At 64.8% G+C, this 57,671-nt stretch carries 48 protein-coding genes and 2 pseudogenes (1 of these 50 running past the window's edge); 26 read left to right on the top strand and 24 right to left on the bottom strand.

All coding sequences use genetic code 11. From position 1 onward, the window contains the following. The 4 genes in view from hmgA to AC0L21_RS23655 are tightly spaced (at most 27 nt apart) and all read right to left on the bottom strand, a layout consistent with a single transcriptional unit that may run on beyond the window. On the bottom strand, positions 1 to 779 hold the 5' portion of the coding sequence (gene hmgA / locus AC0L21_RS23670; RefSeq protein WP_473264186.1) for a homogentisate 1,2-dioxygenase. The gene continues 568 nt to the left of window position 1, outside the view; the window shows 779 of its 1,347 coding nt (coding positions 1–779); it begins with the start codon at positions 777 to 779; its stop codon lies off the left edge, out of view. Further along, a complete protein-coding gene (locus AC0L21_RS23665) occupies positions 776 to 1,738 on the bottom strand; it encodes an MBL fold metallo-hydrolase (protein ID WP_473264185.1) in 963 nt (320 codons plus the stop codon). The genes hmgA and AC0L21_RS23665 overlap by 4 nt, the downstream gene beginning before the upstream one ends. Before the next feature lie 27 nt (positions 1,739 to 1,765). Continuing rightward, entirely contained in the window at positions 1,766 to 1,993 is a 228-nt protein-coding gene (locus AC0L21_RS23660; protein WP_247396352.1) for a DUF2783 domain-containing protein, read from the bottom strand. Between the two features lie 13 nt (positions 1,994 to 2,006). Then, positions 2,007 to 3,635, bottom strand: coding sequence for an FAD-dependent oxidoreductase (locus AC0L21_RS23655; RefSeq protein ID WP_473264184.1), 1,629 nt, complete (start codon positions 3,633 to 3,635; stop codon positions 2,007 to 2,009). A gap of 109 nt (positions 3,636 to 3,744) precedes the next feature. On the opposite strand from AC0L21_RS23655, the gene AC0L21_RS23650 reads away from it, so the two are divergent. Next, complete coding sequence (locus AC0L21_RS23650) at positions 3,745 to 4,287, top strand: MarR family winged helix-turn-helix transcriptional regulator (RefSeq protein ID WP_473264183.1); 543 nt, start codon at positions 3,745 to 3,747, stop codon at positions 4,285 to 4,287. On the opposite strand, the gene AC0L21_RS23645 is transcribed toward AC0L21_RS23650, so the two are convergent. Further along, on the bottom strand, positions 4,288 to 5,094 hold the full coding sequence (locus AC0L21_RS23645) for an N-acyl homoserine lactonase family protein (RefSeq protein ID WP_473264182.1): 807 nt from the start codon (positions 5,092 to 5,094) through the stop codon (positions 4,288 to 4,290). A gap of 374 nt (positions 5,095 to 5,468) precedes the next feature. Between AC0L21_RS23645 and AC0L21_RS23640 the strand changes: the two genes are divergently transcribed. The 5 genes from AC0L21_RS23640 to AC0L21_RS23620 all read left to right on the top strand — a co-directional run bounded on the left by AC0L21_RS23640 (position 5,469) and on the right by AC0L21_RS23620 (position 12,660). Continuing rightward, a complete protein-coding gene (locus AC0L21_RS23640; protein WP_473264181.1) occupies positions 5,469 to 6,980 on the top strand; it encodes a caspase family protein in 1,512 nt (503 codons plus the stop codon). A 146-nt stretch (positions 6,981 to 7,126) separates the two neighbouring features. Beyond that, complete coding sequence (locus AC0L21_RS23635) at positions 7,127 to 7,798, top strand: OmpA family protein (RefSeq protein WP_473264180.1); 672 nt, start codon at positions 7,127 to 7,129, stop codon at positions 7,796 to 7,798. A gap of 158 nt (positions 7,799 to 7,956) precedes the next feature. After that, a complete protein-coding gene (locus tag AC0L21_RS23630) occupies positions 7,957 to 8,886 on the top strand; it encodes an RND family efflux transporter (RefSeq protein ID WP_027515083.1) in 930 nt (309 codons plus the stop codon). Continuing rightward, on the top strand, positions 8,886 to 12,035 hold the full coding sequence (locus tag AC0L21_RS23625; RefSeq protein ID WP_473264179.1) for an efflux RND transporter permease subunit: 3,150 nt from the start codon (positions 8,886 to 8,888) through the stop codon (positions 12,033 to 12,035). Before AC0L21_RS23630 ends, AC0L21_RS23625 begins: the two co-directional genes overlap by 1 nt. 280 nt (positions 12,036 to 12,315) lie before the next feature. Next, entirely contained in the window at positions 12,316 to 12,660 is a 345-nt protein-coding gene (locus tag AC0L21_RS23620; RefSeq protein ID WP_473264178.1) for a type II toxin-antitoxin system RelE/ParE family toxin, read from the top strand. Between the two features lie 5 nt (positions 12,661 to 12,665). Here AC0L21_RS23620 and AC0L21_RS23615 read toward each other — a convergent pair whose 3' ends face one another. Further along, positions 12,666 to 13,340 (bottom strand): Crp/Fnr family transcriptional regulator, encoded by a 675-nt coding sequence (locus AC0L21_RS23615; RefSeq protein WP_007599026.1) that lies wholly within the window; start codon positions 13,338 to 13,340, stop codon positions 12,666 to 12,668. A gap of 235 nt (positions 13,341 to 13,575) precedes the next feature. On the opposite strand from AC0L21_RS23615, the gene AC0L21_RS23610 reads away from it, so the two are divergent. The 3 genes from AC0L21_RS23610 to AC0L21_RS23600 all read left to right on the top strand — a co-directional run bounded on the left by AC0L21_RS23610 (position 13,576) and on the right by AC0L21_RS23600 (position 19,451). After that, positions 13,576 to 15,654 carry an AsmA family protein gene (locus AC0L21_RS23610; protein ID WP_473264177.1) on the top strand — a complete coding sequence of 693 codons (2,079 nt, stop codon included), beginning with the start codon at positions 13,576 to 13,578 and terminating at the stop codon, positions 15,652 to 15,654. A 276-nt stretch (positions 15,655 to 15,930) separates the two neighbouring features. Continuing rightward, entirely contained in the window at positions 15,931 to 18,378 is a 2,448-nt protein-coding gene (locus tag AC0L21_RS23605; protein ID WP_473264176.1) for an adenylate/guanylate cyclase domain-containing protein, read from the top strand. A gap of 245 nt (positions 18,379 to 18,623) precedes the next feature. Next, a complete protein-coding gene (locus AC0L21_RS23600) occupies positions 18,624 to 19,451 on the top strand; it encodes a hypothetical protein (protein ID WP_473264175.1) in 828 nt (275 codons plus the stop codon). Here the strand turns inward: AC0L21_RS23600 and AC0L21_RS23595 are convergent, their stop codons facing one another. Continuing rightward, positions 19,452 to 20,741: a Spy/CpxP family protein refolding chaperone gene (locus AC0L21_RS23595; protein ID WP_473264174.1), complete on the bottom strand. Its 1,290-nt coding sequence runs from the start codon at positions 20,739 to 20,741 to the stop codon at positions 19,452 to 19,454. It lies immediately after the preceding gene. Positions 20,742 to 20,883: 142 nt separating this feature from the next. Beyond that, complete coding sequence (locus AC0L21_RS23590; protein WP_473264173.1) at positions 20,884 to 21,891, bottom strand: LysM peptidoglycan-binding domain-containing protein; 1,008 nt, start codon at positions 21,889 to 21,891, stop codon at positions 20,884 to 20,886. A 200-nt stretch (positions 21,892 to 22,091) separates the two neighbouring features. Here AC0L21_RS23590 and AC0L21_RS23585 point away from each other — a divergent pair, with 200 nt between their 5' ends. The 6 genes from AC0L21_RS23585 to AC0L21_RS23560 all read left to right on the top strand — a co-directional run bounded on the left by AC0L21_RS23585 (position 22,092) and on the right by AC0L21_RS23560 (position 30,163). Then, complete coding sequence (locus AC0L21_RS23585) at positions 22,092 to 22,802, top strand: TolB-like translocation protein (RefSeq protein WP_473264172.1); 711 nt, start codon at positions 22,092 to 22,094, stop codon at positions 22,800 to 22,802. Between the two features lie 120 nt (positions 22,803 to 22,922). Next, positions 22,923 to 25,586 carry a bifunctional diguanylate cyclase/phosphodiesterase gene (locus AC0L21_RS23580; protein ID WP_473264171.1) on the top strand — a complete coding sequence of 888 codons (2,664 nt, stop codon included), beginning with the start codon at positions 22,923 to 22,925 and terminating at the stop codon, positions 25,584 to 25,586. Between the two features lie 345 nt (positions 25,587 to 25,931). Next, positions 25,932 to 26,891, top strand: coding sequence for a helix-turn-helix domain-containing protein (locus tag AC0L21_RS23575; RefSeq protein WP_473264170.1), 960 nt, complete (start codon positions 25,932 to 25,934; stop codon positions 26,889 to 26,891). A gap of 493 nt (positions 26,892 to 27,384) precedes the next feature. After that, complete coding sequence (locus AC0L21_RS23570; RefSeq protein WP_473264169.1) at positions 27,385 to 28,590, top strand: NAD(P)/FAD-dependent oxidoreductase; 1,206 nt, start codon at positions 27,385 to 27,387, stop codon at positions 28,588 to 28,590. Positions 28,591 to 28,684: 94 nt separating this feature from the next. Continuing rightward, entirely contained in the window at positions 28,685 to 29,602 is a 918-nt protein-coding gene (locus AC0L21_RS23565; protein WP_473264168.1) for an MBL fold metallo-hydrolase, read from the top strand. A gap of 201 nt (positions 29,603 to 29,803) precedes the next feature. Then, entirely contained in the window at positions 29,804 to 30,163 is a 360-nt protein-coding gene (locus AC0L21_RS23560; protein WP_473264167.1) for a hypothetical protein, read from the top strand. Positions 30,164 to 30,234: 71 nt separating this feature from the next. On the opposite strand, the gene AC0L21_RS23555 is transcribed toward AC0L21_RS23560, so the two are convergent. Both AC0L21_RS23555 and AC0L21_RS23550 read right to left on the bottom strand, forming a co-directional pair. Beyond that, positions 30,235 to 30,357: a hypothetical protein gene (locus AC0L21_RS23555; RefSeq protein WP_018456612.1), complete on the bottom strand. Its 123-nt coding sequence runs from the start codon at positions 30,355 to 30,357 to the stop codon at positions 30,235 to 30,237. A gap of 96 nt (positions 30,358 to 30,453) precedes the next feature. Next, positions 30,454 to 30,630 (bottom strand): hypothetical protein, encoded by a 177-nt coding sequence (locus tag AC0L21_RS23550; protein WP_157642977.1) that lies wholly within the window; start codon positions 30,628 to 30,630, stop codon positions 30,454 to 30,456. Positions 30,631 to 30,769: 139 nt separating this feature from the next. Here AC0L21_RS23550 and AC0L21_RS23545 point away from each other — a divergent pair, with 139 nt between their 5' ends. The 3 genes from AC0L21_RS23545 to AC0L21_RS23535 all read left to right on the top strand — a co-directional run bounded on the left by AC0L21_RS23545 (position 30,770) and on the right by AC0L21_RS23535 (position 33,304). Continuing rightward, on the top strand, positions 30,770 to 30,901 hold the full coding sequence (locus AC0L21_RS23545) for a hypothetical protein (RefSeq protein WP_473264166.1): 132 nt from the start codon (positions 30,770 to 30,772) through the stop codon (positions 30,899 to 30,901). 122 nt (positions 30,902 to 31,023) lie between these two features. Then, positions 31,024 to 32,148: a lactonase family protein gene (locus AC0L21_RS23540; protein WP_473264165.1), complete on the top strand. Its 1,125-nt coding sequence runs from the start codon at positions 31,024 to 31,026 to the stop codon at positions 32,146 to 32,148. A gap of 268 nt (positions 32,149 to 32,416) precedes the next feature. After that, on the top strand, positions 32,417 to 33,304 hold the full coding sequence (locus tag AC0L21_RS23535; RefSeq protein WP_473264164.1) for an efflux RND transporter periplasmic adaptor subunit: 888 nt from the start codon (positions 32,417 to 32,419) through the stop codon (positions 33,302 to 33,304). 167 nt (positions 33,305 to 33,471) lie between these two features. On the opposite strand, the gene AC0L21_RS23530 is transcribed toward AC0L21_RS23535, so the two are convergent. After that, on the bottom strand, positions 33,472 to 34,320 hold the full coding sequence (locus AC0L21_RS23530) for a caspase family protein (RefSeq protein WP_473264163.1): 849 nt from the start codon (positions 34,318 to 34,320) through the stop codon (positions 33,472 to 33,474). Positions 34,321 to 34,745: 425 nt separating this feature from the next. On the opposite strand from AC0L21_RS23530, the gene AC0L21_RS23525 reads away from it, so the two are divergent. From AC0L21_RS23525 to AC0L21_RS23515, 3 genes are all read left to right on the top strand, one after another. After that, entirely contained in the window at positions 34,746 to 36,473 is a 1,728-nt protein-coding gene (locus AC0L21_RS23525) for a hypothetical protein (protein WP_473264162.1), read from the top strand. A 166-nt stretch (positions 36,474 to 36,639) separates the two neighbouring features. Beyond that, positions 36,640 to 37,380 (top strand): thermonuclease family protein, encoded by a 741-nt coding sequence (locus AC0L21_RS23520; protein WP_473264161.1) that lies wholly within the window; start codon positions 36,640 to 36,642, stop codon positions 37,378 to 37,380. A gap of 107 nt (positions 37,381 to 37,487) precedes the next feature. Then, positions 37,488 to 38,675: a pyridoxal-phosphate-dependent aminotransferase family protein gene (locus tag AC0L21_RS23515; protein WP_473264160.1), complete on the top strand. Its 1,188-nt coding sequence runs from the start codon at positions 37,488 to 37,490 to the stop codon at positions 38,673 to 38,675. A 109-nt stretch (positions 38,676 to 38,784) separates the two neighbouring features. Here AC0L21_RS23515 and AC0L21_RS23510 read toward each other — a convergent pair whose 3' ends face one another. Both AC0L21_RS23510 and AC0L21_RS23505 read right to left on the bottom strand, forming a co-directional pair. Next, entirely contained in the window at positions 38,785 to 39,891 is a 1,107-nt protein-coding gene (locus tag AC0L21_RS23510; RefSeq protein ID WP_473264159.1) for a hypothetical protein, read from the bottom strand. Then, positions 39,891 to 41,327, bottom strand: coding sequence for an MBOAT family O-acyltransferase (locus AC0L21_RS23505; protein WP_473264158.1), 1,437 nt, complete (start codon positions 41,325 to 41,327; stop codon positions 39,891 to 39,893). Before AC0L21_RS23505 ends, AC0L21_RS23510 begins: the two co-directional genes overlap by 1 nt. Before the next feature lie 147 nt (positions 41,328 to 41,474). On the opposite strand from AC0L21_RS23505, the gene AC0L21_RS23500 reads away from it, so the two are divergent. Then, positions 41,475 to 43,580 carry a S9 family peptidase gene (locus tag AC0L21_RS23500; protein ID WP_473264157.1) on the top strand — a complete coding sequence of 702 codons (2,106 nt, stop codon included), beginning with the start codon at positions 41,475 to 41,477 and terminating at the stop codon, positions 43,578 to 43,580. A 166-nt stretch (positions 43,581 to 43,746) separates the two neighbouring features. Here the strand turns inward: AC0L21_RS23500 and AC0L21_RS23495 are convergent, their stop codons facing one another. The 5 genes from AC0L21_RS23495 to AC0L21_RS23475 form a co-directional block, all read right to left on the bottom strand. Further along, positions 43,747 to 44,466 carry a ribonuclease activity regulator RraA gene (locus AC0L21_RS23495; RefSeq protein WP_473264156.1) on the bottom strand — a complete coding sequence of 240 codons (720 nt, stop codon included), beginning with the start codon at positions 44,464 to 44,466 and terminating at the stop codon, positions 43,747 to 43,749. Between the two features lie 129 nt (positions 44,467 to 44,595). Further along, positions 44,596 to 46,335: an L-arabinonate dehydratase gene (araD, locus tag AC0L21_RS23490; protein ID WP_473264155.1), complete on the bottom strand. Its 1,740-nt coding sequence runs from the start codon at positions 46,333 to 46,335 to the stop codon at positions 44,596 to 44,598. Further along, positions 46,332 to 47,189, bottom strand: a complete 858-nt coding sequence (locus AC0L21_RS23485) for an ABC transporter permease (RefSeq protein ID WP_473264154.1) — start codon at positions 47,187 to 47,189, stop codon at positions 46,332 to 46,334. The genes araD and AC0L21_RS23485 overlap by 4 nt, the downstream gene beginning before the upstream one ends. 11 nt (positions 47,190 to 47,200) lie before the next feature. Then, positions 47,201 to 47,962 carry an ABC transporter ATP-binding protein gene (locus AC0L21_RS23480; RefSeq protein ID WP_473264153.1) on the bottom strand — a complete coding sequence of 254 codons (762 nt, stop codon included), beginning with the start codon at positions 47,960 to 47,962 and terminating at the stop codon, positions 47,201 to 47,203. Further along, complete coding sequence (locus AC0L21_RS23475; RefSeq protein WP_473264152.1) at positions 47,962 to 48,981, bottom strand: ABC transporter substrate-binding protein; 1,020 nt, start codon at positions 48,979 to 48,981, stop codon at positions 47,962 to 47,964. Before AC0L21_RS23475 ends, AC0L21_RS23480 begins: the two co-directional genes overlap by 1 nt. Before the next feature lie 94 nt (positions 48,982 to 49,075). Between AC0L21_RS23475 and AC0L21_RS23470 the strand changes: the two genes are divergently transcribed. The 3 genes from AC0L21_RS23470 (at position 49,076) to AC0L21_RS23460 (ending at position 53,991) form a co-directional block, all read left to right on the top strand. Beyond that, positions 49,076 to 49,792, top strand: coding sequence for a GntR family transcriptional regulator (locus tag AC0L21_RS23470; RefSeq protein ID WP_473264151.1), 717 nt, complete (start codon positions 49,076 to 49,078; stop codon positions 49,790 to 49,792). A gap of 196 nt (positions 49,793 to 49,988) precedes the next feature. Beyond that, positions 49,989 to 50,417: a response regulator gene (locus AC0L21_RS23465; protein ID WP_473264150.1), complete on the top strand. Its 429-nt coding sequence runs from the start codon at positions 49,989 to 49,991 to the stop codon at positions 50,415 to 50,417. Next, positions 50,395 to 53,991, top strand: a complete 3,597-nt coding sequence (locus AC0L21_RS23460) for a PAS domain S-box protein (RefSeq protein WP_473264149.1) — start codon at positions 50,395 to 50,397, stop codon at positions 53,989 to 53,991. Before AC0L21_RS23465 ends, AC0L21_RS23460 begins: the two co-directional genes overlap by 23 nt. A gap of 122 nt (positions 53,992 to 54,113) precedes the next feature. Here AC0L21_RS23460 and AC0L21_RS23455 read toward each other — a convergent pair whose 3' ends face one another. Next, complete coding sequence (locus tag AC0L21_RS23455) at positions 54,114 to 54,749, bottom strand: response regulator transcription factor (RefSeq protein ID WP_007604420.1); 636 nt, start codon at positions 54,747 to 54,749, stop codon at positions 54,114 to 54,116. Between the two features lie 150 nt (positions 54,750 to 54,899). Between AC0L21_RS23455 and AC0L21_RS23450 the strand changes: the two are divergent. Then, a pseudogene (locus AC0L21_RS23450) lies at positions 54,900 to 55,181 on the top strand (hypothetical protein); the annotation flags it as partial. A gap of 62 nt (positions 55,182 to 55,243) precedes the next feature. Here the strand turns inward: AC0L21_RS23450 and AC0L21_RS23445 are convergent. The 5 genes and pseudogenes from AC0L21_RS23445 to AC0L21_RS23425 all read right to left on the bottom strand — a co-directional run. Next, complete coding sequence (locus AC0L21_RS23445; RefSeq protein ID WP_473264148.1) at positions 55,244 to 55,747, bottom strand: response regulator; 504 nt, start codon at positions 55,745 to 55,747, stop codon at positions 55,244 to 55,246. Positions 55,748 to 55,888: 141 nt separating this feature from the next. Next, a complete protein-coding gene (locus AC0L21_RS23440) occupies positions 55,889 to 56,206 on the bottom strand; it encodes a hypothetical protein (protein WP_007598957.1) in 318 nt (105 codons plus the stop codon). A gap of 2 nt (positions 56,207 to 56,208) precedes the next feature. Then, on the bottom strand, positions 56,209 to 57,090 hold the full coding sequence (locus AC0L21_RS23435; RefSeq protein WP_275174421.1) for a CheR family methyltransferase: 882 nt from the start codon (positions 57,088 to 57,090) through the stop codon (positions 56,209 to 56,211). 60 nt (positions 57,091 to 57,150) lie between these two features. Beyond that, positions 57,151 to 57,537, bottom strand: coding sequence for a response regulator (locus tag AC0L21_RS23430; RefSeq protein ID WP_007598955.1), 387 nt, complete (start codon positions 57,535 to 57,537; stop codon positions 57,151 to 57,153). Between the two features lie 30 nt (positions 57,538 to 57,567). Further along, positions 57,568 to 57,671, bottom strand: a pseudogene (locus AC0L21_RS23425) (chemotaxis protein CheW); the annotation flags it as partial.

The following is a 57,671-nucleotide window of genomic DNA, read 5'->3' as shown; positions in this document are numbered from 1 at the left end:
CATTTCACGAACAGCTCTGTCGGCGTGTCCTTGTCCTCGTAGTGCGCGAGCGGTGTCAGGAAGTCGCGGGCATTGGCGAGGCAGTTGGCGCCGATCGGCCCGCGCTCCGGCAGGGTAAAGGCGCCGCCGTAGTTTTCGCAGAGATAGCCGCGCGCAGGTCCGTTCGGAATCTCCACCCGGAACTTGACGCCGCGGGGGATCACCACGATCTCGCCGGGCTCGGCATCGATCCGGCCGAACTCGGTGACGATGCGAAGATTGCCCTGCTGCAGCACGAACATCAGCTCGCCGTCGGCATTGTAGAAGTGCTGGTCCACCATCGACTTGGTGATGAGATAGACATGGGCGGCCATGCCGGCCTGGGTGTTGACGTCACCGGCGGTGGTCATGGTCTGCACGCCCTGAAGGAAAGTCATGTCCTCCTTTGGGATCGGCGCCGGATCCCAGCGCAATTGCGCGATCGGCAGATCGTTTTCATGGCACGGTGCCGAACGCCACAGGCCGCCGTCGGCCTTCTCGAACCGGCCCGAATGTTTCACCGACGGGCGAATGCGATAGAGCCAGGAGCGCTCATTGCTGCCGCGCGGCGCGGTGAAGGGCGAGCCGGAGAGCTGCTCGGCATAGAGGCCGTAGGCACAGCGCTGCGGCGAGTTGCGTCCGATCGGCAGCGCGCCCGGCAGGGCTTCGGTCTCGAAGCTGTTGCCGAACCCGGACATGTAGCCCGGTGTGACCTGGGCCGTGCTGCGAATGATCTGATCGGGCGAGGTATTGATGTTCATGATGATCCTCCTCCTTGCAGGGCCGCCCACATCTCCTGGTCGCGCTTGTCGGTCCAGATCACGGGGTCGTCGATCCCCGACGCCTCGTCATAGGCGCGCGACACGTTGAACGGCAGACAGTGCTCGTAGATGGCGAAGCTCGAAAATTTCGGATCCATGACCTCGCGCGTCGCCGCCATCGATTCCTTCAGCGTACAGCCCTTGGCCACCGAGATTTCGGCGGCACCGTAGAGCGAGGTGACGAAGTCGCGCGTCATCGCGATGGCTTCGCGCACTGTGGCGACACCCTTGAGCGCATCGCCGCGGCCCGGGGCGATCGCCTTCGGATTGAAGTTGCGGATTTCGTTCAGCGTCAGCGGCCATTCGCGCAAATGCGCGTCGCCGCAATAGCAGGCCGAGTGGTATTCGATCAGGTCACCGGAGAACATCACCTCGGCATCGGGCACCCAGGCGACGATGTCGCCGGAGGTATGGCCGGCGCCAAGCTGCATCAGGCGCACCTCGCGCTTGCCGAGATAGATCGACATCTCGCCTTCAAAGGTCAGCGTCGGCCAGGTCAGGCCGGGAATGCTCGATGCGTCCTGAAACAGGCGCGGGAAGCGGCCATATTCGGAATCCCAATCCTGCTGACCACGCTCCTCGATCAGGCGATAGGTCTCCTGCGAAGCAACGATGCCCTGCGCCTTGTAGGCGGATGCGCCGAGCACGCGCACGGCGTGATAATGCGACAGCACGACATATTTGATCGGCTTGTCGGTGACGGCACGGACGCGCTCAATCACCTTGTTGGCCATCGCCGGCGTCGACTGCGCGTCGAACACCATGCAGCCGTCGTCGCCGACGATGATTGCGGTGTTCGGATCGCCCTCCGCGGTAAAGGCGTAGAGATCGGTGCCGATCTCGGAGAAGGTGATCTTCTTCTCGGAGAGGTCGCCGGTGGATGCGAAGTTCTTCGCCATCAGTTCATCCTTCAAGTCACTGGGTTATTATTGTTGTTGCTGTTGCTGTTGCTGCTGGCCATCGATCATGCGCCGCTTGGCGAGCAGGATCGCCTCCCGCAGCACGTCGATATCGCCGATATGGTTGGCAAGGATCAGCACCAGCGCCGCGTCGAAATCGGCGCTTTGCTCGTCGGTGAAGCCACGATGCGCCTCCACGATGGCGCGAAAGGCGTCGTCGGGCCGCGCGAAATTGGAACTGGTCGAGAGCGGCATGCGAATCCTCAATTCAATTCAAGCCTTGGGCGCGTGACAGCGCTGCCGCGACGCCAGCGCGCGTGGGGTGACGGAAACGCGCCGCAACGTAGCCGTCCGGCCTGAGTAGGTAGGCTGAGCCTGGCTCCGCATCATAGCGCTTTGCGGTGAGCCCCGCCGGATCTGCGAGCCCGTCCTTGCCGCCGATGCAGATGTCCTTCACACCAACGGGCGCCTCAATCGCCGTGCCATTGCTGAACGACAACAACGTGAACTCCGTTCCGCCCTGCCGGAATGCATCCGTCAAATAGGCTTGCTCGCCCGCGCGTGTCGCAACGGGAGCATCGAGCATCGAACAACCCGGGAGCGGTCCACCGCGCCAGGCGTCCGCATCCGGCGATGACAGTGGCGAGTCATAGCTGCACGGGACCGAGAGCCGCCCGCCATTGACCATGCGCTTGCCGAATTCCGTTTCCTTGGCCAGCGACAGCACCGCCTTGCGCAGTCGCGCCTCCTGATGCGAGTTCGGCGCCATGAAATCGGTCGAGCGGGTGGACTCGCGGATGTTCTCGTCGGCCGCCAGACTGCGCTCGACATGATAGCTCTCGAGCAGGCTCGCGGGTGAGGCGCCGCGCAGCACGCGGTCGAGCTTCCACGAGAGATTCTCGGCGTCCTCGAGTCCCGAATTGGCGCCGCGCGCGCCGAACGGCGAGACTTGGTGTGCGGAATCGCCTGCAAAAATCACGCGGCCGTGGACGAAGCGGTCCATCCGCCGACACTGGAATTTGTAGAGCGAGATCCACTCGAACTCGAACTTGTCGTGGCCGAGCATGCGCGCAATCCGCGGCCGCACGTTCTCCGGCTTCTTCTCGACGATGGGGTCGGCATAGCGATTGAGCTGGAGGTCGATGCGCCAGACATCATCGGGCTGTCGGTGCAACAACGCCGAACGCCCCGCATGAAACGGCGGATCGAACCAGAACCAGCGCTCGGTTGGGAATTCCGCGGTCATCTTGACGTCGGCGATCAGGAACTGGTCCTCGAACACCTGTCCCGCAAAGTCGGCGCCCACCATCTGCCGCAGCGACGAGCGCGCGCCGTCGCAGGCGACGACATATTGCGCGCGCAGGCGATAGGCGCCCTCCGGCGTCTCGATCGTCAGCGCGACGGAATCGTTGCGGCTCTCCAGCGCCGTCACCTTGTTGCGCCAGCGCAGGTTGATCTCGGGCAGCTCGCTGATGCGGTCGACCAGATAGGCTTCGGCGTAATATTGCTGGAGATTGATGAAGGCCGGCCGCTTGTGACCGTCGTCCGGCAGCAGATTGAACTGGTAGAGCTGCTGCTCGCCGTGGAAGATGCGGCCGACGCTCCAGACCACGCCCTTCTCGACCATGCGGTCGCCGACGCCGAGCCGGTCCCAATATTCCAGCGAACGTTTCGAGAAGCAGATCGCGCGCGAGCCCTCTCCGATGCGGTCGGCATCATCCAGAAGGACGATGCGCTGGCCGCGCTGGGCAAGGTCAATCGCCAGCGACAGCCCGACCGGGCCCGCACCGACGATCACCACGGGATGCTCGGCCGCGCTCTGGCCGGGACGATCCTGATCGGGGTGGCGGCGATAGCCGAACTGGGTTTTGGCCTGATGCGTATTGGCCTTCGCCATGCGCTAACCTCGGCTCTGGTCAGGAGAGGCCTGATCTGCTAATAGTCTCACATGCAACTATTTTGGACCGGAGCCGGCCGGCCGTCAACTGGAATTCGGAGCGCTCTCCTTGGCGAGGACATCCAGCGACATCGCGCTGAAGACACGCGAGGCCGATGAGGCCTCAGCGCGGCCAAAAACGCGGCTGGACCTGTTCAGGTTCGTGCCGTTCCGCCTCAACCGGCTCGCGGCGGAGGTCAGCGCCGCGCTTTCGGTCGAATATCAGGAACGTCACGGCCTCGACATCCCGGCCTGGCGTGTGATCGCGACGCTCGGCTTCCGCAACGATGCCTGCAGCGCGCAGTACGTCGCGCAATGCACCCGCACGCACAAATCCACCATCAGCCGCGCGGTGACCATGTTGCTGCAACAGGCCTTGATCGAGCGCGTCGAGAACGAAGCCGACCGTCGCGAATTCCGCCTGCGACTGACGAGGAAAGGCCGCACGCTCTACGAGGAGCTGTTTCCGCAATTGCTGCGGCGGGAAGAAGAGATCCTCGCCTGCCTCTCCGCGCAGGAGCGCAAACAGCTATCGACACTGCTCGGCAAGATCGAACAGAGCCTCGACCTGATCCAGACCAGTGAAGAGGCCGACGCCAAGCAGGCGTATTGATCACTTCACAAACGATCGCGATGGCGGCAAATGCAGCGCCCAGACGTCGCCCTGGTCGCTGGCGCGCGGATAGATCTCCGTCACGATCGGATCGTGGCCGGGAATGAACCGGTCCGGATGGCCAGCGAGACGCTCGATCGTCTCCCAGCCAACCGCCATGTCGCCGACATTGTAGACGATCGGGAACGGGCTGCGGCGCTGGAGATTGGCGTAATAATGCGCGGCGTCGGACGCAAGCACGACGGGCCCGCGTGCAGTCTCGACCTTGACCACCTGCAGGCCGTCCGAATGGCCGCCGACGCGGTGCACGGTGACGCCGGGCGCGACCTCGCCGTCGCCGGAATAGAAATTGACGCGCTCGCCATAGACATGGCGGACCATCTGGGTGACGTGCTCGACCGAGAACGGATGTCGCAGCAGTCCGTTGCACATGCAGCGCCCCGTCGCGTAGGCCATCTCGCGCTCCTGGAGATGGAAGCGCGCGTTCGGGAAGCGGTCGAGATTGCCGGCGTGGTCGTAATGCAGATGCGTCACGATGATGTCGCGAATGCTCGCTGCCGCGACACCAAAGCGCTCCAGCGCATCGACCGGGTTGAGTGTCAGCTTGCGGGCCCGCGTCGACGCTTCCTCGGCATTGAAGCCGGTATCGACCAGGATGTCGCGGCCGTTGCCGCGGATCAGCCAGACGAAATAGTCGAGATCCTGCGCCGCGCTGTCATGCGGGTCGGGCGCGAGGAAGTTCATGTGGGGCGTGCGCGGCGACATCGTCGCATAGCGCAGGGCGTAGATTTCGTAGGCGTTTCCCATGGTTTTGATCTTGCTCTTTTTGTGGACGCACCTTCAGGGGCGATCGACCGCAACAAGCCATCGTCCACCGCAAAGGTCAAACACCTGAGGTTGCGAAGGAGGCCCGTCCGCAATGTGAGACCAATCACATTGTTGTCGCCACGGCTGCCCTAGCGTGCAGCCGCAATGACAACCAGAATGCATCGCGTGCAATCGTGACCGCCCGTTTATTCCCCCCGCAACAAGCCCATGCGTCGCGGTCAATTGTCGCGATAGCGCCGAATCCGCAAGCGGTTGACGCCCCCCTCCCCCGGTTTGATAATGCACATTGCGTAAGTTAAGGTCGCCGCGGCGCAAGCTGGAAACGGCGCCTTTTTGGCTGGATCGCGCTAATTATGAAAATTCGCCTGCTTTTCGTTCTGTCCTTGCTCGTGTCGCTCATCCCGACCGCTCCGTCACTTGCGGCCGGCGATCGCTTTGCGCTGGTCATCGGCAATGCCAAATATCCGGACGCCGACGCTCCCCTGAAGGAACCGCTCAACGACGCGCGCGATGTCGCCGACGAGCTCAAGCGCGACGGCTTTTCCGTCGAGACCGGTGAGAACCTGACCGGCGACGGCATGCGCCGTGCCTTCGACAAGCTGTACGGCAAGATCAAGCCGGGCTCGGTGGCACTGGTGTTCTTCAGCGGCTTCGGCATCCAGTCGGCGCGGCAGAGCTATTTGCTGCCGATCGATGCGCAGATCTGGACCGAATCCGACGTGCGGCGCGACGGCATCAGCCTCGAAACCGTGCTCGGCGAGCTCAACACCCGCGGCGCCGGCGTCAAGATCGCGCTGGTCGATGCCTCCAGGCGCAACCCCTTCGAGCGCCGGTTCCGCAGCTTCTCGGCTGGCCTCACCCCCGTCATCGCGCCGAACGGCACCCTGGTGATGTATTCGGCGGCGCTGGCCTCGGTGGTCTCGGACGCCGGCGGCGAGCACAGCCTGTTCGTCCAGGAACTCCTCAAGGAAATCCGCGTCCCCGACCTGATGGCCGAGGAGACGCTGAACCGCACCAAGATGGGCGTCACCCGTGCCTCCAGGGGCGAGCAGGTGCCGTGGATCTCGTCGTCACTGGCCGAGGATTTCTCGTTCATTCCGGGGGCCGGCGGCTCGCGCCCGACAACGACGCCACCACCTGCGCCTCCCGCGCCGCCGCCGGTCGTCGCCAACAACCCGCCGCCGGCTCCGCCCGCGCCACCACCTGTGCCGCCGAAACCGGCCGACACAGTGGCAGCACCGGCTCCGTCACCGAAGCCGCAGGTCGAGGCTGCCTTGCCGCCGGCACCGCCGCCGCCACCGCCTGTCATTCCGGCCGATCCCGTCACCGCTCCGAGCATGGAGAGCGGGCCGAGTGCGGCCGTGCTGGCCGAGGACCCCACGATCAAGGGGCTGACCGCCAAGATCGCGGCCAATCCGGACGACGTGAACGCGCTTTACCGGCGCGGCCAGGTCTATGCCAGCAAGGGCGCCTACAGCCTGGCCATCAAGGATTTTGACGAGACGCTCCGGATCAACCCGAAGGACGTCGAGGCCCTGAACAATCGCTGCTGGACCCGCACCGTGGTCGGCGACCTCCAGGGCGCGCTGAAGGATTGCAACGAGGCCCTGCGGCTGCGACCGAACTTCGTCGACGCGCTGGACAGCCGGGGGCTCGTCAATCTGAAATCGGGGGCGGTGAAGAACGCCATCGCCGATTTCGAGGCTGCCCTGAGGATCAATCCGCGCCTGACCTCCTCGCTGTTCGGACGCGGGATCGCCAAGCAGCGCAACGGCTCGGCCCAGGAAGGTGCACTCGACATCGCCAATGCCAAGGCAATGGACCCGAACATTGTTCAGGAATTCGCAAGCTACGGAGTGCGTTGATATTTTTTTGAACCGGGGCCGATGTGCCTCGAACCCGCGACGGCCCGGCGAAGACTAATTGAACGGATGTCACCGCCCGCCTTTACGGGGCGGCTTACTGCAGGATTTTCGAACCGCGCCAGCTGGCTGCGCAGGAGGGACTGGCTATGAGATTGGCTGCAAAGGGACTTACCGCAATCCTGTCCATCATCACCGTTGGCGCCGCGCTGTCGCTGACGATCCCGCTGGCATTCGCGGGCGACGACGGCAACAGCAAGAACGTCACCGAGGACGAGATCGTCCGCGCGCTGGCGCCGCCGTCGAAGAAGCCGCTGACCCGCGGCCTCTCGATCGCTCCGCAGGCCGATCCCGCACCAAGTGCGACGGAGACCAAGCTGATCCAGTCCGTGCGCGGCCGCTCGACACGGTCGCTGTCATCGACCGAGCGCGAAGAAATCGCGTCGGCGGCCAAGGACAAGCCGAACATCGATCTGGAAATCACGTTCGACTACAACTCGGCCAATATCAGCGCCAAATCACTTGCCTCGGTCCAGGCGCTCGGCCGCGCGCTGACCAGCCCCGACCTGAAAGGCTCGACCTTCGTGGTCGCCGGGCATACTGACGCCGCCGGCGGCGAGAGCTATAATCAGGATCTGTCGGAGCGCCGCGCGGATTCGATCAAGCGCTATTTGGTCGACAAATACAGCATCTCCGCGACCGACCTCGTCACCGTCGGCTACGGCAAGAGCAAGCTGAAGGACCCGGCCCAGCCGATGGCGGAGGTCAATCGTCGCGTGCAGGTCGTCAACATGGAAAACAAGACCACCGCATCGAAGTGAGCACGACGTAATCCTTTGAAGTGACAAGTCGTGATGTGGTGTAAAGTCTCGCTTCCAGCGCGCGTCCCGCAGGCTTGCGGGACGCTGCTTTATTTCAGGGAAACGCTCTTCATGGGCCGCGCGCGGATGGCCGTGAGCCAGGCCAGGACGATCCGGCAATGAACCTCTCCCAATATCTCAAGCCGGCCGGAACGGTGGTCTTCGTCGTCGCGCTCGGCGTCGGCTATTATCTGTTCGAGCACCGGCACCGGGCCGAGCCCAAGGAAACCCCGAGCGAGGCGCTGGTCATCGTGACCAAGTCGACCAATGCCTGCTTCTCGGACCTGGTCCGGGTGACCGGCTTCTTCGTGCCGCGCCGCGAAGCCGTGGTCGTCGCCGACCAGGAGGGATCCAGGGTCACCGACCTCTTCGTCACCGAGGGCACCCTCGTCACCGACAATCAGGAGCTGGCGCGCCTGACCGCACCGCCCCAGATCCCGGGCCAGCCGCAGCGGCCCGGCCCGCAAGGACCGGTCTCGCTGAAAGCCTCTGCGCCGGGGCTCGTCACCGAGGTCCGCACCATCGTCGGCGCGCCGGCCTCGCCGCAGGCCGGCCCGATGTTCCGTATCGCCGTCAACAACGAGATCGAGCTGGACGCGCAGGTCCCGGCGGTGCACATGGCCAAGCTCAGCTCCGGCGCGACCGTTCGCATCAGCCGCGACGACGCGCCCGATCTGATCGGCCGGGTCAGGCTGGTCGCGCCCGAAATCGATCGCGCCACCCAGCTCGGCCGCGTGCGCATCAGCGTCACCAACAATCCCTCGCTGAAAGTCGGCGTGTTCGCTCGCGCCTCGATCGACGCGAAGCGAAGCTGCGGCGTCGCGGTTCCCAAGACCGCGATCGACCATCTCACCGTGCAGGTCGTCAAAGGCAACATTGTCGAGACGCGCAAGGTACGGGTCGGGCTGTCGTCGGACAGCGCGACGGAAATTCTGGAAGGCCTCAACGTCGGCGAAATCGTCGTCGCCGACGCCGGCTCTTCGCTGCATGACGGCGACCAGATCAAGACCATGTTCGCCGATGAACTCGATCGCACGCGGGTACGCTGATGGCTCTCAATATCTCGGCATGGTCGATCCGCAATCCGCTGCCGTCGGTGGTTTTTTCCATCATCCTCCTGATCCTCGGCTGGGTGTCCTTCACCAAGCTCGCGGTGACGCGGCTACCCTCGGCCGACATTCCCGTGATCTCGGTCGCGGTATCGCAGTTCGGCGCGGCACCCGCCGAGCTCGAATCCCAGGTCACCAAGACGGTTGAAGACGCCGTCTCCGGCGTCGAAGGCGTCAGGCACATCACCTCGCAGATCACCGACGGCCTGTCGGTGACGACGATCCAGTTCGCTCTGGAAACCAACACCGACCGCGCGCTCAACGACGTCAAGGACGCGGTGACGCGCGTGCGCTCCAACCTGCCGCAGAACGTCACCGAGCCGCTGATCCAGCGCGTCGACGTCATCGGCCTGCCGATCGTCACCTACGCCGCGATCTCGCCCGGCAAGACGCCGGAGCAGCTCTCCTATTTCGTCGACGACGTGGTCAAGCGCGCGCTGCAGGGCGTGCGCGGCGTTGCCCAGGTCGAGCGCATCGGCGGTGTCGAGCGCGAGATCCTGGTCTCGCTCGATCCCGACCGCCTGCAGTCGATGGGGCTGACGGCCGTCAATGTCAGCCAGAGCCTGCGCGGCACCAATGTCGACGTCGCCGGCGGCCGCGCCGAGATCGGCAAGAACGACCAGGCGATCCGCACCCTCGCCGGCGCCAAGACGTTGAGCGATCTTGCCGGCACCATGATTCCGCTGTTCGGCGGCGGCGAGGTCCGGCTCGACGATCTCGGCACCGTGACCGACACCATCGCGGACCGCCGCACCTTCGCCCGCTTCAACGGCGAGCCGATCGTCGCGCTCGGCATCAAGCGCTCCAAGGGTGCCAGCGACGTGAAGGTCGCCGAGGCCGTGCAGAAGCGCATCGACACGCTCAAGGCCACCTATCCCGACGTCGACCTGAAGGTGATCGACACCTCGGTCGAATATACCAACGGCAATTACCACGCGGCTATCTCGACCCTGTTCGAAGGCGCTATCCTCGCCGTCGTGATCGTGCTGTTGTTCCTGCGCGACCTGCGCGCCACCATCATCGCCGCGATCTCGCTGCCGCTGTCGATCTTCCCGGCATTCTGGGCGATGGACCTGCTCGGCTTCTCGCTCAACCTCGTCAGCTTCCTCGCCATCACGCTGTCGACGGGTATTCTGGTCGACGACGCCATCGTCGAGATCGAGAACATCGTCAGGCACATGAACATGGGCAAGTCGCCCTATCGTGCCGCCCTGGAAGCCGCCGACGAGATCGGCCTCGCGGTGATCGCGATCTCGCTGACGATCATCGCGATCTTCGCACCCGCGAGCTTCATGTCGGGCATCGCCGGACAGTTCTTCAAGCAGTTCGGCATCACCGTCTCGGTACAGGTATTCTTCTCGCTGCTCGCGGCGCGCTTCGTCACGCCGGTGCTCGCCGCCTACTTCCTCAAACATGGCAATCACCAAGAGCCGCCGCCCGGCCGCGTGCTGCGGTCCTATCACAGGCTCGTGGCCTGGTCGGTGAAGCACTATTTCATCACGGTGCTAGCCGGCTTCGGCGTCTTCGCCGCCTCGATCTGGAGCATTACGCTGCTGCCGCAGGGTTTCCTGCCGGCGCAGGACAGCTCGCGCTCGCTGGTGGCGCTCGAGCTGCCGCCGGGCACCCAGCTCGCCTACACCGAAAAAGTCACCGAGGACATCGTCGCGCGCCTGCGCAAGCGGCCCGAGGTCAAGAGCATCTTCGTCGACGGCGGCCGCGTTCCACCGGGGACCCAGGAAGTCCGGCGCGCCGCCTTGATCATCAACTACACGCCCAAGGACAGCCGCGACATCACCCAGCGCGAGCTCGAATTCTCGATCAGCCAGGAGCTGGAGAACATTCCGGACATCCGCTTCTGGTTCCTCGACGAGAACGGCCTGCGCGCCATCTCGCTGGTCGTGACCGGCGCAGACGCCAACATCGTCAACAACGTCGCCAGCGAGCTCGCGACGCAGATGAAGCGGATTCCCACCATCTCCAACGTGATCTCGGAAACCACGCTGGAGCGGCCCGAGCTGCGCGTCGAACCGCGCGCCGATCTCGCCGCACGGCTCGGCGTCTCGACCGAAAGCCTGTCGCAGACCATCCGCGTCGCCACCATCGGCGACGTCGGCCCCGCGCTCGCCAAGTTCGACGTCGGCGACCGTCTGGTGCCGATCCGCGTGCAGCTCGAGGATGCCGCGCGCGGCAATCTGAAGACGCTCGAACAGTTGCGCGTGCCGCTCGGCGAGCATGGCGAGAAGGGCGGCGTGCCGCTCTCCGTCATCGCCGACGTCAAGCTCGACCAGGGTCCGACCAGCATCAACCGCTACGATCGCGAACGACAGGCGACCGTCGCGGCCGACCTCGTCGGCTCCGCCGCGCTCGGCGACGCCACCAAGAAGATCTACGACCTGCCGGTCATGAAGAGCCGGCCGAAGGGCGTGAAGGTCTCACCCTCCGGCGATGCCGAAAGCCTGAACGAACTGTCCGAAGGCTTTGCCACCGCGATCACGGCGGGCCTGATGATGGTCTACGCCGTGCTGGTGCTGTTGTTCGGCACCTTCCTGCAGCCGATCACCATCCTATTCTCGCTGCCGCTCTCGATCGGCGGCGCGATCGCGGCCCTGCTGGTCACCGGCAAGCAGCTCACGACACCGGTGTGGATCGGCATTCTGATGCTGATGGGCATCGTCACCAAGAATGCGATCATGCTGGTGGAATTCGCCATCGAGTCCATTCACGCCGGCACACCGCGCGAAGAGGCCATGATCGACGCAGGCATGAAACGCGCACGCCCGATCGTGATGACCACGATCGCGATGGCCGCGGGCATGATGCCGAGCGCGCTCGCGGTCGGTGCGGGCGGCGAGTTCCGCTCGCCGATGGCGCTCGCGGTGATCGGCGGCCTAATCTTCTCGACCATCCTGTCGCTGGTGTTCGTGCCCGCGATGTTCATGGTGATGGACGATCTCGGCGCCCTGATCTGGCGCTTCGCCAAGCGGCTGGTCGTGCACAGCGAAGATGCGGAGGGCGCCGGTCATCACGGGGCTGCGCCGGCCGAAGCAATGCCGCGGCCGAAGAACATCGTGCATCCTGCGGCGGAGTAGCTATTGCCTCCAGATCTCGGGCTCGACATCGGTAAGTGAAGTGCTATCTTTCGGGAATGAACCTCATAAGCCGAACGCTTGAGATCGACGCCGACACCGATGCCCGTCTCCGGGAGATCGCGTCCGAGCGAGGAAAGGACGTCGCAACGGTTCTCGCAGAGGCCGTCGCATTGCTCGATTCAATGATCGACGTTTCTAGTCCAGACCTCGCAGAGGACCGCAGTCGTTACGATGATTTCAATCGCACCGGTCTAGCTGTGCCACTCGACGCCGTTAAAACGTGGGTGGCAAGCTGGGATTCGGCAGACGAGCTGCCCCGTCCCCAGCCGCGCAAGGTGAAATAATCCACCTTTCGCCAGCCGCGGTCGAAGACATCGAGCGGCTGCGAACATTCCTCGATACTGTTAATCCTGGCGCCGCGAAGCGCGCGTTGGCCTCGATCTGGAAGGCAATCGATCGGCTGCCGGAATTGCCGGCGCTGGGCAAACCGACTGAGGATGCCGTCATCCGCCAAATCATCATCCGCTTCGGCTCGTCAGGTTACATCTTGCGATATGTCATCGCTCCCGAGACAGGCGATATTCTCATTACGAGAATCTGGCATGGCCGTGAGGCACGGACCTGACGCCCCTACTCGTTGCGCGCGATCGCCGTCAGCTTGGTCATGTTCCGCAGCAGGATGCGGCCGCGCTGGAGATCGAGGATCGCTTCCTTGCGCCAGGCCTGAAGCTGGCGGTTGACGCTCTCGCGGGCGGCGCCGACGAAGACACCGAGTTGCTCCTGAGAGATGTGCACCTCCGAGCCGAAATCGGCGGCGAGCGCGCAGAGGCGCCGCGCGAGGCGAACCGGCAGCGGCTGGAGCATGGACTCTTCCATGCGCTCGCTCTGCCAGCGGATGCGCTGGCACAGCAGCGCGATGATCTTGATCCCGACCTTCGGCTCGCGTTCGAGGAAGGCGAGAAAGTCTTCGCGCCGCAGCACGAACAGCTCGCTGGCTTCGCCCGCGGTCGCGTCCGCAGTGCGGCTCTGGCCGTCCAGCACCGCAACCTCGCCGAACAGGTCGCCGGGCCCCATGAAGTTCAGCGTGAGGCGGCTGCCGTCGGAGGCGCCGGTCTCGATGCGGACCTGGCCTCGGCGCACGCCGAACAGCGCATCGCCCGCGTCGCCCTTCTGGAACAGCACCTCGCCATTCCCCAGATGCTGAGTGTGGCAGAGATTCGCCAGCCGCTGGAGCTCGTCTGCGCCGAGATCGGCGAACATCGCATTCATCTTGAGGATGACCGCAAATTCGGCCTGCTTGCTCATTTCAATGTCCTTGTGAATTTCGTTGGCAAATCGCTTGGAACCATCAACATCAGGATCGCGTAAAACCGCGCCGGGGAAGTGTGCCATAAGTCACATAACTTTGCAGCACCCCCAGACTATTTTTACGTGCTTGGAGCCGCTTCCCGTCCCGGGATAAACTCAGGCGCAAAGGACGGGTGGAAATGACGGTCATGTGCCGGATTCGACGCCGATCGCTCGCCGCTGGAAAGTCGACATGAGAGCCGTGAAATTCGCCGGCGCGGCGGTGGCCGCAATCGTCATCGTGATCGCACTCCTGCTGGTGGTCGGGATCCCATCGGGCTTCCTGACGTCGAGGATTGCCTCGCGGGTCGAGAGCGCGACCGGCTATCGCCTGTCGATCGATGGCACCACCAGAATCAGCCTGTGGCCGACGCTGAACGTGACGCTCAACGACCTCACGCTTGCCGACCCCAAGGACCGCAGCGGCATCGCGCGCCTGACCATCGACAGCGTGCAGGCCGACATGTCGCTCTCGAGCGTCTGGTCGGGCCGCCCGAAGATCAGCGAACTCGTCGTCACCCATCCCGTACTCTACCAGCCGCTGCTGCGCGAGCGCCTGCCGAATGCCGGCGGCACGTCGAAGCCGGTCGCGCTCGATACCGACGGCGCCGCCATCGACCGCATCAAGGTCACCGATGGCGAGATCGCATTCGCGCGCGTGCGCGATCGCGTCGAGAGCCGCATCAGCGCCATCAATGCCGATGCGATCGTCGGCCGTGATCGCAAGATCAATATCACCGGCACCGCACGGGTCGGCGAGCATCCGACCAAATTCGACATCAAGGCAACCACGCCGGCGCCGCCGGCCGACCGGCCGACCATTCCGGTGGATTTCGCCATCGACATGCCGGACGTACTGAAGTCCCGGCTCGCGGGTCATGCCGAGATGCGGCTGAGCGGTGACGTCGTGATGATCAACGGCGTGAGTGGCACGCTCGGCGATGGCGCGTTCAACGGCTGGGCCTCGGTCGATATCGCGAGCAAGCCTCTGGTCAAGGTCGATCTCGACTTCCAGCGGCTCGCGATTCCGCTGGCGAAATCGCCGGAAGGCGCGTCCGGGCAGCCCTGGAGCGATGCGCCGATCGACGTCTCCGGACTCAACTATGTCGATGCGCAAATCAGGATCTCCGCGCATGAGGCGGTGATCGGCGAGGCACGGCTCGCGCCGCTGGCGGTCGATGCAAAACTCGCCGGCGGCGTGCTGAAGGCCGGCACCGCCAATCTCGGCGCCTATGGCGGCCAGGTCTCGGGCGAATTGATCCTGGATGCGACCAGCGGCGCGCCGAGCTTTGCCATGCATTCCGACCTCGCCGGCGTGCGCGCGCTGCCGCTGCTGCAGGGCCTCGCCGAATTCGACCGGATCGACGGCAAGCTGCAGGCCAAGCTCGCACTGCGCAGCGCCGGCACCAGCCAGCGCGCGCTGATGGCGAACATGCAGGGCACGGCCTTCGTCAATTTCCAGGACGGCGCCATTCGCGGCATCAACGTCGCACAGATGATCCGCTCGCTGACATCGGGCACGCTGTCCGGCTGGCAGGCAAACCAGGACAACAGTCGGGAGCAGAGCACGGATTTGTCGCAGCTCTCGGCGTCGTTTCGGATCGACAAGGGCCAGGCGGTGACGACCGACCTCAACTTGACCGGACCGCTGGTCCGCGTGACCGGCGCCGGCACGGTCGCACTCGACACCAAGATGATGGGCTTTCGCGTCGAGCCGAAGCTGGTGATGACGACCGAAGGCCAGGGCCGCTCCGCCGAGCCGGTCGGCTTCGGCATCCCCGTGATGATCCAGGGCACCTGGTCGCAGCCGCGGATCTATCCCGACATGGCCGGCATGCTGGACAATCCGGACGCCGCCTATGCCAAGCTCCGTGAGATGGGCAAGGGGTTGTTCGGCGCTGATGGGGCCGGGCTCGGCAATATTCTGGGAAGCCTTGGCCTCGGGGGAGCCACCGCGCCGGGTGGCGGCAATGCGGCCGGCAATGCCAATCCGCAAACCCAGCAGCCCGGACAGAACAACCCGCTCGGCGGCCCCTTGGGCGAGGCGATCGGCAATCTGATCCAGCAGGGACTTTCCGGTGGCGCGGGAAACGGCACTGGGACTGCCACCGGCACAGGCACTGCCACCGGCCGCAGCCGCAGCCTGCCTGCAGCGCCATCCACATTGATGCCGCAAGCCTCGCCAGCGCCCTCCGGCCTGGAGGACCCGCCGGCGGCGCAGCAGGACAGCCAGCCGATGAACGACGTGCTGCGGCAGCTCTTTAATCGATGATTGCAGGACCAAAGCGCTGGACTCCCAGCCCTCCCTTGCCAAGGCCATCCCCTTACATCGGCGTCCCCGGCCGCGGCTTCCTCCAAACGGATGAGACTGCGACAATTCACCATGCTTCAGCCTGCCCAGCGTCCAAGGGAAGTAACCACGGCGGGTAACCACGCCGGCTGCTCGGCCGGCTCCCTTCACAGTCCCCTGGACCAAATTGTGCTAGAAGGCTCGCAGGGTCCGTGCGGCCCGTAGCGCCGGCGCCGATGGCGGCGCGAGAGGATCGGGATGGCAGGAGCGAACGACAAGACACGGTTTCTGCGCGAGGGTCTGTTCGCCAAATATGTCGTCTCCCTCGTCGGCCTCGTCGTGTTCGTGCTCGCCGTCAACGGCGCGATGGAGAGCTGGATCTCCTACCGCGCAACCAAGACACAGCTGACCGACGGTCTGGAGGACAAGGCGCAGGCTGCCGCGCGGAGGATCGAGCAGTCGATCTCCGAACTCGAGCGCCAGATCAGCTGGGTGACGCGGGCGAGCCAGGACACGCTCGAGAAGCGCCGCGCCGACTACGCCCAGCTGCTGCACCAGGTCTCGGTCGTCACTCAGCTGTTCCAGCTCAACGGCGACGGCCGCGAGGTGCTGCGCGTCTCGCGCCAGTCGACCACGACCGGCAGCAATGCCGATCTCTCCCGCGACATGCGCTTCACCGACACGGTCGCCCGCGGCGTCAGCTACGCGCCGGCCTGGTTCTCCGACCGGACGCCGTTCATGTCGATCTCGGTGGCGCATTCCGGTTTCAACGCCGGGGTCACCGTGGCCGAGCTCGATCTCAGCTTCCTCTCCGAGTACCTCTCCGACGCACAGGTCGGCAAGGCCGCCTTCGCCTATGTGGTCGATCCGCGCGGCCGCGTGCTGGCGACGTCCTCGAAGGGGCCCGAGATCGGCAAGGACCTCTCGAAGCTGCCGCAGGTTGCGGCCGCGGTCGCACCGGGCCACGAGCCCGACAATTCGGGCACCGACTTCAACGGCCATGCAGTGATGAGCGCGGCGAGCACTGTGCCGAAGCTCGGCTGGAGCGTGTTGTTCGAGCAGCCGACCACGCAAGCCCTGATGCCGATCCGCGACCAGCTGGTGCGCATCGCGCTTTTGATCGGCATGGGCCTTCTGGTCGCGATCCTCGCCGGCACGCTTCTGGCGCGCCGCATGATCATTCCGATCACGGCGCTGCGCGACGGCGCGCACAAGCTCGGCGAGGGCGATTTCAGCCATCGCATCGAGGTCCACACCGCGGACGAGCTGGAAGATCTCGCCGGCCAGTTCAACCGCATGGCCGACCAGATCCAGGAGACCTATTCGGACCTGGAGACCAAGGTCGAGGAGCGCACCCGCGATCTCGCGCAGTCGATCAACGAGCTCAAGGTGCTGGAAGAGGTCGGCCGCGCGGTCGCCGCCTCGCTCGATCTCAACGCCGTGCTGCCGACCATCGCCGCGCGTGCGATCGAGATCACCCATGCCGACGCCGTGCTGATCTACGGCTATGACGCCGAGGTGCGCCGCTTCAATCTGGTCGAGGCCAACGGCATCGACAAATCCGCCGACGGCGCCCATGTCACCATCGACGAAGGCCAGGATATCCTGAGCGATGCGGCCGGGAGCGGCGAACCGATCGCGATTGCCGATCTCGACCAGGCCTCCGAGCAGCCGCTGCGCGACGTCGCGGTCGATGCCGGCTTCCATTCGGTGCTGGTGGTGCCGCTGGTCGACCAGCAGGGCACGCTCGGCTCGCTGGTGGTGCTGCGCCGCGCCAACGGCGAGTTCGCCCCAAGCATCATTGGCCTGATGCGCACCTTCGCCAACCAGGCCGTGCTGGCGATGCGCAATGCGCGGCTGTTCACCGAGGTCGACCACAAGGGCCGCGAGCTCGCGGCTGCCCACGAAACCGTGCAGCAGCAGGCCGCCAAGCTCCAGGAGCAGACCGAGCAGCTGCGCAACTGGAACCGTTCGCTGGAAGAGCGGGTCGAGAAACAGTTGGGCGAGATCGGCCGCATCAAGCGGCTCGAACGTTTCCTCGCGCCGCAAGTCGCGCAACTGATCGCCTCGTCCGACGGCCACGACGCGCTGCTCGACAGCCACCGCCGCGAGGTCACCGTCGTGTTCTGCGATTTGCGCGGCTTCACCTCGTTCACGGAGGCGACCGAGCCGGAAGAGGCGATGAACGTGCTGCGCGAATATCACGCCGCGCTCGGCGAGCTGATCCACCGCTATGAGGGCACGCTCGACCGCTTCGCCGGCGACGGCGTGATGATCCTGTTCAACGCGCCCATCCAGTTCGCCGACCACACCAAGCGCGCGGTGAAGATGGCCGTCGAGATGCGCGATGTGATCGGCCAATTGACCGAGAAATGGAAGAACCGCGGCCACTCGCTCGGCTTCGGCGTCGGCGTCGCCATGGGCTACGCCACGCTCGGCCAGATCGGCTTCGAGCAGCGGCTCGAATATGCCGCGATCGGCAGCGTCACCAATCTCTCCTCCCGCCTCTGCGACGAAGCCAAGGCCGGCCAGGTCGTCGTCAGCCGCCGCGTCTACGGCATGGTCGAGCCCTGGGTCGAAGCCTGTGCCCTCGACGATCTCGTGCTCAAGGGCTTCAACCACCCCGTGCTCGCGATGGAGATCCTGTCGTGGCGCGAGGAGGTGGAGAACGTGGTGGATGCCGCCGCGGCACGGCGAAGAGGGTAGCCAAAACAAAAAACTGCGAAAACAACCCCATGCACAGTAGCCGGGGCCTGCAAGATCAATGGCTTACGCGGGTCCGGAATTGGCGGGTAGCGGTTTGACACGTCGGGCAAAACACCGGCAGGATGATAGCATCCCCGCGAACCACATCTCTCATCGTCGCGACTAACGAACGCCTCCGCGTCGAGGCGTTCGGATGGAGACGACCTGTGGCGTTTGCCTTGCCTTCGCGTGCGTATGATTTGCAGATGCTGGACCGGCCCGCCGATCACGCGCGTGATCACGGCTGGGTCTATGGTCTGCCGCCGGGCATCAGCAGCGAGCAATGGCCGCTTGATCCCGTCACCGGGTTTCCGCTGATGCACGGCTTCACGCTAAAACTGCCGGACGATTATCGCGTGCACGGCGAGGAAATCGTCGCGGTGTCGTTCTTTGCCACGGCGTCCGATCACAATGACGGCGGGGCGCCCGACGATCCTGAAATTCGCGAGGCGGTGCAGGCGCGCCCCTCGCATCCGCGGCTCTCGCGCATGACTGACATCCTTGACTACGAATATGCCGCGCTGCTGTTGACGAAGCGTGAGTATGAGGGCGCGTTCGCGACGCCGCCGGCACCGCTTGCGCTTGTGACGGCGGAGCGGCCGCGCTGGCTCGATGTCGGCGGCGCCAGCGCTTTCTTCGAATCCGCCCCGCCGTTCGCGCAGAAGATGTTCGCACGCCGTCCGCGCGCCGATCTGGCGGAGAATCTCGCGATCGCCTTGATGCCGCGCGCGACCGATCCCAATGCCGGCAAGGCCCCGCAGGACCCGCACTTCCCGCGCAACCCGCCGAGCGGCTATCAGCCCTATTACCATTATGCCGGCGGCGTGCCGAGCCGCGACAATTTCCGCTTGCACGATTGGAGCAAGGACCACGCCCACAACCATCTCGGCGGCACCATGCGACCCTGCCAGGCGGTGCCGGAGATGAGCCCGTTCTACCTCGAGTTCGAGGAATATTTCGGCGGCTATAATTTCGGCGGCGGCAACGCGCAGCTCGACTTCAAGGACATGAAGTTCGAGTGGGCGTGCGGGTGATCACACCCCGCGCTTCGGCCCCATCGCCTCGAACCCCGCCTTCTGCTCGTCGCTCAGATCCGCCTCGAAATCATCGAGCGCGTCGCTGACGCCGTTCACCGCTTGCAGCATCGTCTCCAGCCGCGCCTTCACGGCGGTGAGGCGGGCCTGTGGTGTCGCTGCCGCCTGTGACGGACAGGCGCTGAGCGTTTCCATGGTGCGCAGCGTGGTGTCCTGGAGCACGTCGAGGCGGGCGCGGCCGGTGTCGTCGAGCTTGAGCGTGGAGGCGATCTCGGCCGCGGGCCATTGCTGCTGCACGAGCTGCTCGTATTGGCGCTGCAGCTTCTCGTCGTAGCGGGGATCGCTGTCCGCCTGGCAGGCCGATGCCGCCTGCGGATTCTTTTGCTGGACCGCTGCGAGCGCGGCGCGACGGTCCTTGGCCAGGCCATCGAGTTTGGCCTTCTGGTCGCCGTCGAGGAGGTCGACGAAGTTTGCCAGCGCGGGTGCGACGGCGTCCGTGGCCTTGATCATGGCCTCGATGCGCTCGCGCATCAGGCCGAGGCGCTCCATGGCTGTCGCGGGGACCTGCGTCGGACAGGCAGCGCGGATGGTGTCGCGCGCGGACAGCCAGGCGGTCGCAAGTTCGTCGAGCGCTGTGCGCTGCAATTCATTCGGCTGCACGATAGCGGCGATGCGATCGACCGGCAGTCCGCCGGTGTCGCTGGCATCGCAGACCGTCTCCGCGGTCGGGACTCGCCGTCCGCGCCGGCCGTGCGGCGCGGTGTAGGCGGCAAGCTCGGTGGCCGCATAAGGCGCGAAGATCGCGGCATAGATGTCGCCATAGCCATAGAGCGAGAGGCTGGTCGTATCGCCGAGGATGATTGCAGTGGTGAGATCGTCATGCGCGAACGGCCAGAACACCGGGCCGACCCAGCCGTAGCTGCCGTCGGGGTGGCGCCACCAGCCCTGCGGACGGCGGCCGCCACGCCAGCCGGACAGCGCGGCTTGCGCCGTCATCGCTGCACGCATGACGTAAGGATTGGCAGGCTGCCCTCGTTCAACACCGCGGGGATCTTGCGACCTCAATGCTGCGGAGCGGTATCGGCGGCCCCGCACCGCCATCCGGGCATGGCGCAGGCGCGACATGCCGATCATGTGGCCGACGGCGAAGCGCGCGACACCGAGCGGACCGCCGCGGAAGCCGAACTGCGCCTCGGCGCGACCCGGCAACAGCACCGCCAGAATCACCAGGGTTGCGCCTGATAGCGCCAGCCCCAGCCTTGGCCCGAGCCCCAAGCGTGATCTCGACATGACCACTAACCTGTCCACCTTGGCCCTCCTCCGGCGCCAAGCGCGCATCGCGTCGCATCACAACGACGCGCGAGGGAACCAAATGTTCCGGAAGCGCACAGGGCAAAGCGTCGCAACGCGCCCCGGCAGAGCCGATGCGGTGTTACTCCGCCTTCTGCGGCAGCACAAAAGTCTGGCCGGGATAGATCAAATTGGGATTGTGGATCTTGGCGCGGTTGGCGTTGTAGATCACCGCAAAGCGGGCGCCGTCGCCGTAAGCGAGCCGGCTGAGCGCCCACAGGCTGTCGCCGCGGGAGATCACCCGGCTGCCGCCTGTTTCCGCCGGTGCACCGCTGATGGCGTCCGCCGGCGAGGCCGATGCGACGGTCGTGGCCGCGGGCGCCCGCGCCATGACCCCCGACCCGCCCTTTGGTTTCGGTGCGCCCATCAATCTCGGCCGGGCCGCAGGCCTATCCGATACTGATGCCACGACATCCGACTTGTCGTCGGGCTTCTCGGCCTTCGCTTCCTGCTTCGTCTCTTGCCGCGCGACCGGAACAGGGCGCGCGGGCGGCGGTGCGGCTTCGGCGATCGTCACCGGCATGCTGCGGCCGGATTGCGTGACGGTGCCGTCAGGCGATTTCGCCCGCAGGGTCAGCTCATAGGAACCGGCGGGAAGCTGCGGCGGCGTCATCACGAACTGGCCCGACGCATCCGCCACCACACTGTCGAGCGGCTTGCCGTCGCGCAGCAGCTCGACCTTGGCGCCCGGCGTCGCCCGGCCCGCGATCACCGCCGCCTCGCCGTGATCGTCGACGCGCGCCACGTCGAAACGGGGGCCGATATCGGCAACCGCCGGCGGCGGCTTGACCGGTGCAAGATCGGCAAGCGCGGCCGTGACCTGCTTTTGCGTCTCGGCCAGTGCACCCGCCTTCGACTCGGGGGGCGGCGCCGGAGATGCAGCTGGTGCCGGCGCCGCGACAGCGGCGAGCTTGGGCTGTTCCGGCTTGAGTTCGACCTTGGGTTCGACCTTGGGTTCCGGCTTGGCGGCGATGTCGGTCTTCGCCCCCATCGGCAGCAGGCGACGCAGCTCGGTGGGGCCGATCACCAGCATGGCGCCGCCCACCGCGAGCAGACAGAATGCAATGAAGGCCTTGGTTGCGGTCACCATCGGAAACGAACCTTGATCAGGAAGAACCTTGATTTGGAAGAACCTGCAAATCAATCGAGCCGGCAAGTTGCGCCGTTTTGGCCACGGCAGCAAGACGGTCGATAGGATGATGAGCCGGCGTCGGGGATGAACCAGCGCAGGCCCGCCGGCGTCAAATGATCGAGGCCGCACCGCGGCATTTTTCTCGAGGAATTTTTACTGTGACCGCATTTTACCGTCCCGCACAATTGCCGGTACTTGGGCTGGTGCTTGCCCTCATCCTGGCCGCAACTCCGGGACTCGCCGCGTCCGGCCCGCCGCCGGATTACATCCTCACCGACAATGCCGATCTCGCCTTCACCTCACCCGACGGCGCCACGGCGATCGAGCAGTACATGAAGGACAGTGGAGATTTCGACGTCAAATGGCAGGCCTGGGCGAGGCGTGGTGGACAGATGACGGAGCTGAAGCCCGAACAGGGCTATGGGGCCGGCTTCCGTTGGACACCCGACTCGCAATGGCTGATGCGGATGCAGAAGACCGGCTCCGGCGAGCAGGATCTCTTTCTCTATCATCTCGAGAACGGCGCCTTCGTCAGCGCGACGAAAAAGAAGTCGCTCGGCGATCTCGCCTGGGCCTATTTCTACGGCCGGCCGGAGACGAAGCGGTTCGCCAAGCTCGACTTCCATATCTCGGCTCATCTCATGCAAGGCAGCGAGGAGGCCTATCGCGGATTCGGCGTGGAGCAGCCCGAAAACCGCTATCTCGTGATCTCGCTCGCGGGCGAATACGACAAGCACCCCAAGAATACCGTCATGAAGGGCCTAGGCGGCTGGCACTGCCGCTACGATCTCACGACTGGGCGCTTCGACGTGCCGGCGGTGTTCGCCAAGATCAACGCGGAGGCGTTGAGATGGGAGGTCCGGCGCTGATCGCGAAGGAACCCGCGGGAACCAACCCTCTGATTCCATTCCGATTCATGTTTTCCTAACCCTTACTGGTAACGCGCTCTTGTCGGTTTTGCCGCATCTTGCATCCCACGGGAGGGCTGCATGGGCACATCGATCCGATGGAGCGCGCGCATGCGCGCGTTGCTGCGCCGTTGGCGCGGCGCGCCGCTGACATGGCTGATCGCAGGGGGCTTCGTGCTGATGGCCGCAATGGCTGTGGGCACCGCGCTCACCGTCGACCGCTTTCGGCAGAATGCAATCGAGAGCGGCCGTGACAGCGTGGAGAGCGCGGTCCGGTTGCTCGCCCGCCATTTCGACCGCGAGTTCGAGGACTTCGCGGTGCTGCAGAAGAGCATCATCGCCGAGCTCGAAAGCCACGGCATCGAATCCGCCGATGTCTTCCGCAGCGAGATGGGCACGCTCGCCGTGCACGAAGTGCTGCGCGCCAGAGCCAGCGGCTGGTCGGACGTCGCCGGCGCCAACGTGTTCGACGCCAGGGGCGTGCTGATCAACTCGTCGCGGCGCTGGCCGGTCGCCGATGTTTCGGTCGCCGACCGCGGCTATTTCAATCGCCTCAAGAACGATCCGGCTTCGCAGGAAGAGGTCGAGGTCGTGCCCGGACGGCTGGGCAGCGGACCGGCCATCGTGTTCGCGCGCCGCGTCTCCGGTCCCCACGGCGAATTCCTCGGATTGGTCTCGCGTGCGATCGCGCCGGACCAGCTCGAATCCTTCTTCGCCTCGAGCGGACTCGGCGAGGATTCCTCGATCGCGATGCATCACCAGAACGGCCAGTTGCTCGCGCGCATTCCGCATGTCGACGCGATGATCGGGCAGAACTTCCGCAACGGCACGCCCGAGCAGATGGCGGTGTTCGAGCGCACCTTCGTCACGACCCAGCTCGCAAGCCCGATCGACGGCAAGGATCGCATCGTCGCCGCGCGCCTCCTGACCGGCGAGCCGCTGGTCGTGGTCGCGACCAAGTCGCTGGACGCGACGCTGGCCACATGGCACACGCAAACCAAATTCTTCGTGACCGTTGCCGTGCTCTCGATCGGCCTGCTCGTGCTGACGCTTTATTTCATCTTCCGCCAGATGACGCGCCGGCTCGCCGTGGAGAAGCAGCAGCTCGACACCGCGATGAACACGATGACGCAGGGCCTCCTGATGTTCGACCAGGACGAGCGGCTGATCGTCTGCAATCGGCGCTACATCGAGATGTATGGGCTATCGGCCGATGTGGTGAAGCCCGGCGCTTATTTCCGCCAAGTGATCCAGCATCGCCACGACACCGGCTCGTTCCACGGCGATGTCGATTCCTATTGCGACAGCATATTGGGCAATGCCGGGGAGACGCAGAGCACGATCGTCGAGACCTCCGATGGACGCCTGATCGAGATCAAGAACCAGCCCGGCGCCGCCGGCGGCTGGCTCGCGACCCATGACGACGTCACCGAGCGCATTCGCGCCGACGAGCGCATCGCCCATATGGCGCATTACGACGCGCTGACCGACCTGCCCAACCGCGTGCTGATGCGCGGCCATCTGGAGCGGCGCGTCGCGGAGCTTGCCCAGGGCAAGCCGTTCGCGATCCTCTATATCGACGTCGACGAGTTCAAGGGCGTCAACGATTCGCTCGGACACGAGGTCGGCGACGAGCTGCTGCGCCAGGTCGCGAACCGCCTGCGCGCCTGCGTCAGCAGCAACGACCTGGTCGCACGGCTGGGTGGCGACGAATTCGCCATCGTCAAGGCCGGCACAAGCGATGAGGCCGAGCTGACGGCGCTGGCCGAGCAGATCCTGAAGGCGCTGCGCGCGCCCGTGGACTGCAACGGCCAGGAAATCCCGACCGATGCCAGCATCGGCATCGCGATCGCACCCGACCACGGCGACAATCTCGACGATCTGCTCAAGCGCGCGGATCTCGCGATGTATGCGGCGAAATCCGAGGGTCGCCGCACCTTCCGCGTCTTCGCGCCCGAATACGACGCCAAGGCGCGGCTGCGCCGCCAGCTCGAGTTCGATCTGCGCCAAGCGCTGGCCCGCGGCGAATTCGAGGTGCACTACCAGCCGCTGGTCGATCTCGCGGCCAACGTCGTCACCGGCTGCGAAGCGCTGCTGCGCTGGCACCATCCGGAACGCGGCATGGTGTCGCCCGCCGACTTCATCCCGGTCGCGGAAGAGACCGGATTGATCGGCGAGATCGGCGAATGGGTGCTGAGGCAGGCCTGCCTCGAGGCCGCCTCCTGGCCCGGCCAGATCCAGATCGCTGTCAACGTCTCACCGGTGCAGTTCCGCTCGCGGACACTGGCGCTCAAGGTCGCAGCCGCGCTCGCCGAGTCGGGTCTCGCGCCCGGACGGCTCGAGCTCGAGATCACCGAGACCGTCCTGATCCGCGACGACCAGGAGGCGCTGACGATCCTGCAGCAGCTGCGCGAACTCGGGGTGCGCATCGCGCTCGACGATTTCGGCACGGGCTATTCGTCCCTGAGCTATTTGCATCGTTTCCCGTTCGACAAGATCAAGATCGACCGCAGCTTCATCAGCGACATCGGCGAACCCGAAGATTCCTCGCCAATCGTACAGGCGGTGGTGCACATGGCCGCCGCCCGCCGCATGGCGACGACCGCGGAAGGCGTCGAGACCGAAGCGCAGCGCGCGGTGCTGCTCGAGCTCGGATGCAGCCAGATGCAGGGCTGGCTGTTCAGCCCTGCCGTGCCGGCGGCGAAGTTGAAGCAGCTGTTGTCGGCACAGGCGGCCGCGGCCTAGCGGCGCCCCGGTCGTCCCAGCCCCTCCGTTTGGAGGACTGTGTCGCGGAATCGGACAAGGCTTGTCCGCTTCGAGGTTCGGCCGTCCCGCGCCACAGGCGTGCCCGATCGCGACATCGATGTGACGGCCGTGTGGCGGCCCGCCCCCCCTTTTCTCACAGGCACTTCTCCTCCACTCCCGCCCGCCGTGCGTTCGCGAAAGCGCGGGCCGGCTTGGAGCAGGATCGGACAAAGCATGCCGGGTTCAGGAAATACGCACCGCAACCGCGGCGCATAGAACACGCGCCGTTCCGTACAAATGCGGACGACTGATCAAAAGCCCGAGCTGATCAGCAGGAGCCACATCATGACCGGGAACACTGCACTCATGTGCGATCCCTCGCACAAGGGCTTGCCGCCCGCACCCGACGCACAGCCCGACGACCGCTCGACGTCCGAGCGGCGCGCCGCCGACGCGGAGATGGCGCGCGTGCTCAGGACCCAGCCGTTTCGCATGGCGCTGGACTCCTCCGGTGCGGGTATCGCGCACTGGAAGCACGATCCGCTGCACGACGTCGTCGAGCCCATGCGCCACCACGTGATCATGGCGCATAAGGGCGTGATGCAGCGCATGGAGCGGCGGTCGGGAAAGTCGATCGCAATCGGCACGTTTCGTTCGGGGGTCGTGAACATCGTTCCGGAAGGGTCGAGCTCCCGATGGGACATTCCGAAGCCCGTCGACGTCGTGCAGCTTTACCTTCCCGACGCAACGCTGCAGCGCGTCGCCGGCGAGGCCGGGACCGCCGGGCCGGCCGAATTGATTGAGCGAACGGCGCATCCCGACACGATCACGTCCCGACTGCTCCTGAGCGCGGCGGATTCGCTGGAGGGCCATGGCGTCCTAGATGCGCTGTTCCGGCATCAACTCACGGATCTTCTGGCCACGCGCCTTTTGGCTGCGCATGCGGGATCGCCAACCACGTTCCAGCCGACCATGGGCGGGCTGGCGCCGAAGGTCCTGCTCCGTGCAATCGAACGATTGCGCTCCGATAGCGAAGCGGACGTCTCGCTCGATGCGCTGGCGTCCGATGCCGGACTGTCGCGCTTTCATTTCTGCCGGTCCTTCAAGGAGAGCACGGGGCTGTCGCCGCATGCCTGGCTGCGCCAGCACCGGCTCGAGCAGGCCATGAACATGCTGCGGGAGAGCGATGAAACGATCGTCTCGGTCGCCGCGGCGCTTGGCTATTCCTCGCAGACCGCCTTCGCCGCGGCATTCAAGAAGCTGACGGGCGAGACGCCGAGCGATTGGCGCAGGCGCATGCGTTAGCAGCAATCTCTCGACAGCGACGGCAATCGCGCTGGGGCAACGGCAAATCGGGTCGGCTACATCATCTCCATGTCCAGACCAATCGAGGGAGACCAAAGATGACCTGAAAAAATTTCGTCAGCCGACGGCTGATGTCGTCACGCCGCCGAAGCCTCGCGACCGCGACCTTGTACGGACTCTCGCTGGCCGTTCGCTTCACGTCGGCGACGGGCGAGGAAGTGGAAATTCCGGCTTACACCATGCACCCGGCACAACCGCCCGTTTCCATCATGATCCGAAATGGCCCCGGCCTCCCCTATCAGGACTGGAATCGAAGTGAGCTGCAGCCCGTCGTCCTAGGCTACGGCCGGCCACCGAATTCGCTGCCGGCACGCTGCATCGCGCCTTAAGGCCAGCGATCCAACCCACCCCCACGCGCCGACGCCGGACGCTGAACTCAGCGCAGCAGCGCGGTCGCGCGCGGTCTTTCGAAAAGCAACAAAGGAGAGAATCCATGCGACTCATCATCATCGGTGCCGGCTTCGCCGGCATGTACGCCGCCCTTTCCGCAGCCCGGCTGCGCGACATCCGCGGCGTCTCGCCGCAAGATCTGCAGATCGCGCTCGTCTCACCGGAGCCGACGCTGGTGGTCCGTCCGCGGCTCTACGAGCCGAAGCCGGAAACCCTGACGGCCCCGCTGCTCGAGGTCCTCGAAGCGATCGACGTCGACTACATCCAGGGCAGCGCCGAGACGATCAACACCGAGGCCCGAACGGTGCAGATCACGCCATCGAAGGGCGCGCGAAAGGCCTTGTCCTACGACCGCCTCGTCGTGACCACCGGCAGCCGGCTGTTCCGTCCGAACATTCCGGGCCTCGCGGAGCACGGCTTCAGCGTCGATTCGCTCGACGATGCCGTAGCGCTCGACAAGCACCTGCATGGCCTCACGAAGCGGCCCGCCGCGAACGGACGCGACACGGTCGTCGTCGCCGGCGGCGGCTTCACCGGGATCGAGGCGGCCACCGAAATGCCGGCGCGGCTGCGCGAAATCCTGGGCCCCAATGCCAGCACTCGCGTCGTCATCGTCGATCGCAACACTGCGATCGCACCCGACATGGGTGCAGGCGCCCGCCCCGTCATCGAGGAAGCCTTGCGCAAGGTTGGCGTCGAGACAAGGCTCGGTGCCGGCGTCGCCGCGCTCGATGAGACCGGTGTCACCTTGTCCAGCGGTGAGCACATTGAAACCGAGACGGTGATCTGGGCGGCGGGCATGCGTGCAGCGCCGCTGACCGCCCAGATTCCCGCCGAGCGCGACAATTTCGGACGGTTGCTGGTCGATCGCTGCTTGCAGGTGTCAGGCGTTCAGGGTGTCTTCGCGGCCGGCGACGCAGCACGCGCCGCCTGCGACGACGAGGGCAATTACGCACTGATGTCGTGCCAGCACGCCACGCGAATGGGCGCCTTTGCCGGCAACAATGCCGCGGCCGAATTGCTCGGCGTTCCGACCAGGCCCTACCACCAGAAGGCCTACGTCACCTGCCTGGACCTCGGCGAAGCCGGCGCGCTGTTCACACGCGGATGGGAGCGCAAGGTCGAGCTGGTCGGCGACGTCGCCAAGAAGACCAAGCGTGAGATCAACACCGTCTGGATCTATCCGCCGAAGGCGGAGCGCGCCCTCGCGCTCGCGTCGGCCGATCCGGAACGGGTGACCGAAGTCTAGCGCACCAAGCGATCGCGGGCTGCGCTCTCCCCCGGCGGCGCGGCCTGCTCAACCACCAGCGGGAAGCCTCTATCTTTGAAACAGGAAGACCAACATGAATCTGCACAACACCTCTTATCCCGTGTCGTCGGGACCCGAAGAGCTCGTTCCGTCGCGCTACGCGCTGAAGATCGGCGAGATCGACGTGCTGGTGGTCAGCGACGGCGTGCTGCCGCTGCCGACCAAGATGCTCGCGCACAACGCCGACCCGGCGGTGCGGGCGACCTGGCTGCACGACATGTTCCTGCCGCAGGACGCTTTCGACTGGGCGCTGAACGCCGTCATGGTCCGCAGCGGCGGCAAGACCATCCTCATCGACGCCGGACTGGGCTCGGACCCGAACCTGAACTTGCCGCGCGCCGGGCAGCTGATCAGGCGACTGGCAGCCGCCGGCATCGATCTCGCGGCGGTGACCGATCTGGTGTTGACCCATCTGCACATGGACCACATTGGCGGCCTGCTGGTCGACGGCGTGAAGCAGCAGCTGCGCAAGGACCTGCGGATCCACGTCGCGGCCGCCGAGGTCAAATTCTGGGAAAAGCCTGATTTCTCCCGCACCGCCATGCCGGAAGGGTTTCCGGACGCGCTTCGATCGACCGCCAAGCAGTTCCTGAAGGAGTACGGCCCTCAGCTGCAGCTGTTCGATGACGAGCAAGAGATTGCGCCAGGCGTCGTCGCCCGTCGCACCGGCGGTCACACCCCGGGACACAGCGTGGTTCGCATGGCGGCCGGCGACGACGCGCTGACATTCGCCGGCGATGCCGTGTTTGCCGTCGGGTTCGAGCAACCCGACTGGCACAACGGTTTCGAGCACGACCCCGAGGAGGCCGCGCGCGTTCGCGTTCGTCTGTTGCGACAGCTTGCCGAGACCGGCGAAATGCTGGTGGCCACGCACCTGCCATTTCCGTCCGTGGGCCGGGTAGCAGCCGACGGCGACGCCTTCCGTTGGGTGCCGGTGTTCTGGGACTACTGACCGCTTGCCGGGCTAGAGCCGAAGCAGGGCGCGGACCCGATAAGTCCGCGCCCTTGAAAATAGGATCAAACATCGACCCTCGCGGTTGCCCTGCTGAGACGGCTGGAACCCGATCAGCGGGCGCCAGCCAGCATTGCGTCACGTGCAGCGCAGGCGGCTCCTCGTCTGCGCTCGTGCGCGCGCGGGATCGAGCGAGGCGACATGGCGATCGTGGCATTCAGGATGATCACTCTCGTAGCGGTTGCTGTCATGATCGGCCCATCCGTGGAGGCCCGCGACGACGGTCGCTACGCGAACTCTCCCCTCAAGGGCTGGTTCGAGAGCCTGCACAGCAAGGGCGGCGGTCCGTGCTGTGCCGACGCCGACGGCACGGCGCTGGACGATGTCGACTGGGACACGAGCAACGGACATTATCGCGTCAGACTCCTGGGCGACTGGATCGAGGTGCCCGACGACACCGTGATCACCGAGCCGAACCGCGCCGGCCGCACCATGGTCTGGCCGTATTATGTCAACGGCCGCGCCATGATCCGCTGCTTCATGCCCGGCAGCATGACTTGAGATTTTAAGTTCTGATGTCCCGGGCGCGGCGCAGCATGCAACGATGCGCCGTTGAACCGGACGGTGCGGGCTCACTTGACCTGCTTGGCCGCGTGGATCTCGACGAACTCTGAGTCGGGATGGGCGACGATGGTGGCGAACATGATGCCACTGATGATGAGCGACCAGGCGGTGTCCCAATAAATCCAAAACACGTGCCAGCCTCCGTTTCGATCTGCTCCGCCCGCGGGATCAGGGTAACGGCAAGGCGAGGCTGCCGTTCCCGGCGCCTGTGCGGCGCGACCGAGGTGCTATTTTGGTTTGGTCGGCGCGGAGTTGGGATCGGTTTGGCCGGTGTGGCGCTTTGCCACGACGTCCTCGTCGCGCTCGCCCTGACGCGGGCGCGGCGGCGACTTGGGCTGGCCGGCCTGACCGCCATGCTTGCCGCCCATGTCGGGCTTACCTTCAAGATCGTTTTCACGGGGCATGCCGGTTCAATGCGCTCGCGCGGCATTGGTTCGGTTCGCCTGTGAACGAGTTCATAGGATTGCCGCGATTTGCAGTGCACGATCGCCAGGCCCGCCCCTCGCGAGCATTCTCATTCATATGACTGACGGATACGGCCTGATGCGGAAGCCACTCGTCGCCTGGACGATCCTGACCTGCGCGCTGCTCGCGGTCACCGTGTGGACCGTGCTCGGGCCGCCCCACATCCCGCCGGGGCCCCATCTGCCCTCCCGCACAGCGGCGATACGGTAGATCTCCCACCGATACCATTTCGGCATCGATCGATCCCAATTGGAGTTTGGTGCGGCGGGGCGGCTGCCGCTATCCTCGCCGGCAAAACGACAAATGCCGCACCGGCATCCAGGAGGACCCCCATGGTGAGATCGACCCGACGCATCAGATCCGGCGTACCACGTGCCGCGATCGCCACCACACTTGCTTTCCTCACTCTCGTTTCTGGAGTCCGCGCCGGCATGGCCGAGACCTTCGCCTATGTCGGCAACGCCGACAGCAACGACATCAGCGTGTTCAAGATGGCCGAGAGCGGCGAGATGACGCCCGTGCAGACGGCTACCTTCCCCGGCGTCGAAAAGCCGGGGTCCTCGACACCGCTCGCGATCACGCCCGATCATCGCGTGCTGATCGCCGGTGTCCGCTCGCAGCCGTTCGTTGCGGTGAGCTTTGCGATCGATCCCAAGACGGGCCAGCTCAGCCATATCGGCAACGGCCCGCTCGCCGACAGCATGGCCAATATCGCCATCGACCGTAGCGGCAAATTCCTGTTCAGCGCCTCCTATGGCGGCAACAAGGTTGCGCTGAATCCGCTGCTTGCCAATGGCGTCGTGGGCGAGCCGAAGCAGGTGATCCCGACCGGGCTGAACGCGCACGCCTTCCTGCCCTCGCCCGACAACCGCTTCGCGTTCGCGACCAATCTCGGCTCCGACCAGATCCTGGCCTTCGCGTTCGACGCCGCGACCGGCACGCTCACGCCGAGCGATCCGCCGGCTCACAAGGTGCCGGAGAAATCGGGGCCGCGGCATTTCGTATTCCACCCCAACGGCAAGTTCGTCTATCTCCTCCACGAACTAAACGGCGACGTCGCGGCGTTCGCCTATGAGGCGAAAGGCGGCGCATGGGACGAGATCCAGCGCACCAGCGCTTTGCCCGAAGGATTTACCGGAAAGCCCTGGGCCGCCGACATCCACGTCACCCCCGACGGCCGTTTCCTCTACGCCTCCGAGCGCACCACCAGCACGCTCACCGCCTACAAGGTCGATGCGACAACCGGCAAGCTGACCACGATCGGCAGCGTGCCGACCGAGAAGCAGCCGCGCGGCTTTCACATCGATCCCGGCGGGCGCTACCTCGCCGCGGTCGGCGAGCTCTCCGACAGCATGACGGTCTATGCCATCGACCAGAGCAGCGGCGCGCTCGCCAAGCTGAAATCCTACGCCACCGGCAAGAAGCCGAACTGGGTGGAGTTCTTGAGCCTGCCGTGAGGCGCGCCGTCAGCTTCCTCGCCATCATGGCCGGGCTTGTCCCGCCTGCGCTTCGGCCGCGCAGGCGGGACAAGCCCGGGCATGACGAGTTTATTGGGCGGGGACCGCCGGCGAACCTCTTTGCTTGTGCGGCGACTAATTCAACGGGCGGTATCGCGCCGCCCGTGCTGCTGCGGCATTCTCATTCGGCCGGCCCTTATGTGCCCTTGGCTCGCAGCGATTGCTTCTGCTAACGATGAGGCCGTCGAGGCCCCAACCGGAATGACCCATGCGTTCATTGCCTGCGCGTTCTGTTTCCAGACATTTCGTTGCGCTCACCGGACTGGTGTTGCTGTCGGCCCAGCCCGCTGCCGCCGCCGATGACGACGCGCCCAAGGGGCCGGCGGTCACGGTGCTGAAGGTCGCAAAATCCTGTTTCTCCGACATCGTCGAGGGCACCGGCACCATCCTCGCGCGCGAGGCAAGCTCGGTGCGGCCGGAGCGGCCCGGCCTCAAGGTGACGGAGGTGCTGGCGGAAGCCGGCGACACCACCACCGCAGGCCAGGTGCTGGCGCGGCTGGCACTGCCCGAGGGCGGCACCCTTCAGGTCACCGCGCCCGTCGCAGGCGTGATCGCGACCTCGACCGCCCAGATCGGCAACCTCGCCTCCGCCAAGGGCGAGGCGCTGTTCACGATCGTGGCGCGCAGCGAGTACGATCTCGTCGCCCTCGTCGCGACCAGCGATATGCGCAAGCTCGCGGTCAACCAGGTGGCGACCGTGCGCATTGCCGGCGCCGGCGATATCGACGGGAAGGTGCGCCGCATCGGCCCGACGGTCGAGCCGAACATCCAGCAGGGCATGGTCTATATCGGCATCTCCTCGCAGAAGCGGCTGTTGCTGAACGCGAGCGGCCGCGCGCTGATCAAGTCGGGGCAGAGCTGCAACGTCGCGGTGCCGCTGACCTCGGTGCAGTATTCCTCCGCGGGCACCGTCGTGCAGGTGATCCGCCGCAACCGCGTCGAGACCAAGCGGGTCGAGGTCGGACTGATGTCGGGCGGCAATATCGAGATCCGCGACGGCCTCAACGAAGGCGATATCGTCGTCGGCCGCGCCGGCGCGCTGCTGCGCGAAGGCGATCCGGTACGCACGGTGATGGCCGCGGAAGCAGCGAAGTAGGGTTGGCTCGTGTCCCGGACGCGCTGCAGCGTGTAACGCTGCCGCGCACAGCCGGGACCCATCTCCCGTCCAAGCGACAACCTAAAAAACTGGGCCCCGGCTCAGCGTCGCATCATTGCATGATGCGCCGCGCCCGGGGCACGAGACTTCGCAGAACCTAGGAAATACTAGCCGCCGGCTTCGCCGAAATGGACGTCCTCGAGCAGCGAGGAGGAGACGGTCGGGACCTGGTCGCCTTCGCTGGCGCGGGAGATGGCAAGGCGGGTCTTGTTGAAAACGCTCTCGGCGCTGCCCTGCGCATTGAGGTTGTTGAGGAACTCGCTGACCAGCACGCTGTGCTCGCCCTTGCCGTCGTCGACGACCTTGCCGGGCGAAGCCGAGGAGAGGATCAGCGCATTGTCGGTCGCGCTGATCGGCGCGAGGCCGTGGCTGTAGGAACGGAAGCGGCGCTCATAGGGATTGCGGCGGGAGGCGTCGACCACGACGAGCTTGGCCTTGGCGCCCTGCTCCTTCATCATGTCGAGCACGCCCTCGATGGAGACGCCCTGGCGGCGGACATCGTTTTCCTTCCAGATCACGGCATCGACCGGCAGCATGTAGCTCTCGCGGCCGGCCTGCACGCCGTAGCCGCCGAAGAACAGCATGACGACGGTGTCGCGCTTGATCCGGGACTTCAGGCGATTGACGGCGCGGACCATGTCGTCCTTGGTCGCGTCTTCCACCATGTCGACGTCAAAACCGTTCTTGCGCAGCGACGAGGACAGCGCGCGGGCGTCGTTGATCGACTGCGTCAGCGGCGCATTGGCGTCGGGGTAGTGCCCATTGCCGATGACGAGGGCGAGACGCGAGGCCTGACCGATCGAGCCGGTGACCTGGTCGGTCGAAACGGCCTTGGCGGCATCGAGTGCCCGCATGTTGAGGGCAGCATGGGCGCCGATCACGAGCGAGACCGTGCCGATGAGGGCTGCGGCCACCGCGATCGTGCGTCGGGAAATGTCGAGCTGCGTTACATTCATCTCGCGTCATTCCTGTCAGTGCCAAAGACCAGCCAAGCACGCGCACACTGTTTGAGTAGCGCGATAGCGTCTTTGGGTTTGAGGGATTGGCCGGGGGTGTGCCCCCGAATTGCGCGCAATTTGCGGCGCCGCACCAAACAAAGCCTTAACCGGATATCGCCTCCCCGGCAATAGATCTCCGAAAATTTGATCTAAGTCTCTGGAAACATGAGCTAATTCGCACCGCCCAATGTGTGATTTTTTTGCGTCTCCGTAGCCTTCCGGGGGCTGATTATGCAGGCTTCGTGCCGGCTTTTTCTGTGACTGTCATCACATTTGTATTTCCTGCGAATCCGGGTAGCTTTTTCAACGACTTGCAGGGGGTGGTACGCGGCTGGGAGCGTGCCGGCCGGCCCCCCGGCCAATTCCCGCGACCAGGTTATTTCATGAGCTTTCAATATTTTGCCGGCGCCGCCTGCCGGGCGCTGACGGCGCGGAAGGACGGCCCCTCGCTTTACGATGTCTGCGATCCCGTCTTGTCTGTTGCGGCCAGCGGCGATCCGCATCTGGCCAAGTTCTACAAGACCGCGCTCGGCAATCCCGCATTGCGGGTGCTGCTCCGCCGGGCGGGACTGCCCGAGCTGCGCGACGAAGGGAAGCTGGCCCGGCTGCGCGAAGTGCTGGTGCGCGCCCGCGACGAGGCCGAGCCCGATTGGGCGGCGGTCGGCCAGCCGGTCGCCGATCTCGTCGACAGCATCACGCTGGATCATCCCAAGCCGCCGCCGGCCATGTTCACCGGCGCCATGCCGCAACAATCGCAGATCGACGGCGTGATCCGCGACTGCGCGCAGCATCTGCTGGGCTCCTACCGCAAAAATGGCTTTCTGCCGACCTACGCCGCGTTCAACCTGATCGGCGATCCCGATTTCCGCGGGCGCGAGCTGACCATGGCGCTCACCGGCCTCAACGCGCGTGGCTACAAGAACTCATCGCTGCTGTTCAACCTCGCCCGCGTCTTCATCGCACGATCGCCGGCGCGCGCCGTCGTCAATCCGCCTTGGCGAGGGGTTGCCGAACCGATGTGGGAGCCGGTGCAGATCCGCCACCGCTCGGCCTATTACGACGCGTTCTTCATCGAGGCGCTGCTGAGCTACGTCGAGACCGGTCTGGCCTCGTCCGCCGACAAGATGGCGGCGGAGCGCGCGGTCGCGGACATGGTCGATTTCTGCGTCAACATCAGCCGCGAAGAGGTCGAGGGCCTCGACGGGGCGCGGTTCAACGTCATCACCGCGCTCGCGCCCGCACCGCATCCGCGCTTCTCGCGCTACTTCGCCCAGATCAAGCAGGACCTCGGTTTCGGCGTCTACGTGCCGGATTGCGACACCACGGCGTGTTCGATCTCCGCGGCGACCCAGGCCGGCTGCACCGATCCGATCCTCGACCAGCCGCTGCTGGATTTCTATGCAGGCTATCAGGTGCGCGCCGGCGTCAACGAACCGCGCGTGACCGTGCCGATCAACGACAATATCGACTATGAGGGCGGGGTCGCGACCTGGATCGACAATCTCAAGGGCGAGCGCCCCTACGGCAACGATCTCGATCCGACGCTCAATCTCGATATTCTCGAGGTCAGCTTCCGCAACCTCGCACGCTGGAAAGTCTTGGAGACGCCGGCGCGGCTTGCCACCGTGCAGCGCATCATCGGCTTCCAGAAGCGGCTGGCGGCGAGCGGCGCCTTCGCCAATCCGCGCTCGCACATCTATTATTTGCCGGAGCTCTACAGCGCCTATTTCGGCCGCTGCTACGCCGCCTTCCTGGCGCTGCCGCTGGCGGCGCAGGCGATCATCGATCCCGACGGCGATTTCGATTTCATCCGCCACCGCGTGCTCTCCTACGTCAAGGGCGAGCTGATGGCCGCCGAGATGAACGTGTTCGACGCAGCGCTCGCCCTGATCGCGCTCGGCCATCTCGGCGCCGACCCGCGCGCCTTTGCGCCGGCGCTGAACGTGATCGTCGCGAGCCTCGGCGAAGGCGGCCGCCGCGGCCCGTTCCGCGCCTATGAATGGAACAAGATGAAGACGCCGACGCGGATTTTGGTCGGCGGTCCGGAGGTCACGTCGGCGTTCGTGCTGATGGGGCTGGCGGTCGCCAAACGGGCAATGACGCGGGGATAGGTTTCGTAGAGTGGGTCAGCGAAGCGTAACCCACCACTTCTGCCGCCGTGGAGACGAAAGATGACGGGAAGTTGAAAGCCCAACTGCCAGGCATATGCTGGCCGGGCGGACAAAAGCCGACCACAATTGCGAGGTCTATCGCAATTTTCATCACACGCGGACCGGCATGTTGCGAAAATTCCTGATTGCGCTGTCATTGCTTGGCTTCTCCCTGCCCGGCTTGCCATCGTCGGCTGAGGCCGCCGACATCGCGGGCACCGCGAAGGTTCGCGCCGGCGACGCCGTGATGATCGGCAACACGCGGATCAGGCTCGGCGGCATCGACGCGCCCGCGGTCGACCAGCTCTGCCTCAACAACAAGGGCGAGCGCTGGACCTGCGGCATCGCTGCCCGCGACGAGCTTGCCAAATACGCCGACGGCAAGAACTGGGTCTGCCATGCCAGATCAATCGACCGGCGCGGCCGCACCGTGGCGCGCTGCGACGTCGGCGGCGAGGATATCCAGAAATGGCTGGTGCGCGCAGGCTGGGCCCTGGCCTACACCCGCATGTCGCACGACTATGAGGCGGACGAGAAGGCCGCGCGGGAAGCCAAGGCCGGCATGTGGCAGGGCGCCTTCATCGCGCCCTGGGACTGGCGCGTGCGCAACAAGAAGACCACCATCCTCGGCGCCACCAAGCCGCCCGACGGCGCGCATGCAATCCTGCTCGCTTCGGCCTCAGGCCCGGTCGCGCCCTCGCCGGACTGCACCATCAAGGGCAACGTCAACTCCGCCGGCGAATGCATCTATCACCGGCCGACCAGCCGCTGGTATGCGCAGATCAAGATGAAGATCAGCAAGGGCACGCGCTGGTTCTGCTCGGTGGAGGAAGCCGAAGATGCGGGCTGCCGCGAGACTAAGAGATAACCCACGTCAGACCTGCGTTTTCCGGTCTTTTCTTGCACCGCAGCGCCGCGTAAAAGTGTGAATCAGCGACCCACCATCCTGTTCTCAGGCAACAAGGACCAACTGCAATGACCGTTCGCGCGGGCCGGGAATTTCTGGCCATCCCCGGGCCCACCAATATGCCCGACGAGGTGCTGCGGGCGATGCATCGTCCGGCGATCGACATCTACTCCAAGCAGATGACCGATCTGACCGAGAGCCTGCTCAGCGACATCTCGAAATTGTTTGCGACCAAGGGCAAGTCCTACATCTACATCGCCAACGGTCACGGCGCCTGGGAAGCGGCGCTGAGCAACGTGCTGTCGCGCGGCGACAAGGTGCTGGTGCTCGAAAGCGGACGGTTCGCGATCGGCTGGGGCCATGCGGCTTCCCTGATGGGCGCCGAGGTCGAGGTGCTCAAGGGCGACTGGCGCCGCGCGGTACGGCCGCACGACGTCGAGGAGCGCCTGCGCCGCGACAAGGAGCACACCATCAAGGCCGTCGTCGTCGTCCAGGTCGACACCGCCTCCGGCGTGCAGAACGACATCGAGGCGATCGGCAAGGCGATCAAGGCAAGCGGCCATCCGGCGCTGTACATGGTCGACACCGTGGCCTCGCTCGGCTGCATGCCGTTCGAGATGGACAAATGGGGCATCGACGTCGCGATGTCGGGCTCGCAAAAGGGCCTGATGACGCCGCCCGGCCTCGGCTTCGTCACGGCCAATGCGCGTGCGCTCGAGGTGCACAAGAAGGCCAACATGGCGACGCCCTATTGGAGCTGGAGCGAGCGCGAAGGCAGCGAGCATTATCGCAAATATGCCGGCACCGCGCCGGTCCATCTGTTGTTCGCGCTGCGCCAGGCGATCGACCTGCTGCACGAGGAAGGGCTGGAGAACGCCTTCCGCCGCCACAGCCTGCTCGGCGAAGCCGCGCGTCGCGCGGTCGGCGCGTGGTCCGAAGGCCAGGTGCTCGGCTTCAACATCGCGGAAGCCAGCGAACGCTCCAACACCGTGACCACGGTGACCATGAGCAACGGCCACGACCCGGCAGTGCTGCAACGCTATTGCAAGGAGAAATGCGGCGTGGTGCTCGGCAACGGCATCGGCGACCTCACCGGAAAGGCCTTCCGCATCGCCCATATGGGTCACGTCAACGCGCCGATGCTGCTCGGCACGTTGGGCGTGATCGAGGTCGGGCTGAACGCGCTGAAGATCCCGCACGGCAAGGGCGGGCTCGAGGCAGCGGTCGCGTATCTCGGCGAAGAGGTGGCGGTGTAAAGCGCCCGTCCGAATTCCGCTGTCGTCCCGGACAAGCGAAGCTCCTGGCGACGCGGAGCGTTGTCCAGGACGGAGCGCAGATCCGGGACGACAGTTGAGTTTGCCGCGGCTACTGCGGCATCCGATACGCCTCGATCTGCGCCTTCAGCTCGTTCAGCGGCGCCAGCGGCGCCTTCAGATCGACCCGGTATTCCCCGCTCGCCAGCCACGACAACACCTTCGCATCGATCACCGGCGAATGGTGGATGACATCAGCGTAATTGTTGAGATCGTGCGTCACCTGCTTGATCGCGCGGAAATCATGCAGGCGTACATTTGCAAGCTGCGTCAGGCGTTCGGCGATGCGCGCCGTGAGATCGGTGACGATCTTCAGCGTCGCCGGCGAAGCGTCGCGCATCGCGACGAATTGCAGGATCGAATAGGGCGGGAAGTAGATGTCGAAGGTCACGTCCGGATGGCGCGCGATCAGGTCGACGGCATCATGCTCGAAATGCCGAACCATCGCGTCGTAACGATAGCCTTCGCCGAGAAAACGGCTGCGCACGGGATCGGTGATATAGGCGAAGGCCGCGAGCGTCCTTTTGGCATTATAGGCGCGCGCAACGTCGGCATCCCGCGACAGCGCATAGATGTCGTCGACGTCTTCAAGCGCGAACTTGACGGGCAGATAAGGCGCGGCCCGGGTCAGCGGCTCTCGCAGCGGCGGAACCGACCGCAGCAATGCGAACAGGGATTCCTTCGCCATCGCCGCGCTGAATAGATAGGAAGCGATGCCTTTTGCCGTCCCGCGATAGAGATCGGCAGAGAGATAAGGATCGGTCTCGATGTCGGCCGCATCGACAAAGATGAAATCATCCATCGCCCAGATCACGCGCTTTGCGCCGCGATCGATGGCCTGCTCGAGCACAAAACCCTGCTGGCGCGAATTGGATCCGGTCATCGCCAGCTTGAGCGAGTGCACGCCAAGCGCATGGTCGATGTCGCTCTGGCGGAAATGGATCGCGAGCGAGGTGCCCATGAACGCGGTGTCGAACGACTGGCTGCGGATCAGCCCGGCATTCTGCACGCGCGTGTCATCGGAATAGAACGGCGCGACGAGGCGCGAGGGGCGAAACAGCTGCAGGGGATCGACGACATAGGTGAGCGCAGCCGCGCCCAGCACGCACGCGATGCTCGCGAGGAGAAGTCGCCCTGGATGTGTGAACGCGCCTCGCATCAGAACCGGAAATAGATGAATTCGCTGTGGCTCTGGATACCCAAAATCCCAAACGCAAGCACCAGCGACGCACCATAGAGGACCAGCGGCCGCATCCGGCCGGCCATCAGACCGTCGCCGACCGTGCGATTGGCGTGATCGTACCCCATGATTCCTTGCGTGTTCGGCGCGAGCCACACCAGCGCGGCATAAATTGCGACCATCACCAACGCGGCAATCTCTTCGCGGTCGAACACGATATTCGAGGGATCGGCCATCGCATTCAGAATCCGCAGCGCCCAATCGACCCGTTCGGCGCGGAAGAAGACCCAGGCGACAACGACGGCGAGGAATGTCAGCACGGCCCCGGCGACGTGAGTTGGGCGCGCGAGCAACTTCGGAACATTCGGCACCAGCGCGTTAAGAGCGTGGTTGACGCAGAGATAGGCGCCATGCAGCGCGCCCCAAATGACAAAGGTCCAGGCCGCGCCATGCCAGAGCCCGCCGAGCAGCATCGTGAGCAGCAGATTGACGTAACGGAGCACGCGGCCGCGCCTGTTGCCCCCGAGCGGGATGTAGAGATAGTCGCGCAGGAAGTGCGACAGCGTCATGTGCCAGCGCCGCCAGAACTCGACGATGCTGGTGGCCTTGTACGGCGAGTTGAAATTTACGGGTAAGAAGATGCCGAACATCAGCGATATCCCGATCGCCATGTCCGAATAGCCGGAGAAGTCGAAATAGAGCTGGAACGTGTAGGCGAGCGCGCCAAGCCAGGCCTGGTCGAAGCTCGGCGCGCGCGCATCGAAGGCGAGCGCGACCAGCGGCTGGATGCCGTCGGCGAGGCACGTCTTCTTGAACAGGCCGATTGCGAAGATGATGATTCCGCACAGGATCAGATGCGCATGCGGATGCTTGGTTTCCTCCCGTTCGAATTGCGGGATCATGTCCTTGTGGTGAAGGATCGGCCCCGCGATCAGATGCGGAAAGTATGTCACGAACAGCGCGTAGTGCGGCAGCGCGTAGGCCGCCACCTGCCCGCGCCAGGCATCGACCAGGAACGCGATCTGGGTGAACGTGTAGAAGGAGATGCCGACCGGCAGCAGGATGTGAACCGCAAAATGCGTGCCGGCCAGTGCATTGATGTTCTCGGTGACGAAGCCGGCATATTTGAAGATGCCAAGCACGAGGAGGTCGCCGGCGACGCCGAGGGCAAGTGCGGCCTTTCGCTGCGACGGAGCAAGCTTCGCCACGATGAGGAGATGGCCTATGCCGTAGTTGAAGGCGATCGATATCACCAACAGGGCGACGAATTGCCAATTGCCGATGGCATAGAAGGTGAGCGAGGCCGCCGCCAGCCAGATCACCGGTGCCAGATTGCTGCACCGCCCGAGCCAGAAATAGCCAGCCAGCGCGGCCGGCAGGAACAGCAGGATGAACGGATAGGAATTGAACAGCATCAGGCTGGACCGGCGGCGGGACTAAAGACCCGGCCCCTAAAGCATACAAGCGGCCGGTCAACAACCCGGCAACGGGCCCGCAGCGATGCTGGCAATTCGTGGAATCGGGACGATATAAGGTGAAACACGCATCTGAATGAGGATCGAGTGACACAAGCCAAAACACCTTCCCAGCCCCCCGTCGCGCCGCGCCGGCCGCATTCGTTCACGCGGCACGGGATCACCGTGACCGACGACTATGCCTGGCTGAAGGACGAGAAATGGCAGGAGGTGCTGCGCGATCCCGCGGTGCTCGATCCCGACATCCGCAGATATCTCGACGCAGAAAATGACTACACCGAGAGCCTGCTCGGCCATACCGCGGCCCTCCAGAAGACGCTGGTGCGCGAGATGCGGGGGCGGATCAAGGAGGACGATTCCAGCGTGCCGTCGCCGGATGGTCCCTTCGCCTATTTCCGCAAGTTCCGCGAAGGCGGCCAGCACGAGCTGTTCGGCCGCATGCCGCGCGATGGCGGCGAAGGCCACATCGTGCTCGACGGCGATGCGCTCGCCAAGGACCACACCTATTTCAAATTCGGCGGCAGCCGGCACTCGAACGACCACAGGCTGCAGGCCTGGAGCGCCGACACCAAAGGCTCGGAGTATTTCTCCATCCGCGTGCGCGACTGGGCGACCGGAAACGACCTTGACGACGTCGTCGAGGAGACCGACGGCGGCGTGGTCTGGAGCAAGGACGCCACGTCGTTCTTCTACGTGAAGCTCGACGACAATCATCGCCCGATGCAGGTGTGGCGGCACAAGCTCGGCACTGGGCAGGCCGACGACACGCTGGTCTACGAAGAGCAGGATTCCGGCTGGTTCACCCATTTGCACGAGAGCACCAGCGGCCGCTTCTGCGTGATCGCGGGCGGCGACCACGAGACCTCGGAACAGCGGCTGATCGACCTCGCCCATCCCGACGCACCGCCGCGCCTTGTCGCGGCACGCGAGGAAGGCGTGCAATATTCGCTCGCCGACCGTGGCGACGAACTGTTCATCCTCACCAACGCCGACGACGCGATCGACTTCAAGATCGTCACCGCGCCGCTCGCTTCCCCCGAGCGCAGGAACTGGCGCGATCTGATCCCGTATCGCCCGGGCATCTATATCATCGACCTCGATCTCTATGCCAGCCACATGGTGCGGCTGGAGCGCGCCAATGCGCTGCCGTCGATCGTGATCCGCGACCTCGCGACCAAGGAGGAGCACGCCATCGCGTTCGACGAGGCGGCCTATTCGCTGGATACAATGGGCTCCTATGAATTCGAGACGACGAATTTGCGTTTCGCCTATTCGTCGATGACGACGCCGTCGGAAGTCTATGATTACGACATGGTCAAGCGGACGCGCACCCTGCGCAAGCGGCAGGAGATTCCGTCCGGCCACAATGCGGCCGACTACGTCACGACGCGCATCATGGCGAAGGCGCATGACGGGGCCGAGGTGCCGGTCTCGATCCTCCATCGGCGCGGGCTTACGCTCGACGGCGCGGCGCCGCTTCTGCTCTACGGCTACGGCTCCTATGGCATGGCGATGCCGGCCTCGTTCAGCGCCAACCGGCTGTCGCTGGTCGATCGCGGCTTCATCTACGCCATCGCCCATATCCGCGGCGGCGCCGACAAGGGCTGGGGCTGGTATCTCGACGGCAAGCGCGAGAAGAAGACGAATTCGTTCGACGATTTCTCAGCCAGCGCCCGCGCGCTGATCGACGCGAAATACACCAGCGCAAAACGCATCGTCGGCCACGGCGGCTCGGCCGGCGGCATGCTGATGGGGGCGGTCGCCAACCGCGCCGGTGAATTGTTCGCCGGCATCGTCGCCGAAGTGCCGTTCGTCGACGTGCTCAACACCATGCTCGACGACACGCTGCCGCTGACGCCGCCGGAATGGCCGGAATGGGGCAACCCGATCGAGAGCGAGAAGGATTTCCGCACCATCCTGTCGTATTCGCCCTACGACAACGTCGCGGCGAAAGACTATCCCGCGATCCTGGCGATGGGTGGCCTGACCGATCCGCGCGTCACCTATTGGGAGCCCGCCAAATGGATCGCACGCCTGCGCGCGACTATGAGCGACGGCGGCCCGGTGCTACTCCGCACCAACATGGGCGCCGGCCACGGCGGCGCCTCGGGACGCTTCAACCGGCTGGATGAAGTCGCGATCGTCTATGCGTTCGCGCTCTGGGCGGCGGGGATGGCGGAGGCCGGGGTGTAGGCCACGCTCTCCCTGGTCGTCCTGGCGAAAGCCAGGGCCCATACCGCGTGATCTATCCGACAAAGGTCGGTGTCAGTACCGCGCGAAAAGACGACTACTCCCTGGGGTGATGGGTCCTGGCATTCGCCAGGACGACGACAGAGATTGTGGGACGAGTTGCCGGCCTTTACCTTCCGTTCGCCTTCCGCCATGCGGCGAAGTCGGTCAGCGTCTGCGGGTCCGTCGCGGGATAGAGACCGAAAATGCCGCGGCCCCTGTTGACTTCCTCGGTGACGAAGTCCTCGAACGCGGTCATCTCGAAGGTCTCGTTGGCGATCTCGTCAGCGAGATGCGCGGGAATTACGATCACGCCGTCGCTGTCGCCGAGAATGACGTCGCCGGGAAACACCGGCGCATCGCCGCAGCCAATGGGAACGTTGATCTCGATGGCGTGATGCAGCGTCAGATTCGTCGGCGCGCTCGGGCGGTGGTGGTAGGCGGGGATACCGAGCTTGGCGATCTCGGCCGAGTCGCGAAAGCCGCCGTCAGTGACGACACCGGCGACACCGCGCTTCATCAGCCGCGTGACCAGGATTGCGCCGGCGGAAGCGGCGCGTGCGTCCTTGCGGCTGTCCATCACCAGCACGCTGCCAGCCGGGCAATCCTCGACCGCCTTGCGCTGCGGATGGGAGCGGTCCTTAAAGACCTCGATGGTGTTGAGGTCCTCGCGGGCCGGCATATAGCGCAGCGTGAAGGCTTCACCGACCATCGTCGGCTGGCCGGCGCTGAGCGGGTGCACGTCCTGGATCATCTGGATGCGCAGGCCGCGCTTGAACAGCGCGGTTGCGACCGTGGCGGTGGAAACGGATTTGAGCTTGGTGCGGGTGGCTTCACTGAGTTTTGTCATTGCATTGGCTCTCTCTTTTCTCATTCCGGGGCGCGCATAGCGCGAACCCGGAATCCATCGGGCGGCACAGACTGCGGCCCAATGGATTCCGGGCTCATCGCTTTGCGATGCCCCGGAATGACAGGGTCATCAGTAAATCGAGGGCTCGCCGATCGGCGCGCCGAAATCGGTCTCGAGGAAATCGAAGTCGCAACCGTCATTGGCCTGCTTGATGTGCTTGGTGAACATCCAGCCATAGCCGCGCTCGAAGCGGCGCTCGGGCTGCTTCCAGGCGGCGCGGCGCTTTTCTAGCTCGGCCTCGGACACATCGAGATTGATGGTGCGGGCGGCAACATCAAGCGTGATGCGGTCGCCGTTTCGCACCAGTGCCAGCGGCCCGCCGACATAGGATTCGGGCGCAACGTGCAAAATGCAGGCGCCGTAGCTGGTGCCGCTCATGCGCGCATCGGAGATCCGCACCATGTCGCGGACGCCCTGCTTCACGAGCTTGGTCGGGATCGGCAGCATGCCCCATTCCGGCATGCCCGGTCCGCCCTGCGGCCCCGCATTGCGCAAGATGAGGATGTGATCCTCGGTGACGTCGAGATCGGGATCGTCGACCGCCTTTTTCATCGACGGATAGTCGTCGAACACCAGCGCGGGCCCGGTGTGCTTGAGGAAGCGCGGCGCGCAGGCGCTCGGCTTGATGACGCAGCCGTCGGGCGCGAGATTGCCCTTGAGCACGGCGAGCGCGCCTTCCTTGTAGATGGGATTGTCGATCGAGCGGATCACATCGTCATTGTGGACATCGGCGCCATCGATGTTCTCGCCCACGGTCTTACCGGTGACGGTGATGCAGTCGAGATGCAGATGCGGCTTGATCTGCCCCATCAGGGCCGGCAGGCCGCCGGCATAGAAGAAGTCCTCCATCAGATAGGCATCGCCGCTCGGCCGCACATTGGCGATGACGGGCACCTTGCGGCTCGCAATCTCGAAATCGTCGAGGCCGATGTCGAGGCCGGCGCGGCGAGCCTGCGCGATCAGATGGATGATCGCATTGGTCGAACAGCCCATCGCCATCGCCACGGCGATCGCGTTCTCGAACGCCTTGCGGGTCTGGATCGTCTTGGGCGTCAGATCTTCCCAGACCATCTCGACGATGCGGCGGCCGCATTCGGAGGCCATGCGGATATGGTTGGCATCGGCGGCGGGAATGGAGGAGGCGCCCGGCAACGTCATGCCGATCGCCTCGGCAATCGCGGTCATGGTGGACGCCGTACCCATGGTCATGCAGGTGCCGTAGCTGCGTGCAATGCCGGCTTCGATGTCGAGCCAGTCCTTGTCGGAGATTTTTCCGGCGCGGCGCTCGTCCCAATATTTCCAGCCGTCCGAGCCCGAGCCGAGCGTCTTGCCCTTCCAATTGCCGCGCAGCATCGGACCTGCCGGCAGATAGATCGCCGGAATGTTCATCGAGGTGGCGCCCAGCAGCAGCGCGGGCGTGGTCTTGTCGCAGCCGCCCATCAGCACCACGCCGTCGACGGGATGGCTGCGCAGCAACTCCTCGGCGTCCATCGCCAGCAGATTGCGATAGAGCATGGTGGTCGGCTTCAACAGCGATTCCGACAGCGACAGCGCCGGCAACTCCAGCGGCAGGCCGCCGGCCATCAGGATGCCGCGCTTGACGTCGTCGACGCGCGACTTGAAATGCATGTGGCAGGGCTGCGCGTCCGACCAGGTGTTGAGGATCGCGATGATCGGGCGGTCCTTCCACTCCTCCGGCGCGTAGCCCATCTGCATGGTGCGGGAGCGATGGCCGAACGAGCGGAGATCGTCGGGTGCGAACCAGCGCGCGCTGCGGAGCTGGTCGGGCGTCAGTTTCTTCTTGGTCATGATTGGGTGCCCCATTTCTGCACGGTGTTCCGCTCGATGGCGCGGAAGATCAGGTTCTCGACAAAAAGCCCGATGATGATCACCGTCAAGAGGCCGGCGAAGACCGCAGGTATGTCGAGGAGGTTGCGGTTTTCGAAGATGAACCAGCCGAGCCCGCCCTGCCCGGAGGACACGCCGAACACCAGCTCGGCCGCGATCAGCGTGCGCCAGGCAAAGGCCCAGCCGATCTTGAGGCCGGTCAGGATCGAGCCGAACGCCGCGGGGATGAGGATTTTCGCCACGTAAGGCAGCCCGCGCAAGCCGTAATTGCGGCCGACCATGCGCAGCGTGTTGGACACGCTCTTGAAGCCGGAATGGGTGTTGAGCGCGACCGGCCACAGCACCGAATGGATCAGCACGAACACCAGACTGCCGTTGCCGAGACCGAACCAGATCAGAGCCAGCGGCAGCAGGGCGATCGCCGGCAGCGGATTGAACATCGCCGTGACCGTCTCAAGGAAATCGGTGCCGATGCGGGTCGAGATCGCAAGCACGGTGAAGATCGCGGCGAGCGCGATGCCCGCCGAATAACCCATGAACAGCACTTTGAGCGAAGCCCAGGCCCGCATCGGAATTGTGCCGTCCTTGACGCGATCGTAGAGCGTGAGGATCGTGTCGTGCAGCGTCGGAAACAGCAGGGGATTGTCGAGCGTGAGGCCATAGGCCTCCCAGACCGCCGCGAGAAACAGGATGATGACCGTCTTGCGGACAAAGCCATCGTTCCACAACAGCTCGGGCACGCTCAGCTTGCGCTCGACTTCGGCCGCGCCGCCGGCGACCGGCGCCTCACGCAGCAGGATCCTGGCTTCGCCCATCAGATGCTCCCTCAATGCGCCGTTGCTTCGGCGGCGAACAGGAGATCGTGAATCTCCTTCTCGAGCCGACCGGCACTGCCATCCTCATTGGAGACCTTGTCGACGTCGATCACCTCAGCCTTGACGCGGCCTGGATGCGGCGACAGCAGCAGGATGCGGTTGCCGATACGGATCGCTTCCGCAATCGAATGCGTCACGAACAACACGGTGAATTTGGTCTCGCTCCAGAGCTGGAGCAGCTCGTCCTGGCAGGTCCGGCGCGTCAGCGCGTCGAGCGCGGCGAACGGCTCGTCCATCAGCAGGATGTCGGGCTCCATCGCCATGCCGCGCGCGATCGCGACGCGCTGCTTCATGCCGCCGGACAGCGTGTGCGGATAGGCATCGACCACGCGTGTCAGCCCGACCTTCTCGATATAGGCCCGCGCCCGCGCTTCGGCGTCCTTGCGCGACAATTTTCGCGCGGTCAGCAGCGGAAACATCACGTTGGCCAGCACGCTCTTCCACGGCAGCAGCTGGTCGAACTCCTGGAAGATCATCATGCGATCGGCGCCCGGACCGTGGATCTCGCGATCGTTGATGGTCATGCGGCCTTCGCTCGGCGCCATGTAGCCGCCGACGGCCTTGAGCAGGGTCGACTTGCCGCAGCCGGACGGGCCGAGCAGCACGAAGCGATCGGACCTGTCGACGGTGAAGCTCACCCTTTCCGTGGCGGTGACGACGGCGCTGGAGGTCTTGTAGCGCAGCGTCACCGAGCTGACCTCGAGCAGCGCCATCAGTTGCCCTTCAGATCGTGGGCGACGGGGAGATAGTAATCAGTCCAGGCCTTGGGCTGAGTCTTCAGCGTACCGGTCTTGAACAGATGCGCGGCGAATTTCATCGTGCCCTGCGGTTCGAGATTCCACTCCATCATGCCGGGCTCCTTCAGGAGATCGAGCAGCTCTTCCACCGAGGTCTTGTCGCCGGTGATCTCCTTGTAGATCTCGACCGCCTGTCTGGTGTCGCTGCGGATCAGATCCTGCGCTTCCTTGGTCGCATCGCGCACGGCCTGGATAATTTTCGGGTTGGCATCCGCGAACTTCGTGGTGGTGAAGAACTGCGCCTGGCTGAGCGGCCCGCCCATCACGTCAGGCGACGACAGCACGACATGCGCACCCGGCACGTTCTTCAGCTCGAGGAAAGTGAACGGCGGAATCGAGAAATGGGTGTGCACCTCGTGCTTGGAATTGGACAGCGCCGCATAGGCGTCGGGATGGCCGAGCTGCACCGTGTTGACGTCCAGCTTCGACCATTGGTCGGCACCAAAGGCCTCGGCGGCAGCGATCTGGAGCACGATCGCCTGGGTCGAGACTTTTACGGTCGGCACCGCGATCTTGTCGCTGGGGCCGAAATCCCTAATCGACTTGATGTTGGCGTCGCGGCTGATCAGCGTCATCGGCTGCGCCGAGGTCGCAACGATGCCCTTGACGCCGCCGCGGGTGCGGTCCCACAGCAGTAGCAGATTGCCGGTGCCGGTGTTGAGGATGTCGACGCCGCCCGCGAGCAACGCATCGGTCTGCGCACCGCCGCCGGAGAAGGTGACCCATTTGGTGGTGACACCCGCGACCCCGAGCTGAGCTGCGTGCTTCTCGATCAGCTTCTGCTTTTCCATGATGTGGCTCGGCATGTAGAAAATGCCGGGCTGGCGTGACAGCGAGATCTCGGATTTTTGCTGCGCCTTCGCCGGCGAGGCCGTCAGCGCCGTGGCGGCGATCAGGGCGACGGCCGTGAGGCCATACTGCAATTGCTTGATCATTGTTGTTCGTTTCCTCCGGACGCCATTGACGAGCGATCTCGCTAATGCACTAATGTATTAGTGCATCAAAGGCAAGGCGGCCGGAGCTCTTCGCATGGAAACAGCCCAACCCGCGGCCCGCACGGTGGCCCGCCCCGGCGCGCGGCTCGACCGGGCCCGGCAGGCCGCACCGCAAGTGTTCGAGCGGCTGCGCAATGCCATTCTCGCGCTCGAACTGCCGCCGGGCTCGCCGCTGTCGCGCACGGATCTCGCCGCACAATTCGGCGTCAGCTCGACGCCGATCCGCGACGCCTTGATGCGGCTGGAGGAAGAAGGGCTCGTCGACGTGTTTCCACAGCACGCCACCGTCGTCAGCCGGGTCGATGTCGGTCGGGCCGAGCAGGCCCATTTCCTGCGCCAGGCGCTTGAGCTCGAAATCGTCAGGCTGCTCGCGCAGCAGCACGGCGAAGCCCTCGTCTTACGCCTCGACCACACGATCGCGCTCCAGCAGCAATTCGCCAAGGCCGGAGACTTCCAGAGCTTCATCGCCGGCGACAATGATTTTCACGCGCAGCTTTATGCCGCGGCCGACAAGCAGGAGCTCTGGACGCTGGTGCGCAGCCGTAGCGGACATATCGACCGGCTGCGCCGGCTGCATCTGCCCTCTCCCGGCAAGGCCCAGAACATCGTCCGCCACCACAAGCTGATCACGCGCGCGATCGAGGCCGGCGACGCCTATGCCGCGCAACAGCATCTGCGCAAGCACCTGTCGGGCACGCTGAGCGAGCTCGACACGATCCGGAGCCACTATCCCGAATACCTGACCGACTAGGCCTATGCGCGCGGTCGTCGCGCGCTTGTGCACGTCACCGTGCATAAGTTGCGCAAGCGATTCGCCTTTTGCGAGCAATCATCGGATCGATGGCGAAGTGCTTGCAGGCCGGATGCAATCCGCGCGACAATTTCAGAGTTGATGGTTTGATTTGCGGTCGCTGGGAAACCCCATCCGGCCCGGGAGGATACCAGACGTGGCCAACATCCTGATCGTGGATGACGATCCGGCCGTGCAGATGACGATTCGGCTGCTCCTGGAGAGGGCCGGTCATCACATCACCGTCGCCGGAGACGGCCGCAAGGGACTTGCGCTGTTCGAGGCCAGCCAGTTCGACCTGCTGTTTCTCGACATCTTCATGCCAGGCATGGACGGCCTGGAGACGATGCGCCACATCCGGGCGCTGCAGCCGGCGATTCCGATCGTCGTCATTTCCGGCCGGTCGTTCGCGCCGGACGCGTATGCTGAGCCGGACTTCCTCAAGATGGCGACCAAGCTCGGCGCGGTGGCGAGCTTGCAGAAGCCGTTCCGGGCCGACGCACTGCTTGCCGCGGTCGCTGGCAGCCTGGACGCAGCGCGGACGGCATCGGTGAGGAATCCGGATGTCAGCACCGGCCGCCGATGACAAGAACCTTCATTCTGTTCCAACCGAGCACGGGCACGGCCCTTCAGGGAGCGGTGCGAATATCCCCATGACGCTAGCTACGCGGCTCGCTATCGCGATGATCCTGCTGGTGGCGGTCACCGTGGCCGCGGTCGGCTGGCTCGGCTATCGCAACATCACCCAAGCCGTCATTCCGCGGGTCCTGGAACGGATCGAAGCCCAGTCGAGCCTGCTGGCCACCCATCTTGAATCTTACGTTGCCGGCGCTCGTGGCGATCTGCTCGGTTATCGCTCCGCCGCTGCCATCAATGGCCTGATCCGCGCTCATGTCGGTGGAGGCATCGATGCAGTCGACGGCGTTTCGGAGCAAACCTGGCGCGAGCGCATCGCCACGCGGTTCGCAGCCGAGATCGACGCGAAGCCGAGCTACGGGCAATTTCGAATCATCGGCCTTGACGACGACCAGCGCGAACTGGTCCGCGTCGATCGCGCCGGCCCTAACGGAGCCGCACGGATTGTCCCCAACGGCGAACTCGAACGCAAGAGCGAACGAACGTACTTCCAGGAGACGATTCGATTGGCGCCGGGCGACATCTATGTTTCGCCCGTCGATCTCGCCACCCGGCAAGGAGGAACCACGGACCCTCACATTCCGACGTTGCGCGTCGCGACGCCGCTGTTCACGCCTGATAGCAAGCCGTTCGGCATCATCATTGCCAATATCGACATGCGTCCCGCACTCGACCGCGTCCGCTCGACCGCGAGCGCCGGGGGAGACATCTATGTCGTGAATTCGCGTGGCGACTATCTGGTCCATCCCGATCGCGCGCGGGAATTCGGTACATTGCATGGCAACGCCAACGATTGGCGCCGGGACTTTCCTTTCTTTGCAGCCCGGGCCGGCCAGCCGCAAGGATCCACGCAGCTGACGAGCGACCGGTCGGGCCGGCCGAGTGGAGCGGCGATCGCACCGGCGCTGCTTGCCGGCAAGGAGTGGTTGGCTATCATCGAGACGGCCCCCGCATCCGTGTTCAGCCGCGTTCCGGCGGCCATTCAAAAAACCTCCTCGCTGGTCGGCCTGCTTGCCGTTCTTGCCGCAGCTTTGCTTGCGGTGTTGCTGGCGCGCTCATTGACGCGGCCGATCGGGCGTTTGACCGCGGCGGTGGAGGCGATCGGCAGCGGACGGCGCGCCGATATTCCCGTCGATGCGAGCGGAGAGACAGGCGTGCTGGCGCGGGCATTTGCTCAGATGGTCGACGAAACGAGAGCGAAGACGGCCGCTCTTGAACGCGAGATCCAGGAGCATCGCCGCACCGAGGCCGCGCGAAGCCATCATGAAGCGCGCGAGCGCTTGTTCAGCGCCGCCGTAGAATCCTCCGACGACGCGATCGTGATGCAATCGCTCGACGCCGTCATCACCGGCTGGAATGCCGCCGCCGAGCGCCTCTACGGCTATTCGGCGGATGAGGCGATCGGGAAATCCACCTCGATCATCGTCCCGCCCGACCGACGCGAGCAAGGCAAGGACTATTTGCAGCGGCTCGCCCGGGGTCAACCGATCGAACGCTTCGAGACCGTGCGCCTGCGCAAGGATGGCACGCCGGTCGAAATCTCACTCAGCCTGTCCCCGATCAGAGGCCCGTCGGGCGAGATCGTGGGCGCCTCCGGCACGGCGCGCAGCCTGACCGAGGCGCGGCGGGCCGAGCGGGCGCTGCAGCAGCAACTCGAGGAACGGCGCCAGATCTTCGAGACCTCGCAGGATCTGATCATGGTGATGGACGCGCACGGCCACATCGCGCAGATCAGTCCGAGCAGCGAGGCCATTATCGGTTACCGGCCGGAGCAGATGATCGGCCGCAGCGGCGCCGATTTCATTCATCCCGGCCATCTCGACCAGTCGCGCGACGAGATGCGCGCGCTCAGGCGCGGCGAGCGGCTGAAGCTCGCCGACACCCGCTGCTTCCACAAGGACGGACGCGAAGTCTGGCTGTCCTGGCTCGGCAGCTGGTCCGACCATGCCCAGCGCTACTTCTTTGTCGGGCGCGACATGACGGAGGCGAGGCTTGCACAGGAGTCGTTGCGGGAGAGCGAACAGCTTGCGCGCAACATCGTCGAGACCTCGCTCGACGCTTTCACCCAAACCGACCAGGCCGGTGCCATCCTGAGTTGGAACTCGCAAGCCGAGAAGCTCTTCGGATGGGCGCGTGAGGAAGCAATCGGCAAGAATGCGATCGAGCTTTTCGTCGCCCCCAGTGAGCGGGAAAGCGTCAGGGCCAGACTCAAGCTCTTTCTCGAATCCGAGCAACAATCCCTCGCCAATCCACGTCGCGAACTCTTGGTACGGCGGCGCGATGGCAAGGAATTCAGGGCCGAGCTCAGCGTCACGGCGCTCCGGCGACGCGAAGGTGTCCTCTTCAATTCGTTTTACCGCGACCTGACCGACAAGATCGCGGCCGACGAGCGCATCCGCCAGGCCGAGAAGATGGAGGCGGTCGGCCAGCTCACCGGCGGCGTGGCGCACGACTTCAACAACATCCTCACCGTCATCACCGGAACGATCGAGATCCTGGCCGACGCGGTGGCCAAGGAGCCGGAGCTCGCGGCGATCACGAAGATGATCGACGAGGCCGCCGGGCGTGGCGCCGAGCTGACGCAGCATCTGCTGGCGTTTGCGCGCAAGCAGCCGCTCCAGCCGCGCGAAATCGATGTCAACGCACTGATCATCGACACCGCGAAACTATTGCGGCCGACGCTGGGCGAGCAGATCCATGTCGAATCCGTGTTCGAGAACGAGAACTGCGTCGCGATCGTCGATCCCAGCCAGCTCACCACCGCGATCCTCAACCTCGCGCTCAATGCCCGCGATGCCATGCCGGGCGGCGGCAAGCTGATCGTGGAGACGGGCGCGGCCTATCTCGACGAGATCTATGCCAGCGTCAACGACGTCCCGCCGGGACACTACGTGCTGATCGCCGTGAGCGACACCGGCAGCGGAATTCCCGCCAACATGCTGGCCAGGGTGTTCGACCCCTTCTTCACCTCGAAGGGACCGGGCAAGGGCACCGGACTCGGGCTTTCGATGGTCTACGGCTTCATCAAGCAGTCCGCGGGCCATATCAAGATCTACAGCGAGGAAGGCCACGGCACCACGATCAAGATGTACTTGCCGCCCGGCAAGACGCCGACGGTGGTCGGCGAGGGCGTGACGCCGGCGAGCATCGAGGGCGGACACGAGACGATCCTCGTGGTCGAGGACGACCGGCTGGTGCGCGACTACGTGCTGGCCCAGCTGCATTCGCTCGGCTACGTCACCTTGCAGGCTGCGAACGCCGCGGAGGCGCTCGCAATCGTCGCCGCCGGAAAACCGTTCGACCTCCTGTTCACCGACGTCATCATGCCCGGCAAGATGAACGGACGGCAGCTCGCCGACGAACTGCAGAGAACGCGCCCCGATCTCCGGGTGCTCTACACGTCCGGCTATACCGAGAACGCGATCATCCATCACGGCCGGCTGGATTCGGGCGTTCTGCTACTAGCGAAGCCCTATCGCAAATCCGATCTGGCGCGGGCTATCCGCAAGGCGTTGAGCAGTTGATGGCGCGTCGGGCTGGGTGAGAACCCGTAGCGCGGGTGAGCGAAGCGATACCCGGGAACACGACGAGCCACGTCCCGGATGTCGCTTCGCTCATCCGGGCTACGAAATGTCACCCACGGAATTTACGACGCGCGCTGCGCCGCGGTCATCACGATCCGGATCAGATCGGCGGCATTGCGCGCACCGAGCTTCTTCATGATGTTGGCGCGGTGGTCCTCGATGGTGCGCGGGCTGATGCCGAGCGTGCGGCCGGCCTCCTTGTTGGAGGCGCCGGCGGCGAACTGCTCGAGCACCTCGCGCTCCCTGCGCGTCAACGGCTCGCGCCCGGGGAAATGCAGCGAGCCGAACTTCGGCGCTGCGTTCTCCGACTGCCTGCGTGCATAGGCGCCGATCGCCTCGTCGAGCCGGCCGACGATCTCGCTGCCGCGGAACGGCTTCTCGATGAAGTCGAGCGCGCCGCTCTTGATGGCCCCCACCGCCATCGCGATATCGCCCTGTCCGGAGATCATGAAGATCGGTGCCGGATAGTCTTCGCCGTGCAGCTCATTGAGAATATCGAGGCCCGACTTGCCGGGAATGTGCACGTCGAGCAGGACCGCTGCAGGTGTGCGGCTTCGCGCGACGGAGAGCAATGCTGCGCCGTCCGCAAAACAGATCACCTCATAGCCCGCCGCCTTCAACACCATCGACAAGGTGTCGCGAACGGCAGCGTCGTCGTCGACCACGAAGATTTCACCGCGAGAGCTTTGTTCGGCCATGTGCCACACATCCGGTTGGCATGAAGGACTCGCGTCCGCCCCAACCGTTATGGCGTTCGGCGCGGATTCGGCCCACCGTATTTGTACGGGACATGGACTTAACGCACAAGTAGCGGCAAGGCGCCTAATTGCAGAGGACAGAGAATATCCATGCTAAATCGGGCCGCTACGCCGCCTCTCGTCGCAATGCCCGAAGTCGAGAGCCGTGAGCTGATTGCGGCTGACCTTCGCATGCTGATCTCGCAGATCGAGACCAATATGCGCCGGACCGCCACAGCCATGGATCAAGAACACGGCAGCGATCCGGAAGGTTCCGCCGACGTTTTCGTGCTTGACGACGTCACATCCCGGTATGCCATGGCGATCGCCGCTCTCGACGCCTGCCGGGCGAACCTTGCCCACGCCGTTAATTGCCTGTCGGAAACCGGCAGCACGGTCCAGATCGTGGTTGCTGCGGCGCGACGACCGCATTCATCGCATGGCAGGCCGGCGGCTCAGGCGCGGTGCCGCTCCACGATCGCGTCGGTGGCGACACCACCCCAGGTGTGCATCGCCGGCAGGCCCATCGCAGTCTTGCCGAGATTGGCGAGGCTGATGCGCAACGCGGCCAGATCCAGCGGCTTGGGCAGGCTCTGGAGCTCGATCCCGACGGAACGGGCGAAGCTGCGAGCCGCGCTGCGGCGCTTGCCATCCATGCCGCTGATGACGATCACGGCGCCGCCAAATTTCGCCTTGGCCATCTCGCCCAGCACGTCGATGCCGTCGCCATCCTCCAGCAGGAGATCGAGTGTCACGCAGTCGAAGCGCGCAGTGCGGAGTTTTTCGATCGCTGCGGCCACGGACGGCGCCACGGTGACTTCATGGCCGGCCTGCTTGGCCGCGACCGTGATCAGGCTGCGCTGGGTGGCGTCGTCATCGACCACCAGAAGCTGAAGTGCGCGCCGCTCGGCGCCGTCGGGCAGGTTTGACGGGAGAGGGGAAAAAGAGCTTCTGGGCATTGCGGTATCCTGAGATTGAGACCGGCAATGCATACACGGCTCGCGCTTAGGCGACGTAAAGTCGCTACGGCAAATTCAGTCGGATGTTTCAGCAAATGTGAACCAACTTCGCGGCAAACGGCGACGAGACGCACGTGACGATCACGCTGCCTCGTCACGGCCACCGGCGGCGCCGCGCTTCTTCCGGTTCTTGCCACGCAGGAATTGGATGTCCATTTCGACGCCATTGACGCGCACCAGTTCACAGCGGCGGTAGGCAAGCCCGGTGGACGACAGCAGCAGGAAGAACTCCTTGAGGTTCAGGCCCTGAATCGAGCCTTCCACCGTCAGGATGGCGTCGGTGTCGGAGATCGCGTTGAGCTTGCAGTCGCGGCGCCAGGTGCCGTCGATGGCCATGATGCAGACATCATAGCCGCGACTGAACGTCACGCGTTCCGCGCCCTTGCCATCCTCGGCCATGCCTATCGTCCTGCCATGACCGCTACGCGCGGCGCTGCGCCGGCAAGAGCCGGCTTGGCGGCCGCGGCACGCGGGTCGTTCGGCTTGTAGAGACCGCGCCGCTCCGGAATCGGCCTGAACGTGTCGGTCAGTCCGACCACCGTTTCGGCCGCGCCAAGCACCAGGAAACCGTCTCCCTCGATCTGGCGAGCCAGCCGGTTGAAGATGTTGATCTTGGTGTCCTGATCGAAATAGATCAGGACGTTGCGGCAGAAGATGACGTCGAAGGTGCCGAGCTGAGCGAAATCGTGCAGCAGATTGAGCTGCCGGTGCTGGATCATCGCCCGCAGCTCGGGATTGATCTGCCAGGTCTCGCCGGTCTGCTTGAAATATTTCATCAGCATCTGGATCGGCAGCCCGCGCTGCACTTCGAACTGGCTGTAGATGCCGGCCTTGGCCTTCTCGAGCACCTCCTGCGACAGATCGGTCGCGATGATCTCGACCCGCCAGCCGGTCAGGGCCGCACCCATCTCCTTCAGGCTCATCGCCAGCGAATAGGGCTCCTGCCCGGTCGAGCCGGCGGCGCACCAGATGCGCACGCTGCGACGGCCGGCGCGGGCCTTGATGATCTCCGGCATGATGGTGTCGCGGAAATGATCGAACGGGACCTTGTCGCGAAAGAAGAAAGTCTCGTTGGTGGTCATCGCCTCGACCACGCTGGTGACGAGCGCGCCCGAGCCAGCGCCTTGCAGCTTCTGCACGAGCTCCCCGATGCCAGAGATCCCGGCCTTGCGCGCCAGCGGCAACAGCCGGCTTTCAATCAGATATTGCTTGTCTGCGGACAGATCGAGCCCGGAATGATCCCTCAGGAACTTACGCAGATACTCATACTCGGTCGGGGTCACGGATAGGCCTCTCGGAAGCTGTACTGGGAACACTCTGGCTGGAACACTCCGCCAGATAACTCAGACCATGGCTTGTCCGACCGGAATCAAGCCGACTTCAGCGAATTTGTCGGCGATGATGTCTTTGTCGAAGGGCTTCATGATGTACTCGTTGGCGCCGCCGCTGAGCGCCTGAGCGATATGAGCTACGTTATTTTCGGTGGTGCAGAACACCACCTTGGGCTGGTCGCCACCCGGCAGGCGGCGCATGTGGCCCATGAATTCGAAGCCGTCCATCACCGGCATGTTCCAGTCCAGCAGCACCGCGTCGGGCAGCTTGTGCTGACAGACCTCGAGCGCCTTGGAGCCGTCCTCGGCCTCCGTGACTTCGAATTCCAGGCCTTCCAGGATCCGGCGTGCGATCTTGCGCACGACGCTGGAATCATCGACCACCAAGCACGTCTTCATTTTGGTTCTCCCGCTTCGATGTTTTTGGGCTCACGCAGCCATTTGCACTTCGGTTTTGAGCTCGAGGACGCGATCGACGTCGAGGACGACCATGAGCTGGCCGTCGAGACGGTGGACACCGCCGGCGAGCTTGG

The sequence above is a fragment of the Bradyrhizobium sp. WSM4873 genome (genome assembly GCF_055811355.1).
The sequence above is the reverse complement of the archived record's forward strand: the minus strand, read 5'-3'. Positions and strand labels throughout refer to the sequence as shown.

Coding starts and splice junctions, on each gene's coding strand:
- AC0L21_RS23605 (WP_473264176.1), top strand. CDS start 15,931: ATGGCAGGAGCGAACGACAAGACACGGTTTCTGCGCGAGGGTCTGTTC.
- AC0L21_RS23545 (WP_473264166.1), top strand. CDS start 30,770: ATGCGGAAGCCACTCGTCGCCTGGACGATCCTGACCTGCGCGCTGCTC.
- AC0L21_RS23445 (WP_473264148.1), bottom strand. CDS start 55,747: ATGCCCAGAAGCTCTTTTTCCCCTCTCCCGTCAAACCTGCCCGACGGC.
- AC0L21_RS23550 (WP_157642977.1), bottom strand. CDS start 30,630: ATGCCCCGTGAAAACGATCTTGAAGGTAAGCCCGACATGGGCGGCAAG.
- AC0L21_RS23615 (WP_007599026.1), bottom strand. CDS start 13,340: ATGAGCAAGCAGGCCGAATTTGCGGTCATCCTCAAGATGAATGCGATG.
- AC0L21_RS23635 (WP_473264180.1), top strand. CDS start 7,127: ATGAGATTGGCTGCAAAGGGACTTACCGCAATCCTGTCCATCATCACC.
- AC0L21_RS23580 (WP_473264171.1), top strand. CDS start 22,923: ATGGGCACATCGATCCGATGGAGCGCGCGCATGCGCGCGTTGCTGCGC.
- AC0L21_RS23665 (WP_473264185.1), bottom strand. CDS start 1,738: ATGGCGAAGAACTTCGCATCCACCGGCGACCTCTCCGAGAAGAAGATC.
- AC0L21_RS23470 (WP_473264151.1), top strand. CDS start 49,076: ATGGAAACAGCCCAACCCGCGGCCCGCACGGTGGCCCGCCCCGGCGCG.
- AC0L21_RS23475 (WP_473264152.1), bottom strand. CDS start 48,981: ATGATCAAGCAATTGCAGTATGGCCTCACGGCCGTCGCCCTGATCGCC.
- AC0L21_RS23640 (WP_473264181.1), top strand. CDS start 5,469: ATGAAAATTCGCCTGCTTTTCGTTCTGTCCTTGCTCGTGTCGCTCATC.
- AC0L21_RS23505 (WP_473264158.1), bottom strand. CDS start 41,327: ATGCTGTTCAATTCCTATCCGTTCATCCTGCTGTTCCTGCCGGCCGCG.
- AC0L21_RS23455 (WP_007604420.1), bottom strand. CDS start 54,749: ATGGCCGAACAAAGCTCTCGCGGTGAAATCTTCGTGGTCGACGACGAC.
- AC0L21_RS23495 (WP_473264156.1), bottom strand. CDS start 44,466: ATGACAAAACTCAGTGAAGCCACCCGCACCAAGCTCAAATCCGTTTCC.
- AC0L21_RS23480 (WP_473264153.1), bottom strand. CDS start 47,962: ATGGCGCTGCTCGAGGTCAGCTCGGTGACGCTGCGCTACAAGACCTCC.
- AC0L21_RS23430 (WP_007598955.1), bottom strand. CDS start 57,537: ATGAAGACGTGCTTGGTGGTCGATGATTCCAGCGTCGTGCGCAAGATC.
- AC0L21_RS23630 (WP_027515083.1), top strand. CDS start 7,957: ATGAACCTCTCCCAATATCTCAAGCCGGCCGGAACGGTGGTCTTCGTC.
- AC0L21_RS23460 (WP_473264149.1), top strand. CDS start 50,395: ATGTCAGCACCGGCCGCCGATGACAAGAACCTTCATTCTGTTCCAACC.
- AC0L21_RS23525 (WP_473264162.1), top strand. CDS start 34,746: ATGAGCTTTCAATATTTTGCCGGCGCCGCCTGCCGGGCGCTGACGGCG.
- AC0L21_RS23610 (WP_473264177.1), top strand. CDS start 13,576: ATGAGAGCCGTGAAATTCGCCGGCGCGGCGGTGGCCGCAATCGTCATC.
- AC0L21_RS23520 (WP_473264161.1), top strand. CDS start 36,640: ATGTTGCGAAAATTCCTGATTGCGCTGTCATTGCTTGGCTTCTCCCTG.
- AC0L21_RS23565 (WP_473264168.1), top strand. CDS start 28,685: ATGAATCTGCACAACACCTCTTATCCCGTGTCGTCGGGACCCGAAGAG.
- AC0L21_RS23625 (WP_473264179.1), top strand. CDS start 8,886: ATGGCTCTCAATATCTCGGCATGGTCGATCCGCAATCCGCTGCCGTCG.
- AC0L21_RS23540 (WP_473264165.1), top strand. CDS start 31,024: ATGGTGAGATCGACCCGACGCATCAGATCCGGCGTACCACGTGCCGCG.
- AC0L21_RS23515 (WP_473264160.1), top strand. CDS start 37,488: ATGACCGTTCGCGCGGGCCGGGAATTTCTGGCCATCCCCGGGCCCACC.
- AC0L21_RS23560 (WP_473264167.1), top strand. CDS start 29,804: ATGGCGATCGTGGCATTCAGGATGATCACTCTCGTAGCGGTTGCTGTC.
- AC0L21_RS23535 (WP_473264164.1), top strand. CDS start 32,417: ATGCGTTCATTGCCTGCGCGTTCTGTTTCCAGACATTTCGTTGCGCTC.
- AC0L21_RS23485 (WP_473264154.1), bottom strand. CDS start 47,189: ATGGGCGAAGCCAGGATCCTGCTGCGTGAGGCGCCGGTCGCCGGCGGC.
- AC0L21_RS23510 (WP_473264159.1), bottom strand. CDS start 39,891: ATGCGAGGCGCGTTCACACATCCAGGGCGACTTCTCCTCGCGAGCATC.
- AC0L21_RS23440 (WP_007598957.1), bottom strand. CDS start 56,206: ATGGCCGAGGATGGCAAGGGCGCGGAACGCGTGACGTTCAGTCGCGGC.
- AC0L21_RS23600 (WP_473264175.1), top strand. CDS start 18,624: ATGCTGGACCGGCCCGCCGATCACGCGCGTGATCACGGCTGGGTCTAT.
- araD (WP_473264155.1), bottom strand. CDS start 46,335: ATGACCAAGAAGAAACTGACGCCCGACCAGCTCCGCAGCGCGCGCTGG.
- AC0L21_RS23595 (WP_473264174.1), bottom strand. CDS start 20,741: ATGTCGAGATCACGCTTGGGGCTCGGGCCAAGGCTGGGGCTGGCGCTA.
- AC0L21_RS23570 (WP_473264169.1), top strand. CDS start 27,385: ATGCGACTCATCATCATCGGTGCCGGCTTCGCCGGCATGTACGCCGCC.
- AC0L21_RS23660 (WP_247396352.1), bottom strand. CDS start 1,993: ATGCCGCTCTCGACCAGTTCCAATTTCGCGCGGCCCGACGACGCCTTT.
- AC0L21_RS23530 (WP_473264163.1), bottom strand. CDS start 34,320: ATGAATGTAACGCAGCTCGACATTTCCCGACGCACGATCGCGGTGGCC.
- AC0L21_RS23645 (WP_473264182.1), bottom strand. CDS start 5,094: ATGGGAAACGCCTACGAAATCTACGCCCTGCGCTATGCGACGATGTCG.
- AC0L21_RS23655 (WP_473264184.1), bottom strand. CDS start 3,635: ATGGCGAAGGCCAATACGCATCAGGCCAAAACCCAGTTCGGCTATCGC.
- AC0L21_RS23575 (WP_473264170.1), top strand. CDS start 25,932: ATGACCGGGAACACTGCACTCATGTGCGATCCCTCGCACAAGGGCTTG.
- AC0L21_RS23590 (WP_473264173.1), bottom strand. CDS start 21,891: ATGGTGACCGCAACCAAGGCCTTCATTGCATTCTGTCTGCTCGCGGTG.